This is a genomic window from Gordonia prachuapensis (assembly GCF_036350515.1).
Lineage (GTDB): Bacteria > Actinomycetota > Actinomycetes > Mycobacteriales > Mycobacteriaceae > Gordonia > Gordonia prachuapensis.
This window is the reverse complement of the sequence record NZ_JAZDUE010000010.1, coordinates 1-57,671: the sequence shown is the minus strand read 5'-3', so window position 1 is coordinate 57,671 and position 57,671 is coordinate 1. Positions and strand designations below refer to the sequence as shown.

49 protein-coding genes are annotated in these 57,671 nt (G+C 66.2%); 26 read left to right on the top strand and 23 right to left on the bottom strand.

The window, feature by feature from the left end; genetic code table 11:
- Positions 1-165 precede the first annotated feature (165 nt).
- Complete coding sequence (locus V1Y59_RS13195; protein ID WP_330505428.1) at positions 166-1,140, top strand: quinone oxidoreductase family protein; 975 nt, start codon at positions 166-168, stop codon at positions 1,138-1,140.
- Between the two features lie 95 nt (positions 1,141-1,235).
- On the opposite strand, the gene V1Y59_RS13190 is transcribed toward V1Y59_RS13195, so the two are convergent.
- Positions 1,236-2,090: an aldo/keto reductase gene (locus V1Y59_RS13190; RefSeq protein ID WP_330505427.1), complete on the bottom strand. Its 855-nt coding sequence runs from the start codon at positions 2,088-2,090 to the stop codon at positions 1,236-1,238.
- A 132-nt stretch (positions 2,091-2,222) separates the two neighbouring features.
- A complete protein-coding gene (locus V1Y59_RS13185; protein ID WP_330505426.1) occupies positions 2,223-3,203 on the bottom strand; it encodes an aldo/keto reductase in 981 nt (326 codons plus the stop codon).
- Positions 3,204-3,425: 222 nt separating this feature from the next.
- On the opposite strand from V1Y59_RS13185, the gene V1Y59_RS13180 reads away from it, so the two are divergent.
- Both V1Y59_RS13180 and V1Y59_RS13175 read left to right on the top strand, forming a co-directional pair.
- Complete coding sequence (locus tag V1Y59_RS13180) at positions 3,426-4,292, top strand: SDR family oxidoreductase (protein ID WP_330505425.1); 867 nt, start codon at positions 3,426-3,428, stop codon at positions 4,290-4,292.
- A gap of 82 nt (positions 4,293-4,374) precedes the next feature.
- On the top strand, positions 4,375-5,232 hold the full coding sequence (locus V1Y59_RS13175; RefSeq protein ID WP_330505424.1) for an LLM class flavin-dependent oxidoreductase: 858 nt from the start codon (positions 4,375-4,377) through the stop codon (positions 5,230-5,232).
- A 98-nt stretch (positions 5,233-5,330) separates the two neighbouring features.
- On the opposite strand, the gene V1Y59_RS13170 is transcribed toward V1Y59_RS13175, so the two are convergent.
- Positions 5,331-6,029, bottom strand: coding sequence for a response regulator transcription factor (locus tag V1Y59_RS13170; protein ID WP_330505423.1), 699 nt, complete (start codon positions 6,027-6,029; stop codon positions 5,331-5,333).
- Positions 6,026-7,270 carry a GAF domain-containing sensor histidine kinase gene (locus V1Y59_RS13165; protein WP_330505422.1) on the bottom strand — a complete coding sequence of 415 codons (1,245 nt, stop codon included), beginning with the start codon at positions 7,268-7,270 and terminating at the stop codon, positions 6,026-6,028. The genes V1Y59_RS13170 and V1Y59_RS13165 overlap by 4 nt, the downstream gene beginning before the upstream one ends.
- A 243-nt stretch (positions 7,271-7,513) precedes the next feature.
- On the opposite strand from V1Y59_RS13165, the gene V1Y59_RS13160 reads away from it, so the two are divergent.
- Together V1Y59_RS13160 and V1Y59_RS13155 are read left to right on the top strand one after the other, a co-directional pair.
- Positions 7,514-7,708, top strand: a complete 195-nt coding sequence (locus V1Y59_RS13160) for a ferredoxin (protein WP_330505421.1) — start codon at positions 7,514-7,516, stop codon at positions 7,706-7,708.
- Positions 7,709-7,768: 60 nt separating this feature from the next.
- Positions 7,769-8,755 (top strand): VOC family protein, encoded by a 987-nt coding sequence (locus V1Y59_RS13155; RefSeq protein WP_330505420.1) that lies wholly within the window; start codon positions 7,769-7,771, stop codon positions 8,753-8,755.
- Positions 8,756-8,855: 100 nt separating this feature from the next.
- Here V1Y59_RS13155 and V1Y59_RS13150 read toward each other — a convergent pair whose 3' ends face one another.
- Positions 8,856-9,752, bottom strand: a complete 897-nt coding sequence (locus tag V1Y59_RS13150; RefSeq protein WP_330505419.1) for an SDR family oxidoreductase — start codon at positions 9,750-9,752, stop codon at positions 8,856-8,858.
- Positions 9,753-10,105: 353 nt separating this feature from the next.
- On the opposite strand from V1Y59_RS13150, the gene V1Y59_RS13145 reads away from it, so the two are divergent.
- From V1Y59_RS13145 to V1Y59_RS13130, 4 genes are all read left to right on the top strand, one after another.
- A complete protein-coding gene (locus tag V1Y59_RS13145; protein ID WP_330505418.1) occupies positions 10,106-11,029 on the top strand; it encodes an alpha/beta fold hydrolase in 924 nt (307 codons plus the stop codon).
- A 52-nt stretch (positions 11,030-11,081) separates the two neighbouring features.
- Positions 11,082-12,302 carry a GAF domain-containing sensor histidine kinase gene (locus V1Y59_RS13140; RefSeq protein WP_330505417.1) on the top strand — a complete coding sequence of 407 codons (1,221 nt, stop codon included), beginning with the start codon at positions 11,082-11,084 and terminating at the stop codon, positions 12,300-12,302.
- Entirely contained in the window at positions 12,302-12,997 is a 696-nt protein-coding gene (locus tag V1Y59_RS13135) for a response regulator transcription factor (protein WP_330505416.1), read from the top strand. The genes V1Y59_RS13140 and V1Y59_RS13135 overlap by 1 nt, the downstream gene beginning before the upstream one ends.
- 287 nt (positions 12,998-13,284) lie before the next feature.
- Positions 13,285-14,118 (top strand): mycofactocin-coupled SDR family oxidoreductase, encoded by an 834-nt coding sequence (locus V1Y59_RS13130; RefSeq protein WP_330505415.1) that lies wholly within the window; start codon positions 13,285-13,287, stop codon positions 14,116-14,118.
- A 48-nt stretch (positions 14,119-14,166) separates the two neighbouring features.
- Here the strand turns inward: V1Y59_RS13130 and V1Y59_RS13125 are convergent, their stop codons facing one another.
- Complete coding sequence (locus V1Y59_RS13125) at positions 14,167-15,393, bottom strand: GAF domain-containing sensor histidine kinase (protein ID WP_330505414.1); 1,227 nt, start codon at positions 15,391-15,393, stop codon at positions 14,167-14,169.
- A gap of 317 nt (positions 15,394-15,710) precedes the next feature.
- Here V1Y59_RS13125 and V1Y59_RS13120 point away from each other — a divergent pair, with 317 nt between their 5' ends.
- The 5 genes from V1Y59_RS13120 to V1Y59_RS13100 all read left to right on the top strand — a co-directional run bounded on the left by V1Y59_RS13120 (position 15,711) and on the right by V1Y59_RS13100 (position 22,056).
- Positions 15,711-16,676, top strand: coding sequence for a VOC family protein (locus V1Y59_RS13120; protein ID WP_330505413.1), 966 nt, complete (start codon positions 15,711-15,713; stop codon positions 16,674-16,676).
- 32 nt (positions 16,677-16,708) lie between these two features.
- Positions 16,709-17,569: an NmrA family NAD(P)-binding protein gene (locus tag V1Y59_RS13115; protein ID WP_330505412.1), complete on the top strand. Its 861-nt coding sequence runs from the start codon at positions 16,709-16,711 to the stop codon at positions 17,567-17,569.
- A gap of 221 nt (positions 17,570-17,790) precedes the next feature.
- Positions 17,791-19,125 (top strand): MFS transporter, encoded by a 1,335-nt coding sequence (locus tag V1Y59_RS13110; protein WP_330505411.1) that lies wholly within the window; start codon positions 17,791-17,793, stop codon positions 19,123-19,125.
- The gene (locus V1Y59_RS13105) at positions 19,122-20,561 is read left to right on the top strand and encodes an amidohydrolase family protein (protein ID WP_330505410.1); all 1,440 of its coding nucleotides are present in this window, start codon (positions 19,122-19,124) and stop codon (positions 20,559-20,561) included. The genes V1Y59_RS13110 and V1Y59_RS13105 overlap by 4 nt, the downstream gene beginning before the upstream one ends.
- 43 nt (positions 20,562-20,604) lie before the next feature.
- Positions 20,605-22,056 carry an amidohydrolase family protein gene (locus tag V1Y59_RS13100; RefSeq protein ID WP_330505409.1) on the top strand — a complete coding sequence of 484 codons (1,452 nt, stop codon included), beginning with the start codon at positions 20,605-20,607 and terminating at the stop codon, positions 22,054-22,056.
- A gap of 49 nt (positions 22,057-22,105) precedes the next feature.
- Here the strand turns inward: V1Y59_RS13100 and V1Y59_RS13095 are convergent, their stop codons facing one another.
- A complete protein-coding gene (locus tag V1Y59_RS13095) occupies positions 22,106-22,615 on the bottom strand; it encodes a flavin reductase family protein (protein ID WP_330505408.1) in 510 nt (169 codons plus the stop codon).
- Positions 22,616-22,789: 174 nt separating this feature from the next.
- On the opposite strand from V1Y59_RS13095, the gene V1Y59_RS13090 reads away from it, so the two are divergent.
- The 5 genes from V1Y59_RS13090 (at position 22,790) to V1Y59_RS13070 (ending at position 28,760) form a co-directional block, all read left to right on the top strand.
- Positions 22,790-23,812 carry a helix-turn-helix transcriptional regulator gene (locus V1Y59_RS13090; protein ID WP_330505407.1) on the top strand — a complete coding sequence of 341 codons (1,023 nt, stop codon included), beginning with the start codon at positions 22,790-22,792 and terminating at the stop codon, positions 23,810-23,812.
- A 144-nt stretch (positions 23,813-23,956) separates the two neighbouring features.
- Positions 23,957-25,141 carry an acyl-CoA dehydrogenase family protein gene (locus tag V1Y59_RS13085; protein ID WP_330505406.1) on the top strand — a complete coding sequence of 395 codons (1,185 nt, stop codon included), beginning with the start codon at positions 23,957-23,959 and terminating at the stop codon, positions 25,139-25,141.
- Positions 25,142-25,350: 209 nt separating this feature from the next.
- Positions 25,351-26,784, top strand: a complete 1,434-nt coding sequence (locus tag V1Y59_RS13080) for an amidohydrolase family protein (protein ID WP_330505405.1) — start codon at positions 25,351-25,353, stop codon at positions 26,782-26,784.
- 99 nt (positions 26,785-26,883) lie between these two features.
- Positions 26,884-27,810, top strand: a complete 927-nt coding sequence (locus V1Y59_RS13075; RefSeq protein WP_330505404.1) for a fumarylacetoacetate hydrolase family protein — start codon at positions 26,884-26,886, stop codon at positions 27,808-27,810.
- A complete protein-coding gene (locus V1Y59_RS13070; RefSeq protein ID WP_330505403.1) occupies positions 27,807-28,760 on the top strand; it encodes a fumarylacetoacetate hydrolase family protein in 954 nt (317 codons plus the stop codon). The genes V1Y59_RS13075 and V1Y59_RS13070 overlap by 4 nt, the downstream gene beginning before the upstream one ends.
- 189 nt (positions 28,761-28,949) lie before the next feature.
- Here the strand turns inward: V1Y59_RS13070 and V1Y59_RS13065 are convergent, their stop codons facing one another.
- A complete protein-coding gene (locus tag V1Y59_RS13065) occupies positions 28,950-29,540 on the bottom strand; it encodes a TetR/AcrR family transcriptional regulator (RefSeq protein ID WP_330505402.1) in 591 nt (196 codons plus the stop codon).
- 37 nt (positions 29,541-29,577) lie between these two features.
- Positions 29,578-30,792, bottom strand: a complete 1,215-nt coding sequence (locus V1Y59_RS13060; protein WP_330505401.1) for an acyl-CoA dehydrogenase family protein — start codon at positions 30,790-30,792, stop codon at positions 29,578-29,580.
- A 127-nt stretch (positions 30,793-30,919) separates the two neighbouring features.
- Between V1Y59_RS13060 and fabG the strand changes: the two genes are divergently transcribed.
- From fabG to V1Y59_RS13045, 3 genes are read left to right on the top strand one after another with little or no spacing between them, the layout of a single operon-like run.
- Positions 30,920-31,657 carry a 3-oxoacyl-ACP reductase FabG gene (gene fabG / locus V1Y59_RS13055; protein WP_330505400.1) on the top strand — a complete coding sequence of 246 codons (738 nt, stop codon included), beginning with the start codon at positions 30,920-30,922 and terminating at the stop codon, positions 31,655-31,657.
- Positions 31,654-32,694 (top strand): phosphotransferase family protein, encoded by a 1,041-nt coding sequence (locus V1Y59_RS13050; protein WP_330505399.1) that lies wholly within the window; start codon positions 31,654-31,656, stop codon positions 32,692-32,694. The genes fabG and V1Y59_RS13050 overlap by 4 nt, the downstream gene beginning before the upstream one ends.
- Complete coding sequence (locus V1Y59_RS13045) at positions 32,691-33,899, top strand: acetyl-CoA C-acyltransferase (RefSeq protein ID WP_330505398.1); 1,209 nt, start codon at positions 32,691-32,693, stop codon at positions 33,897-33,899. The genes V1Y59_RS13050 and V1Y59_RS13045 overlap by 4 nt, the downstream gene beginning before the upstream one ends.
- A gap of 57 nt (positions 33,900-33,956) precedes the next feature.
- Here the strand turns inward: V1Y59_RS13045 and V1Y59_RS13040 are convergent, their stop codons facing one another.
- The 8 genes from V1Y59_RS13040 to V1Y59_RS13005 form a co-directional block, all read right to left on the bottom strand.
- Positions 33,957-34,622, bottom strand: coding sequence for a hypothetical protein (locus V1Y59_RS13040; protein ID WP_330505397.1), 666 nt, complete (start codon positions 34,620-34,622; stop codon positions 33,957-33,959).
- Between the two features lie 420 nt (positions 34,623-35,042).
- Positions 35,043-37,112 carry a hydantoinase/oxoprolinase family protein gene (locus tag V1Y59_RS13035; protein WP_330505396.1) on the bottom strand — a complete coding sequence of 690 codons (2,070 nt, stop codon included), beginning with the start codon at positions 37,110-37,112 and terminating at the stop codon, positions 35,043-35,045.
- 50 nt (positions 37,113-37,162) lie between these two features.
- On the bottom strand, positions 37,163-38,842 hold the full coding sequence (locus V1Y59_RS13030; RefSeq protein WP_330505395.1) for a hydantoinase B/oxoprolinase family protein: 1,680 nt from the start codon (positions 38,840-38,842) through the stop codon (positions 37,163-37,165).
- 61 nt (positions 38,843-38,903) lie between these two features.
- The gene (locus V1Y59_RS13025; RefSeq protein ID WP_330505394.1) at positions 38,904-39,104 is read right to left on the bottom strand and encodes a ferredoxin; all 201 of its coding nucleotides are present in this window, start codon (positions 39,102-39,104) and stop codon (positions 38,904-38,906) included.
- A 27-nt stretch (positions 39,105-39,131) separates the two neighbouring features.
- Entirely contained in the window at positions 39,132-40,088 is a 957-nt protein-coding gene (locus V1Y59_RS13020) for a sugar phosphate isomerase/epimerase family protein (RefSeq protein ID WP_330505393.1), read from the bottom strand.
- Between the two features lie 26 nt (positions 40,089-40,114).
- Positions 40,115-41,002 carry a 4Fe-4S domain-containing protein gene (locus V1Y59_RS13015; protein ID WP_330505392.1) on the bottom strand — a complete coding sequence of 296 codons (888 nt, stop codon included), beginning with the start codon at positions 41,000-41,002 and terminating at the stop codon, positions 40,115-40,117.
- A gap of 79 nt (positions 41,003-41,081) precedes the next feature.
- Complete coding sequence (locus V1Y59_RS13010; protein WP_330505391.1) at positions 41,082-41,453, bottom strand: hypothetical protein; 372 nt, start codon at positions 41,451-41,453, stop codon at positions 41,082-41,084.
- A gap of 425 nt (positions 41,454-41,878) precedes the next feature.
- Positions 41,879-45,379 carry an indolepyruvate ferredoxin oxidoreductase family protein gene (locus tag V1Y59_RS13005; protein ID WP_330505390.1) on the bottom strand — a complete coding sequence of 1,167 codons (3,501 nt, stop codon included), beginning with the start codon at positions 45,377-45,379 and terminating at the stop codon, positions 41,879-41,881.
- Positions 45,380-45,517: 138 nt separating this feature from the next.
- Between V1Y59_RS13005 and V1Y59_RS13000 the strand changes: the two genes are divergently transcribed.
- Positions 45,518-46,093, top strand: coding sequence for a TetR/AcrR family transcriptional regulator (locus V1Y59_RS13000; RefSeq protein WP_330505389.1), 576 nt, complete (start codon positions 45,518-45,520; stop codon positions 46,091-46,093).
- Here the strand turns inward: V1Y59_RS13000 and V1Y59_RS12995 are convergent.
- The 3 genes from V1Y59_RS12995 to V1Y59_RS12985 form a co-directional block, all read right to left on the bottom strand.
- Positions 46,081-47,040, bottom strand: coding sequence for a fumarylacetoacetate hydrolase family protein (locus V1Y59_RS12995; protein WP_330505388.1), 960 nt, complete (start codon positions 47,038-47,040; stop codon positions 46,081-46,083). The genes V1Y59_RS13000 and V1Y59_RS12995 overlap by 13 nt on opposite strands.
- Before the next feature lie 64 nt (positions 47,041-47,104).
- On the bottom strand, positions 47,105-48,331 hold the full coding sequence (locus tag V1Y59_RS12990; protein ID WP_330505387.1) for an NAD(P)/FAD-dependent oxidoreductase: 1,227 nt from the start codon (positions 48,329-48,331) through the stop codon (positions 47,105-47,107).
- A complete protein-coding gene (locus tag V1Y59_RS12985; protein WP_330505386.1) occupies positions 48,328-48,528 on the bottom strand; it encodes a ferredoxin in 201 nt (66 codons plus the stop codon). Before V1Y59_RS12985 ends, V1Y59_RS12990 begins: the two co-directional genes overlap by 4 nt.
- Positions 48,529-49,018: 490 nt before the next feature.
- Between V1Y59_RS12985 and V1Y59_RS12980 the strand changes: the two genes are divergently transcribed.
- Positions 49,019-50,665: a PGAP1-like alpha/beta domain-containing protein gene (locus tag V1Y59_RS12980; RefSeq protein ID WP_330505385.1), complete on the top strand. Its 1,647-nt coding sequence runs from the start codon at positions 49,019-49,021 to the stop codon at positions 50,663-50,665.
- 55 nt (positions 50,666-50,720) lie between these two features.
- On the opposite strand, the gene V1Y59_RS12975 is transcribed toward V1Y59_RS12980, so the two are convergent.
- Complete coding sequence (locus tag V1Y59_RS12975) at positions 50,721-51,350, bottom strand: TetR/AcrR family transcriptional regulator (RefSeq protein ID WP_330505384.1); 630 nt, start codon at positions 51,348-51,350, stop codon at positions 50,721-50,723.
- Between the two features lie 105 nt (positions 51,351-51,455).
- On the opposite strand from V1Y59_RS12975, the gene V1Y59_RS12970 reads away from it, so the two are divergent.
- On the top strand, positions 51,456-52,511 hold the full coding sequence (locus tag V1Y59_RS12970; protein WP_330505382.1) for an aldo/keto reductase: 1,056 nt from the start codon (positions 51,456-51,458) through the stop codon (positions 52,509-52,511).
- Positions 52,512-52,539: 28 nt separating this feature from the next.
- Here V1Y59_RS12970 and V1Y59_RS12965 read toward each other — a convergent pair whose 3' ends face one another.
- On the bottom strand, positions 52,540-52,821 hold the full coding sequence (locus V1Y59_RS12965; protein ID WP_330505381.1) for a type II toxin-antitoxin system RelE family toxin: 282 nt from the start codon (positions 52,819-52,821) through the stop codon (positions 52,540-52,542).
- Positions 52,818-53,093 carry a type II toxin-antitoxin system Phd/YefM family antitoxin gene (locus V1Y59_RS12960; RefSeq protein WP_330505380.1) on the bottom strand — a complete coding sequence of 92 codons (276 nt, stop codon included), beginning with the start codon at positions 53,091-53,093 and terminating at the stop codon, positions 52,818-52,820. Before V1Y59_RS12960 ends, V1Y59_RS12965 begins: the two co-directional genes overlap by 4 nt.
- Positions 53,094-53,292: 199 nt before the next feature.
- Between V1Y59_RS12960 and V1Y59_RS12955 the strand changes: the two genes are divergently transcribed.
- The gene (locus V1Y59_RS12955; protein WP_330505379.1) at positions 53,293-56,649 is read left to right on the top strand and encodes a DEAD/DEAH box helicase; all 3,357 of its coding nucleotides are present in this window, start codon (positions 53,293-53,295) and stop codon (positions 56,647-56,649) included.
- Positions 56,650-57,671 lie beyond the last annotated feature (1,022 nt).

Here is a 57,671-nt window from a genome sequence, read left to right as displayed (position 1 = left end):
CGGACCTGCAGAGTGCGGTGAACGTCGCGGTTTCGGGCACGTTCACCGCACTCACACGACTCAGTGGAACGAGAAGGCGCTCTCGAAAGGTGTATTCGCAGAGCACCCCAGGCCGACGCGGCACGGCCTACCGTCGACGGAGAGACCCAGCGAAGGGAGAACACCATGGCGGCGACGATGACCGCACTGCTGACCGCGCCCGGCTCGGCGATCCCGCGGATCGCCGAGGTTCCGATGCCGGCGGCGGGCTCGGGCGAGATCCTGGTCCGCACGCGGGCCGTGTCGATCAACAACGCGGACATCGTGGCGGCCACCGACAGTCACATACCCGGTTTCGAGTTCAGCGGAGAGGTCGTCGCCACGGGCGACGGCGTGGACCCGGCCCTGATCGGTGCGGGCGTGGCCGGGGTGGGGGCAGCAGCGTTCGCAGAGTATGTCGCGGTGTCCCACCGCCATGTCATGTCCGTCCCGGATGGCGTCCGTGCCGACGTCGCGGCCGCCTGCCCCACCGCGCTGCTGACCGAGTACGGCGCGCTGCGACGTGCCGGCCTCGGCGGCGGTGAGACCGTCCTGATCACCGCGGCGACATCGGCCATCGGCCTGGTCGGAGTCCAGGTTGCCACCGAGCTCGGTGCCGGCCGCGTCATCGCCACGACTCGTCGGGAACCACGGCGGTCACTGCTGCAACGCGTCGGCGCCGACGATGTCATCGTGACCGAGACGCAGTCCCTGCCCGAGGCCGTCCAGGAGCTGACCGACGGACGCGGTGCCGATGTGGTGCTCGACCACATCGGCGGATCGGCCCTCGATGACGCCATCGCCGCTGCGCGGCCCGGCGGCCGGGTCATCAGCGTCGGTCGCCTCGCCGGACCGACCGCGGAGATCAACCTGTTCGCGCTGGCCCGCAGTGGTGCGACACTGCAGTCGGTGTCCTTCGGGTTCTCCCCGGTCGAGGTGATCGGCGAGTTGCTCGACGGGGTGACCCGAGATCTGCTGGATGCAGTCACCCAGGGACGCATCACGCCCGTCGTCGGACGACGCTGCACCTTCACCGAATTGCCCGAAGTGCTGGCCGACCTCGCCTCCGGCGCGACCGTCGACGGCAAGACGGTCGCGCTCCTCGACGTATCCGACGGCTGACCCCACCCCCGTCAACGGTTCGGCCTCCCCGAGTGGACTCGGGGAGGCCGAATGCCATTGTTAACGAACGTATTACCCGGCCGACGCCGCCACGGTCACTTTCCGCTGAACACCGGGAACGCACTGGCATCCCCGTAGTCCTCGATGCGCACGGCGCGCAGCGCATCCATGTCGGCATCGGAGATCACGAAGTCGATGTCGGCGTTGGAGCGCATGTGGTCCGGGTTGGCGGTCTTGGGCAGGGGCACCGCTCCGAGTTGCAGGTTGTAGCGGATGCACAGCTGCGGGATGCTGACCTCGTACCGCTCGGCCATCGCCGCGACGTCCTTGTTCTTGAGAACCTCGCCGTGGCCGATGGGCGAGTACCCCTCCACCAGGATGTTCTTGCTCTCGCAGTAGGCGATGAGCTCGGACGGGGTGTTGCCCACATGCACGAGAATCTGATTGACGTGCGGTGTCACGGTGCCGTTGGCGAGGATGTTCTCCAGATCGCCCTGCTCGAAGTTGGAGACCCCGATAGCACGCAGCTTGCCCGCCTTGTAAGCATCTTCGAACGCACGCCAGGCCTCCTGGTTGCCCTCGGCGTAGTCGCCACCACGCCAGTCAGCCCACGGCTGCGGGCTGTGGATCAGCATCAGATCGATGTAGTCGAGCCCCATCGTCTCCAGCGAGCCGTCGATGGCTTTGACGGCGTCGTCGTAGGTCTTGACCTCGGCCGCGAGCTTGGTGGAGACGAACAGCTCGTCGCGCGCCACGCCGCTCGTCCGAACGCCTTCGCCGACGCCGCGCTCGTTGCCGTAAGCCTGGGCGGTGTCGATGTTGCGGTAGCCGATCGTGATGGCGTCGCGCACCGCCTGGGCGGCCTTGTCGTCGTCGATGAACCAGGTGCCGAGGCCGAGCTTCGGGATCTGTACATCGTTGGACAGTGTGTAGGTCTCGTTCAGGACCATGGTCGTCACTCCCTTGTGATTGTCATCGTGTTGGTGGTTGTCGGTCATCTGTGCGGCAGCCGATGCTGCCGTCGTCTCGGTGCGCTCGGCGGGTGTGTCGAGCGCCGTGTGCGGTTCGGCAATGCTTCTCGATCACCAGGCGTAGGACTGCGGCGCCTCCCCGGGGCCGGGCCAGATGCGGTCGAGTTCGGCCAGCGTGTCGTCGTCGAGGACCGTCGACGCCACCGGAATGGTCGATTCCAGCTGCTCGACGGTGCGAGGCCCGGCGATCACCGCCGGCACCACAGGCTGGTGCAACAACCATGCCTGCGCCACCTGGGCCGGCGTGTGTCCCAGCTCCGCGCAGAGCTTTTCGTAGGCCTCGACCTGGTCGGCGTGGCGGCGCACTTCCTGCTGGGTGGCCGAGATCCTACGGCGGACGCCCTCGCCACCACGCGGGCCGGCCAGCATCCCACGAGCCAACGGGCTCCACGGCACCAGCCCGATCCCGTGATACCGCAGGGCGGGAATCAGTTCCTGCTCGACGGCCCGGTTGGCCAAGTTGTAGAAGCTCTGCTCGGAGACCAGTCCGAGGAAGTTCCTCGCCTGCGCGCTCATCTGGGCGGTCGCGACATCCCAGCCGGCGAAGTTGCTGGAGCCGACGTAGGTGATCTTCCCCTCGGCCACCAGCTGTTCCATGGCCTGCCAGATCTCGTCATACGGTGTCGCGCGATCGACGTGGTGCATCTGGTACAAGTCGATGTGATCGGTGCGCAGCCGTCGCAGACTCGCCTCACATGCGCGTTTGATGTGATAGGCGGACAACCGCCGATCATTCGGGCCGAGGCCCATCGGCTGGTAGACCTTGGTCGCCAGCACGATGTCGTCGCGGTGGCCGGACTTCTCCAACCACCGACCGATGATCTCCTCCGACGTCCCGAAACCCTTCTCCATGTCCGGTTTCTGCGGACCGCCGTAGACGTCGGCGGTATCGAAGTAATTGATGCCGTTCGCCACCGCGGTGTCCATGATCGCGAAGGCGTCGGCCTCATCGGTGGCGTCACCGAAGTTCATCGTTCCCAGGCCGACCCTGCTCACGAGCAGACCCGACCGTCCCAGATGTGCGTACTCCACAACGTCCTCCGATCTCACGCGCAGCGGCGCGTGTTCGCCGCCCGTAGTGGGTGCAACATCCACGCTAGGCATGTTGTGCCGATTCAGGGGCGCCCTGTTGGTACACCCTCGGCTGGACACCGTTGGCAACCGGCGACCGTCGGTTCCCGGTGCAGGAAGCGCCCCTGGTGATTCCTGTGAACTATTGGCCGACCGACCCTCGCGTCGCGGTAGGCATGGTCCATGGCATTCGTTGTTCACGGCGTTACCGGCGCGCAAGGTCGTCCAGTTCACTCTGCTCTGCAGTCAGGCGGCCACGAGGTGGTCGCCGCAGTGCGCACGCCTTCCGCACTCCCCGAAGGCACTCCCTCGGCCACGGTCGAACTCGCCGATGTCGATACCCTCACGCGGGCGTACTCACACGCAGACGGTGTGTTCATCCATCTGCCGATGGGATCTCCTCAACAGCTCTCGGTCTACGCAGAGGCCGTGGTGTCAGCGTTGTCGCAGGCACGTCCCGCGCGCGTCGTGATCTCCACCAGCGGTCACATCGTCGACGCTCCGGACAGCCCGCTGCAGGCCGCCGAGGACAGCCCCATCGTCACTCTCGTCGGCGGCGCGCAGGCGGCCGGGATCTCGACGGCGGTCGTCGTCTCGCGACTCTATCTCGAGAATCTGCTGCTCCCCGTCATCGCCGGTCCCATACGTGACGAGGGAGTGCTTCGCTACGCGATGGCGGACACCTTCCCGGTGTCCTGGTGCTCCCATCTCGACGTCGCCGATGCGGTCGCCCAGTTGCTGACGACCGACACAGACATCACCGGAACTGTTGCGGTAGGACATGATCCGGGTCTCGTGGGCCCTGATCTCGCGCACGGATTCGCGGCCCGGTTCGGCACCGAGGTCCGCTATCGCTCCATCACACCCGGCGAGTTCGGCGACCTCATCCTGCCGTTGTTCGGCCCGGACGCGAGCGCACCGGTGGTGGGCCTCTACGAGGCCCTGGCAACGCAGAGCGGCTACACCATCTCGCCGGAGAACAGCGCCCAGAAGCTACTCGGTCTCGAACCGCGCTCGGTCGGCACGTGGCTTGCGGACATCGGTATGTGACCAGCCTCGCCGAGCCTGAGCACCGAACAGGGAAGCTCGGACCGACATCGAACCACACCTACAGCCCGCTACGGTGGATCCCATGGACTACGGTCACGACTTGCGTTTCGGTTCCTTCATCACCCCGTCCGCCGAGAAACCGCAGAACACGGTCGACCTGGCCATCGCCTCCGAGCGCGCCGGACTCGATCTGGTGACCTTCCAGGACCACCCGTACCAACCGTCGTTCCTGGACACCTGGACACTGCTCGCCTATGTGGCCGCCCGGACCGAGCGAGTCATCCTGTCCCCCAACGTCGCCAACCTTCCGCTTCGCCCGCCTGCCGTCCTGGCGCGGGCCGCCGCATCCCTCGACCAGCTCTCCGGCGGGCGTGTCGAACTGGGTCTGGGTGCGGGCGCGTTCTGGGACGCGATCGCGGCGCTCGGCGGGCCCCGCCGTTCGCCGTCGGAGGCGGTCCGCGCGTTGCGCGAGGCAATCGGCGTCATGCGGTCCGCCTGGGGCGAGGGCTCCAACCGTCTCGACGGGTCGTTCTACTCGTTGCACGGTGCGAAGCCGGGTCCGGCGCCCGTGCACGACATCGGTATCTGGCTGGGCGCCTACAAGCCGCGGATGCTCGAACTCACCGGCGCACTGGCAGACGGGTGGCTGCCGTCGCTGGGCCGAATGAGCTCTGCGGAGATATCGGATGCCAACGAGCGCATCGACTCCGCCGCCCACGATGCCGGCCGGGAGCCCGCCGATGTCAGGCGGATCGCCAACGTCGGCGGCACCGTGGACCCCGCCGGCGTCGACGCATGGGTCGAACAACTCACCGCTCTCGCGCTCGACGACGGCTTCTCGACGTTCATCTTCGCCGACGACGACCCCGCGACCTACACGGTTGTGGGCGAACAGATCGCACCCGCCGTGCGCCGCGCCGTGGCCGACGCCCGCGGGTGACACCCCGTCGACCGTGGTCCGGCTTGGGCATCAATCACGCCGGGGCTCGAACAGCGTGAACCCGCGCCCTCGGTTGCCGGTGCCTGCCCGACGTCGTGTCAGTTGCCCAGCCCCACCTCGGAGGCCCACAGCGCCACCTGGGTACGCGAGGAGAAGTCCAGCTTCGCAAGGATGTTGCCCACATGTGTGCGCGCCGTACGTTCGCTGATGACCAGCCGCGCAGCGATCTCATGGTTGGACAATCCGTGGCTGAGGAGACCGGCGATCTCGCGTTCACGCGGAGTGAGGACGTCCACCGAACGTCCGTCGGCCTGCAACGGCCGCGCCAGGCTGCTGGTGACCGCCGGCGCGATCGGCATCTCGCCGCGCCGGATCCTGCGGATCGCCGACACGAGCTCGTCAGGACTGGCGTCCTTGAGCAGATAGCCACGACAGCCCGCCGAGATCGCACTGCGCACCAACTGGATCTCGTCGAAGCTGGTCAGCACCAACACGGCCACACCCGGATGCTCGGCGCTCATGCGAGCGATGGTGGTCGGACCGTCCATCTTCGGCATACGCATGTCCACCACGGCGATGTCCGGCAGTGCATCCGCCGCGGCGAGTTCGTCGAGTACCGCGAGCGCCTCGACCCCGTCAGCGGCTTCGCCGGAGACATAGATGTCGTCGAACATCTCCAACAGGGACCGAATCCCCTCGCGGACAACGACATGGTCGTCGACGATCATGACACCGATCCGTATGGCCTCGTCGGGCACCGGGCTCCCCTCCATGTTGCGCATGCTGCGAAGCGTCACGCGTGCGCTCCCGATGGTTCCGTGAGGGACACAGTCGGCATCACGACCTCCAGACGGACCGTGGTACCCGTCGGGACACTGGTCAACATGAGGTCCGCTCCGATCTCCGATGCCCGTTCACGCATGGCGGCGATGCCGATGTGGCCCGGACGCTCGGCCGAGACGTCGAAACCCACACCGTCGTCGACGATTTCCAGAACCAGGTGGCCGACACCGTTGCGCCAGTCCGGGCTGAGCCGAACGGCCAGGCGCGACGCCTTGGCGTGGTCGACGCTGTTGGCGATGGCTTCGCGCGCGATCTGGTAGATCTTCACCTCCGTGTCGCGGTCGAAGTTCGGCATCTCGCCGGACAACCGCACCTCGACGAAGATGGCGTCCCGATCCGACACCGCCTCGGCGTATCGCTTTATCGCGTTGGCGAGGTCGTTGTCACGGAGATCGGTCGGACGCAGATGCATGATCAGCGCCCGCATGTCCTCGACCGCGCGGTCCACCGTGCCCTCCATCGCCGCCAACCCCGGCCGGAGCTTTCCCGTGCTGTCCTCGGTGCGTTCCGCCGCGATCTGCAATGCCTTGGTACGCATCTTCATCGAGAACAACGACTGCGACACGGCGTCGTGGATCTCGCGGGCCATGCGGTTGCGTTCCTCCTGCGCCACCTTGTCCCTCGTCTCGGCGAGCAGCCTGGCCGTGTTGATGGCGATCGCGCCGTGATCGGCCATCGCCGTCAGGAAGGTGGTGTCCGACGAGTCGGGTTGTCTGCTGTCGGTGTAGAGGGCCGTCAACACGCCGACGCGCTCACCGCGTAGTTCGAGCGGAATCGTCACGAGCGTGGTCCAGCCGGCGATCTCGGTCATCTGGACGAAGGGCTTGAACCGCGGGTCACCGGCCAGCGTGCGCGCGACGTCGCGGGTGATGTTGACGCGCGCACGGTATGCCTCCAGCGAGACCAGCGGAGCGCGCAGGGCGATCGCCTCATTGATGTGATCGACGTAGCCTTCGGGGTAGCCGGCCGCACCGAACAACTCCACCGAGTCGCCCAGCCGTGACACCAATGCGATCCCACACGCGTTCGCCTGGCTCGCGATCAGCACTTCCTCGGCCAAATGGTCGAGAACCACCTGCAGCGGCCCCTCCAATGCGATCGCCGCAGCGGCCCTCGCGAAGGCGTCGAGCCGTCGGCCCCGCAAACCGTCCTCGCAATCTGCGCAACTCGCATTAGCGGAAGTGACATTCGACACAGACCGATTGTACGTGCCCGCCACAGGGCCGGCCCAGCCCGCCGATACCGCCTTCGGGTCGACGATTACCCAGGTCACGAACCTTCTGGCCGAACTCGGTCATTTGTCGCAGCCAGAGCTCGGTCATCTGACGCTGGGTCGCGGAGGTTAGCAGCAATACAGTCGGAGGTAGCACGTGACCTTCGTCACGTCACCAGGTCGACAGGCGCGGAACGCCACGAGTCAGATGACAAGGAAGTGACCATGAAGCTGCAGGTAGACACCGCCCGCTGCCAAGCGACCGCCATGTGCCTGGCCGTCGCGCCCGAACTGTTCGACCTCGGGCCGAGCGGTATCGCCGAGGTGCTGATCGACCCCGTCGGCCCGGACCTCGCGGGCACCGCCGAGGACGCTGTGCTCGCCTGTCCCACCGCGGCGATCACGCTCGTGCACGACTGAACAGGCCGCAACCGATGCGGCCGTCTCCTCAACAGCCGCGACTTCCGAAGGAGTTTGACGATGACCACCGAAGCACCCGAGACCATCCGGCTCACCCGCGGTAACCACGTGACCGCCCCTCTTCTCGACGCCATGGCGATCAGCAGCGCCACTCTCCCATCGATCGATCTGGAGGCGTCGAGGATCTTCTACGAAGAGGCCCTCGGCTTCGAGGTGGCCCCGATGGGTCCGAATCGGCTCGTCGTCAGGCTCGGCACCGATCACGTGTACGAGGTGGAGAAGGTCGACGAGCCGCTCGAGATGCCGATCCTGCGGCACAACGGCTTCCAGACCAGAGGCGATGCGGTTGCCGAGCATGCGCGGCTCTCGGAACGCAAGGAGCACTACGGGATCAAGAAGATGACCAAACCGATGGTCATGCACGGCACGTTCGGGTTCTACTTCCAGGACCGGGACAACAACTGGTGGGAGTGCAACCTCGCCATCGACGGTCCGATGGACAAAGACCTGAAGGACTACACCGACCGTCCGGATATGAGCGCCGAGGAGGCGCGCGTGCACTTTGCTCCCGGGGTCGACATCCTCGCCGAACGGATCTCCGCATACAAGCAAGAGCATGAACGCGAGGATTACGTCCCCAAGCCTGCTGTCTTCCAGAGCATCCGGATCTCGCATGGGACGCTGGAGGTCAACAACCTGCAGAAGACGCGGGACTTCTACGAGAAGGTGCTCGGATTCCAGATGATGCAGCAGTCCCCGGTGTCGATGATGGCGGGACTCGGCACCGAACACCGCTATGTGGCTGTGGCATCCAATGATCCGCAGATGGAACACGGCATGCGTAACCGCTTGCTCTTCGACTCCGAAGCCAAGTTGCGCGACGCACACAAGACACTCGGTGAACTGACCGAATTCCCCATCCACGACCTCACCGAGCCCACGACGGATGCGTTCGGACGTCTTGCTGTCGAGTTCCGCGACCTGGACAACAATTGGTGGGAGTTGGACTACGACCCCAAAGGCCCGCCGTCCTACTACTTCGCCTGACTGACGGCGACCGATGGTGCCCCGGCCGTGACGGCCGGGGCACCGTCGACTGACGCGCCACTCGATAACTCGGTGACGACGACGTCGACCGCACGGCCACTCAGAGGAAAAGATCGGGTTCGAGACTCGCCTCGTCCGCGCCGTCCACCGCGTACCTGCCGAGATCGTGGATGCCTGCTGCGCGCAGTAGGTCCGCATCCACGTAACAGTTTCCGGTGGCGACGGACCCATCGGTCTCCCGTGATGTCAGCGCGATCATCGCGGCATCGGCCATGATCTCCGGACGTCGGGCCGCCCGCATCCCGGCATTGCCGGCGACCACGTTCTGCACGGCAGCGGTCGCGATCAGGGTGGCCGGCCACAGACAGTTCGCACTGACACCGGTGCCCCGCATCTGCTCGGCGACGCCGAGCGTGAGCAGCGTCATCGCATACTTGCTGGTGGTGTACGGGGCATACTCGCGCAGCCACCGCGGGTCGGGGTTCAGTGGCGGCGACAACGTCAGCACACGTCCGTCACCCGATGCCTGCAGGTGTGGGAGGGCGGCGCTGGTCAGCAGGAACGTCCCGCGTACGTTCACGTCGAACATCAGGTCGAAGCGCTTGAGCGGCAGCTCGCCGAACCCGGTGAGCGCGATGGCCGAGGCATTGTTGACGACGATGTCGATACCACCGAAGGTGTCGACGGTCTGCGCGACCGCATCGGTCACGGTTAATTCGTCCCGGATGTCCCCGACGATGGGGAGCACCCGTCCGCCGACGGCCTCGATCTCGGCGGCGGTCGCCTGTACGGTGCCGGGCAGCCGAGGGTCCGGTGACTCGGTCTTGGCCACGAACGCCACGTTGGCGCCCGACGTCGCTGCGGCCACCGCGATCGCGAGTCCGATCCCTCGACTCCCGCCGGACATCAGCAGTGTGCGGCCCGCCAGTGGCCGGCTCTCTCCCGCACCGCGCTCGGCGGTCTTGCTGTCATCACCGGCGACGGAGCGGCTCGTCATGGTTCTCCCTCAGGATGGTCGGAGATGGAATAGGCAGTGTCGGAAAGATTCCGGGAGCCGTTCTGCCGCTCACCGTCCGACGCTCGCTTTGATCTTCGGTCGGCACGCACGCCAGATGCATCGGGCAACCGACCATCTGATGGTGGGTCAAAGGACGTACCCGGTCCCGCCGCACCCCGCCGCCGCGATGCGGGACACCAGGTCATTTGACTCTGGTCGCACTCGTCATCTGTCGGTGGTCGACTCGCGCGTGGCTCGATAGCGTCGCGCCTAGAGAGTGATGCAGGTCACGCAGAAGGCAATCCGTTGCGTCCCCACCACCATGAACGGCCCCACAACACAGGAGTCTCACGATGATCAACACAGACACGGCGCCGTGCACGGTGTCCGAGGTACCCGGCCTGCCCCAGGCCTTCGCCGACACCTTCACCAGCCATCTGGTGGATGTCGACGGACACCGGCTGCACGCCGTCGTCGGCGGCAATGGCCCTGCGGTCCTGCTGCTGCCGGCCTGGCCGGAGTTCTGGTACGGCTGGCGTCTCGTGATGCCGATTCTGGCACAACGATTCACCGTCGTGGCCGCCGACCTGCGCGGGGTGGGCGCGAGCGACAAGCCGGCCACCGGCTACGACGCGGCCACCCTCGCCGACGACATGGCAGGACTGATGGAGTCGCTGGGACATGACCACTACGCCGTGGTCGGCCACGACCTGGGCATGATCGTGGGCTACGCGCTCGCGGCTCGCCATCGTGATCGGGTCACCCACCTGGCGGTCGGCGAGGCGATCCTTCCCGGACTGTCGCCGTCACCACCGCTGTTCGCAGACGAGATGAGCAACGAGATGTTGTGGCACTTCGCATTCAACCGCCTCGGCGAGATCAACGAGAAGATGGTGGCCGGACGTGAAGAGATCTACTTCGGCCACCAGTTCACGTCCAAGGCGGCCACCCCCGACGCCATCCCGGAACACGCGATCGAGACCTACGTCGCAGCGCTGCGCGACCCGGCGGCCCTGCACGCGAGCTTCCAGTTCTACCGCGAACTCATGTCGCCGGAAACGTCGGCACAAATGGTCGGATTCCAGCAGGAGGGACCGCTGAAGATGCCCGTCCTGGCCCTCGGCGGGGCACAGAGTCTGGGCGCAGGGGTGGAGCAGATGATGAGCCAAGTGGCCGACGACGTCGCCGGAGTGGTCCTCCCGGGCGGGCACTTCCCACACGAGGAGTCACCGGCCGAAACCGCGCAGGCCGTGCTCGAGTTCCTCGGGCAGGCGTGAACGCCGGGGCAACCGCAGCCCGCCGGGCTTCATTCGCCGTACGATGAATCATGTGACCGGAATCACAGCGCAGACCCGAGTGGGCACATCGACGCCCGGACCGGCACACGACCGCATCGTCGCGGCCTTCGCCCGCGCTGCCTCCACCATTGCGTGCGAAGGGTCGCTGCAGACCGTGCTCGACCGTCTCGCGGAGGAGGTGCTGAGCGCGAGCAACGCCACAGCGTGCGCACTACTGCTGATCTCCCGGTTCGAGGATTCGGTGGAGCTGTTCGGATCGGCCGGCTACCCGGACGGATTCCTCGAGCAGATCAACGAGTCGATGGCACTGCGGACACCCTTGGTGTCGTTGGAGGCGTACCGCTCACGGGCGCGGGTCTCACGGGACATGGCCGGCATGCTCGGCAGCGATCCGCGCTTCGCGCCGTACACCGAGATGGCGCGCAGCGCGGGGTGGACCAGTATCGTGTCGATCCCGCTGGTGGTGCGCGAGGAGCAGGTGGGGGCCATGACAGTCATCTACGGTGACGAACGGGAGCCGGACGAGTCCGAGATCTCGTTCCTCACCGCCATGGCCGATCACGGCGCCATCGCGGTGCACACCGCGCGGCTGCTCGCCGAGTCCACGCAGCGGGCTGCGCTCGAAGAGCGCAACCGGGTCGCCCGCGACATCCACGACGCCGTGTCGCAATCCCTGTTCTCCATGCGAATGCAGGCCACAGCGCTGCTGATCACGGCCGAGCGCACCGACGATCCGACCGTTCCCGGTCTGCAGGATCTCACGTCGGTGGTGGATCGGACCGTCCATGACATGCGGGCGCTCATCATGCATCTGCGCCCACCGGATCTGCACGATGTCGGCGTCGCCGAGGCCATCGAGAGATTCACCATGGCCATCTGTGACCGTGCGGCATGCCGGGTGGAGTTCCACGCTGCCGGCGACCTTCCGCGGTTGTCGTCGACCACGGAGATGGAGATCTACCTCATCGCCCGCGAGGCGATCGGGAACGCCGCCAACCACGCACAGGCCTCCCGGATAACCGTCGACCTCGGACCGATCTGGCGCGATGGCGGACGGCTCCTGCGCCTGAACGTCTGCGACGACGGGATCGGCTTCGACCCGGAACTCGACAGACCCGATCGTCTCGGCGTCGCCAGCATGCGCTCGCGCGCGGCCGAACTCGGTGGGCGCCTGAGCATCACCAGCACCGGTGCCGGCACCACCATCGACCTGGAGGTCCCCGCTCCGATGACGCGAACCGAGCGCCCCTGATGTCGGAGGATCGCACCGCCGGGCCTGCCGCCGATCACGGGCAGGACCCGATCCACGTCCTGATCGTCGATGACCATGCCGTGGTCCGCACCGGCATCCGATCGCTGCTGGAGGTGTTCGACGACATCGTCGTCGACGGCGATGCGGCCAACGGCCGCGAGGCCCTGGCGGTGCTGAACACCTTTGCCACCCGCGGGCGGCTACCCGACATCGCGATCGTCGACATGCGGATGCCCGGGATGGACGGCGTGGCGACGATCGAGCAGATCTCCGCGCGGTATCCGAGCGTGGCGGTTCTCGTCCTGACGAGCTACACCGACGGGCAGTCGGTCCGCAGCGCGATCGCCGCCGGATGCCGCGGATACCTGTTGAAGGATGCCAGTCCGGATGAACTCGTCTCCGCGATTCACCGGATCCGGGGTGGGGAGATGCCCATCGACCCCGCTGTCACCGACGTTCTCGCCCGGCCTCTGCAATCCGAGCACCGCGCCATCGATCTGCTGACTGCACGCGAGCGTGAGGTCGCGGTCCTGCTGGCCGCCGGCATGTCCAATCAGGACATCGCCACACGCCTCGTGATCAGCGAACGCACCGCCCGGACCCACGTCGGGAACATCCTCGCCAAACTGAACGTGTCGTCACGCACCCAGGCCGCGCTCGTGGCCGCGCAGGCCGGGCTGACCTCTGGCGACTGATTCGACCACCAGGTCACGACTCGCGATCGGCCAGGCGCCAGGCCGCCGGTCTTCAAGGGCGCTGGGCCTCAAGCGCATGATCCCGCTGCGGGGTTGGTGGGCAAAGCCGATGACGCAGGGGAACCAGGTCATTTGACGCCAGTCGGATCGGTCATCCGGCCGTCGCCCGGGTCGGCGATCCGCCGATACGTTGACCACGTGCACGTGATCCAGGACACACTTCGCCGGGATGGCGAAACGGCCACGTACGCAACGATGTCCGACAAATCGAAAGTGAAGTGAGAACCATGCCAGGACGCGTCGAGGGCAAAGTCGCCTTCATCACCGGTGCCGCACGCGGACAGGGCCGGAGCCATGCCATCCGCCTGGCACAGGAGGGTGCCGACATCATCGCGATCGACATCGCGGCCCAGATCGACACCGTGCCCTACCCGATGGCGACCCCGGAGGATCTCGCCGAGACCGTACGGCAGGTCCAGTCCCTGGGCCGCACGATCGTCGCGACCCGGGCCGATGTCCGCGACTACGACGCCGTGAAGGCGGCCGTCGACGACGGCGTCGCCCAGTTCGGCCGGTTGGACATCGTCGTCTCCAACGCCGGCATCGCCAGCTATGCACCGATCGACCAGATCAGCGAGGCGTCCTGGAAGGACATGATCGACGTCCAGCTCAACGGCATGTGGCATGTGGCCAAGGCATCGATCCCGCACCTGCGCAGCACCGGCGGCGGATCGATCATCCTGACCAGCTCCGATGCCGGGCTCTACGCCATCCCGAACGGCGGGCACTACAACTCCGCGAAACACGGCGTGGCCGGACTCATGAAGACACTGGCGCTCGAGCTGGCACCCGACAACATCCGGGCCAATACACTGCACCCCTGCATGGTCGACACCCCGATGATCGACAACGAGGCGATCTTCCGACTGTTCCGTCCTGACCTGGAGAACCCGACGAAGGAGGACCTGACGGTTCCCGCGATGGGACTCAACGCGCTGCCGATCCCGTGGGTCGAGGCAGTGGACATCTCGAATGCCGTGCTCTGGTTGGCATCCGACGAAGCCCGCTACGTGACGGGCGCGGAACTGCCCATCGATGCCGGGTCGAACCTGAAGAACTGACCGCGGGCGGGGCCTGCATCCCCACCGCCACCCGTGACGGTTCTGCGTTCACTCCGCCGGCACGGGCCCTGTCCGTGCCAGTGGGAGTTCGACGCGCACCTCGGTGCCGGCCGCCGAGCTGGTGATGGCGATCTCGGCACCGATCTCCGCGGCTCGCGACCTCATGTTCTGGACACCCATGTGCCCCTGGGGAACCGTGTCGAGATCGAACCCTCGTCCGTCATCGCTGATCTCGAGGTACAGGAGTTCGGTTCCGTTGCGCCACATAGGCCCCACCTCGACCGACAGGCGGGATGCGCGGGCGTGGTCGACGCAGTTCGCGATCGCCTCACGTGCGATGTGGTAGATCTGTACCTCGATCTCGCCGGCCAGCACGGGGAGGGCGTCAACCGACCGAACCTTCACCGCCGGAGCGTCGCCGTCGCTGATGATTTCCGCATAGCGCCTGATGGCATCGACGAGATCGGCGCCGCGGAGGTCGGATGGCTGTAGGTGCAGAACGAGCGCGCGCATGTCCTCGACCGCGCGATCAGCGGTCGACTCCAGAGTGGCCAGGCCCGAGAGGAGGGCCCCCTCGGGGTCAGATCTGTTCGCGATGATCTGCAGTGCCTTGGTACGCAATCGAATCGAGAAGAGCGACTGCGCCACGACATCGTGGATGTCACGAGCCATCCGGTTTCGTTCCTCCAGCGCAGCCTTCTCCTCCGCCTCCGCCAACAACCGAGCGGTGTGGATCGCGATCGCACCGTGATCCGCCATCGCTTCGAGGAACGCTATCTCCACATCGTCGGGCTCGGTCGTCGCGCTGTATATCGCGGTGAGTACACCGACACGGTCGTTGCGCACCATCAGCGGAATCGACACCAGCGTGGTCCAATCCGCTTCGCGGATCAGATCGCCGAGAGCGGCGAATCGCGGATCCCTGTCGACGATGTTCCTGATGCCGCGAATGATCTCGACCCGGGACCGATAGGCCTCCAACGAGATCAACGGCGCACGGGCGGCCAGGACATCATTGAGCCGGTCGACGTAACCATCCGGATATCCCGCCGATCCGTACATCTGCACCGAGTTCTCCGTCTGGGAGACGATGATCATCGCGCACGACGTCGCGCGACTCGCCGACAAGACCTCCGCTGCGAGGTCATCCAGCACCTCCTGCAGCGATCCCTCCCAGGCGATGGTCGATGCGGCCCGCGCGAAGGCGGCGACCATCCGGGCACGCATCGGTTCCGTCGGGTCGACCGGCACCTCATCGTTTGTGATCGGCGTCACTCCGACGATGCTACGCGGCTGCCGCCCGGATCGACGACGCGTCCGCGAGCGCCGTCATCGCCCGTATGCGTCATTTGACTCGGTCGGAGATCGGTCATTCGTAGCTGCTCATCACCGCATGAGCGAAATACTCTCGACCTCGAGTGACGCACATCACTCACTTCGGATTCCCGGATCGGCCACGGTCACGCCCCACCTTCTCGGACGCCGATCACCGCGACCCGACGTGACGCACTGCGCCCCAAACGATTCACCAACAGCCCGACCCAGCAGCGCAGACACTCTCTGCGCGAGCACATCACAGCGAGGAGAACGACGTGACCGAGAATGCGATGCCCGTGGTCCAAGTGGCCTTCACCGCCCTGGACGCCCCCGGCACGGCCGCCTGGTACGAGAGCATGTTCGGCTACCGACCCGCGGGGTCGATCACCGGCACCTCCGGAGACGATGTCGCCGAGATGATGGCGCTGCCCGACGTCCATTGCGACATGCATTGGTTGGTCGACTCCAACGACTTCTTCCAGCTCGAGATCTTCCGGTTTCACCAGCCCGTCTCGTCGCCCGCGGAACGGTCCCCCGACAGCCTCGGCTGGTCGATGGTCGGGCTGCGCGTGGCCGACCTCGACGAGGTCCTCGCCCGGTTGCGCGACTCCGGCGCACATGTGGGCCCCGTGCACGGTGCGGCGGGCGCACGGCGAGTGTGCACCCGCGATCCCGAAGGGGTGTGGCTCGAGCTCCGCGAGCGCGATTCGCGATCCGGTGACGCACGCGACGTTCGGGCCACCCCGGTGTCCACCGCGTTCGTCCGGGCAGTGGTCACCGACCTCGACGCGGCGGCCGCCTTCTTCTCCGACACCCTCGGGCTCCGCGACACCGGCAGCACCTTGCACACCGACGCCGACGAAGCCCTGTGGGGGTCCGCTCCGACACGCACCGACACCCTCGTGTTGTCGGCCGACGGCCGCGACACCGGGATCGTGATCGAACTCGTGCACTATCCCGACCGGGTCGCCCGCCCCCTGCCCGACGGGTACCGGATCAGCGATCGGGGCATCTTGAACGTCGCGTTCGGGTCGCGGGAGGTCAACGACTACGACGCGGTGATCGCACGGCTCGACGGCAACGGCTACCCGATCAACGGCGAGTTGGCGATCGGGCCGGCCCGCAGTTCCTACGCCAACGGCGCCGACGGCCTCAGCGTGGAGTTGCTGACGATCCCCGATCCGGAGATCGAGCAACAGTTCGGTTTCACCCTCGCCGCCCAGACGACCGACGTTTCCTGACCAGAGAATCCCACACAGACAGAAGGACATTCATGATCGGAGTCCTCGGCCCCACAGGTCAGACCGGCACCCCGTTGATGGCGGCGCTCGAACGTGCAGGCGCACCGGTGCGAGCGCTGGCACACACCCCCGAGTCGGCGGCCCGGATCGACTACGCAGGCGCTGAGATCGTCACCGGCGACGTCCACGACGCGGGCGTGTTGGCAGGATTCCTCGACGGCGTCACCTCGCTGTTCCTGCTGACCGCGGCGGCGCCCGATCAGGTCGACGTACAGAATCGGATCGTGGACGCGGCCGTGAAAGCCGACGTCGGCGCGATCGTGAAGTACTCAGTGTGCACCTCGGCGGCGGACTCGCTCGACTGCTTCTCGCGATGGCACTTCGCCAATGACAGCCACATCGAGCGATCCGGGCTGCCGTACACGATCCTCCATCCGCACACGTACATGCAGACCATCGCCATGCAATTCGCCGCCGGTGTCCGTACACACGGCACGCTGGCCGCGATCCCGGGACCGGACAAGACGATTGCCATGGTCGACGCGCGCGATGCCGGGGAAGTCGCCGCCGCCGTGCTGCTCAAGGCTGAGCACAACGGCGACAAGCTCCTGATCACCGGCCCCGAGGCCATCACCTACGCCGACTGCGCCGCGCAGATCGGCGCGGCCATCGGCAAAGAGGTCACCTACCAACAGATCTCACGAGAAGAAGCCTATCGGGGTTTCGCCGGCGCAGGGATGCCCGAATGGCTGTGCGACGGCCTGGTCGCACTGCAGACGAAGTACGACACCGAGAATCTCAACGAACTCAGCGATGCCGTTCCGCGACTGACCGGCCGGCCGGCGCGCACATTCACCGACTTCCTCCGCGACTACCCCCGATTGTTCGCGTAAGCCGCCCCGGAGAGCGCGACCCCGGGAGGGTGAGTACGTCATTTGTCTCGGCGAAATGCCGTCTTCTGCCCGTATCGCGCTTGTGTTCTACATCACTATCTTTACTCACTGTTGCAGCGATCTCACCGACACGGCGCGGCCCACCAGCGCATAGGGCCTGAACCGACCGCCGGTGGGTCTCGTGAGTGGCCCGACACGCGTCGTCCCCGACAGGAGAACCGATGGAGAACTCGTCCGTATCGACCCACCACAGATCCCGAGCGTCGGCGATAGCCGTCGTCCTCGTCTGCTGGGGCACGGTGGTCGCCGATGGGTTCGACATCGTGGCCTACGGTGTGGCGCTGCCGCGAATGTTCGACGAGCCGGGCTGGGGTATGACGTCGCAGACGGCCGGTTTCATCGGATCGGCTGCGCTCGCGGGCATGTTCATCGGCTCGATCGTGGCGGGCACGGTGGCCGACCGCATCGGCAAGAAGCGATTGTTGCTCGCCAGCGTGGGGCTCTTCTCGATCCTCACCGCGGCGTGCGCCCTTGCCAACGATCCGATGGTGTTCGCCGCCCTGCGGTTTGTGGCCGGACTCGGACTCGGCGGCGTCGTTCCGATAGCCGGCGCGATCACCGCAGAGTTCACGCCGATCCGGTATCGCAATCTGGCCTACGCCGTCATGTTCGCCGGGCTGCCCACTGGGGCCATCATCGCATCCCTCGTCGGTATCTGGGTGATCCCTGAACTGGGCTGGCGCGCCATCTTCGCGCTCGGCGTGGTGCCCGCGCTGATCATCATCCCGATCGGCCTGCGCTTCCTCCCGGGTTCCTCACCCGCCGACAGCCGGGCGCCGGCCACGCATGAGCCGCAGACCCCGCCCACCCCGGATCGGCCCGGTAAGGCCGGCGAGCTGGTCTCCCCGCGCCTGCGGCTGGCGACCCTCTGCTTCTTCGCCACCACGTTCCTGTGCCTGTTCATGATCTATGCCATCCAGACGTGGCTGCCACGCATCCTGAATGAGGCAGGTTACTCGCTCGGCGGCGCACTCACCGCGGTGCTGATCTTCAACGTCGGATCGGCCGTCGGCGTAGTCGTCGTCGGCTTCGTCGCCGACCGACTGGGCACCAACACGACGCTGCTGGGTGCATTCGCACTGACCACCGTGTCCATCGCCGGCCTCGCGGTCACCTCCGAGCTGGTGGTGCTCTACATCCTGATCGGGTTGGCCGGTGTGGGCGCGGTCAGCGGTCAGACGCTGATCGTCTCGTTGTTGTCGCAGACCTATCCGCGCCGGCTCGTGGCCCCCGGTATGGGGTGGACACTGGCCTTCGGCAGGCTCGGCTCGATTGCCGCGCCCACCATCCTCGGATTCTTCGTAGCCGCCGGATTCGGTCTGCGCGGCAGCGCTTTGGCGCTCGCCACCGCCGGTGCGCTCGCCCTGGCCGTCGGTGTCGTCAACCCCGCCGGGCGTCGTGGTTTCCTGCGGCCGCAGCACGAGGCACAGGGTGCGGACGCCACCGACGAGACCGTGCCCGCCCCGCCCCGGTCCACCACGAGGAGCACCTCATGACGAGTACCGAGACCACCGCGCTCGACCTCCGCCACGCCCGTTTCGATCCCAACGGCACCACCCTGATCAAGCAGGCCGTGCTGATCACCGGCGGCCCCCAGGGCACGCTGCGGGGAGATCTGCTGCTGCGCGACGGGATGATCGCCGATGTCGGCCCCCACCTGGACGCGGGCGACGCCGAAGTCGTCGACGGCTCGCCCTACATCGTGTGCGCGGGTTTCATCGACACCCACCGGCACCTGTGGCAGAGCATGTACAAGGGTCTGGTCTACGACCGCGAGCTGTTCGACATCTTCACCAACCTCTACGGCACCTATTCGACACTGTTCCGACCCGAGGACATCTACGCCGGAACATTGCTCGGCCGTCTCTGTGCCCTGGAAGCCGGCATCACCACCGTTCTCGACTGGTCACACAACATCTCCTCGACCGCGATGGAGGACGCCGGCATCCAAGCCTTGCGTGATGCCGGCGGCCGCAGCATCTTCGGGCACGGCTACGTCGGCGACCGAACGGTGCCCTCGGCGATGCCCCGCTACTACGATGTGCCCCGAACCCTGCAGTCCGCCAGGCGCACTCGGGATCTACTTCCCGACGACGATGCCCTGATCTCGTCCTGCTATCTCGGCCTGGAGCCCACGTACTTCATCTCGATGGAGGCCTGCCGGAAGGAATTCGAGGTCGCCCGGGAACTCGGGATGCGGATCTCGATCCACATCGCCTCCATCGATACCGAATTCGCGCCGTTCGCATCTCTGGAGGCCATGCATGCCAACGGCCTCATGGGCGACGACGTGACCTACGTCCACCTCTACGCCGCCAACGACCACGAGTTGCGGCTGATCCACGACACCGGCGGCACCGCATCCATCTGTCCCCAGGTCGACTCGCACATCTTCGCTCCGCCGCCCACCGGACGCCTGCTCACCGCCGGCGTACGGCCCAGTGTGAGCCTCGATTCCGCGGCCTGTGGCTCCGAGGACTTCTTCTCCCAGATGCGCGCGCTGTTCGATGTCGAACGCACCGTCAGCCGGGCCGGGTTCCAGCCCCGGCCCGAGGGCTACGACCTGCGACTCGACGACGTCTTCGACTTCGCCACCGTCGAGGGCGCCCGGGCCATCGGACAGCAGCACCGGCTTGGGACGCTCGAGCCCGGCAAGGTCGCCGACATCCAGTTCATCGGCACCACTTCGCTGGCGATGATGCCCGCGCTCGACCCCATCGCCGCGGTCGTCTTCCACGCCAACACCAGTGACATCGACACCGTTCTGGTCGGCGGCGTACCGGTCAAACGCGACGGCCGGCTTGTCGCCGACACCGCGGCGGTTCGTCGGCAGGTCGAAGAGAGCGCCGACTACCTCTACTGGAAGACCGAGCAGAGCCTGCCGCCCGAGGCTGTCCGCCCGCATGCGGCGGTTCGTCCGCTGCACTGCTGACCGATCCACCCGAACACCTCCCCACCATCGAAGGAGCCCGCAGATGACGACAACAGATCCCGATCTGATCGCGCTCGGTGATGCGCGATTCGATCCGGCCAGGCCAACGCTGATCACCGACACGATCGTCGTGACCGGCACCGCCCAGGGCACATTCCGCGGCGATGTGCTGCTGCGCGACGGGAAGATCGCCGACGTCGCGCCACACCTCGAGGCCGGCGACGCCGAGGTCGTCGACGGCAGCCCGTACATCCTGTGCGCCGGGTTCATCGACACCCACCGGCATCTGTGGCAGACGTTCTACAAGGGCTTCGTCTACGACATGGGGCTGCTCGACGTCTTCGCGAACCTGTACGGACCGTACTCGACCCGGTTCACCGCCGACGACATCTACGCGGCAACTCTTCTGGGCAGGCTGACCGCGCTGGATGCCGGAATCACCACCGTGCTGGACTGGGCCCACAACGTCACCACCGTCGACATGGAGGACGCCGGCATCCAGGCGTTGCGAGATGCCGGTGGACGCAGCATCTTCGGCCACGGCTACGTCGGCGATCGGCTCTCGGATGTGGCGCGCTATCACGATGAGCCACGCACCCTGGACGCGGCGCGCCGCACACGCGACAAGCTACCCGACGACGACGCGCTGATCTCGTCGTGCTACCTCGGTCTCGAACCCGATTACCTCATCTCGATGCAGGCGTGTCGCCGCGAGTTCGAGGTCGCTCGCGAGGTCGGCATGCGCATGTCGATCCACATCAACTCCATGGGTTCCGACGGCGCCGGCGGCGTCGCGCCGGCCGACACTCTCGTCGCGATGCACGAGGCAGGGCTGATGGGCGACGACGTCACCTATGTGCACCTGTCCGGCTCCACCGACAAGGGATTCGCGCTGATCGCCGACACCGGCGGCACCGCATCCTTGTCGCCGCAGGTGGAGGCGCACGTGCCGTCGTTTACTCTGCCGCCGACGGGACGGCTACTCGCCGCCGGTATCCGGCCGAGCCTCAGCCTCGACTCTCCTGCTGCCGGGTCCGAGGACTTCTTCTCGCAGATGCGTGCCACCTTCGACGTGGAACGCACCGTGGCACAGAACAACTTCGAGCCGCGCGAGGACGGCTCCGGGATCACGCTGAGCGACGTCTTCGAGTTCGCCACCGTCGAGGGTGCGCGAGCGATCGGCCAGCAGCACCGACTGGGCACCGTCGAGGCCGGAAAGGTGGCCGATCTGCAGTTCATCCGCACCGACTCCCCCAACATGATGCCGGTCCTGGACCCGATGGCCGCCCTGGTCTTCCACGCCAACATCGGCGACATCGACACGGTGCTGGTGGGTGGTACGCCAGTCAAGCGTGACGGTCGGCTGTTGGCCGACCTCACTCCCGTCCAGCGTCTGGTCGAGGAGTCGGTGGCGCGCCTCTACTGGGAGGCGAAGGATCTCCCGGACAGTGCCGCGCGGCCGAGCGACGCCGCCCAGGGCCTGTTCTGTTCGTGATGGCCTCGGGTCCCGGTGGTCGTGCGCCGTGCGGAGTTCACCGCACGGCTCACGCCGCGCGCGCGAGCCGATGGAAACCGCTGCGGTGGAACACCAATGGTTGTACACCGCCATCGGTGTGGAGCGCATGGATGCGCAGCATCGCGATGTGGTGGTCTCCGGCCGGCACCTCGTCGACGAGCTCGCAGGCGAGGCTCGACACCGCGCCGTCGATCACGATCGCACCGTCGGCGGTGGCACTGAACGGCACGTCGGCAAATCGGTCGCCCTCTCTGGCCGACAGCGAGCGGCACACCGTCTCATGGTCGGCCGAGAGTACGCTGACGCCCAGCCGCTGCGCCAAGCGCAGCGTCGGCCAGGTGCGCGAGGAGTTCTGGACGCACACCGACACCAGCGGAGGTGACATGGACACCGAGGTGAATGCGCTGGCCGCGATGCCGACCGGTATACCGTCGACCATCGCACAAATGGCGGTCACCCCGCTCGGAAACCCGCCGTACACGTTGCGAAGCAACGTCGGGTCGTCGTCGATCGGTTCCAGCACCGGCGAATTCGACATGACGCCTCCCTGCGATCTCGTCGTCTACCGCAACCGTTGCGGCTGCTCGTACGACGAGGCTATGAAGTCACGCCGTCCGCTGCCAGCCACTGAACGCAGATCTGGGTCGGCAAGCGCACCCGCCGTCGTCCGGGACTTCCCACCATCGACACGGCATCAGCCCACGGAGAGATCATGAACATCACCACACCGTCGGCCACCCGTTTGTCTGGCGACCTCGTGTCGACACAGCGTCCGTCCACCGCACGGACCGTCGTATCCACCCGCAGCGACGAGCCGGCCGCCGCAAAGATGGCTGCGGCCAGGCTTTTCGCCACACACCAGCTCAGCCCGGATGCGGCGCGTACCCCCCTGCGCTTCGAACTCGATGCGATCGACGTCGCCGACATGGCGGTGGCGCGGGTGAGCTACGGCTCCGCGGTCAGCATCAGGTCCGACGGATTGGAGGGCAAACTGGCGATCAGTATGCCGCGGACCCAGCCTGTGTCGATCCAGCGCGGCGGCGACGCGCACGAGTGCGGCCCCGACCACGCGTGGATCCTGGCGGCAGGCGAGCCGGTCACCATTCACACCGCCGACCGACATGACGCGATCAGCGTCGTTGCGCCCCAGCAAATGTTCGAGGATCACCTCAGACGACTCCTGGGCTGCGAGCTCAGGCGTCCGCTGGTCTTCGATATGGCGCCGACATTCTCGCCCTGGGTGCGAGTGGCTTTCGCCTCCATGTCCTCCCTGATCGAACAGAGTGGCGCGCAGCGCCTGGTGTCGCCGATCGTCACGTCCCAGATCAAGGATCTGTTTCTGACGACGCTGCTGCTGAACTGTCCCAACAACTATCTCGACGACCTCACCCCGCCCGGTGAGCCCGGATCGCCGAGGGTCGTCCGGCGCGTGCGCGAGGCCATCACCGAGGCGCCCGAATATCCGTGGACCATGATCGAACTGGCCGAGGCTGCCGGCGCGAGTGTGCGCAGCGTCCAGGTGAACTTCCGTAAGCACGTGGGATGCACGCCGTTCGAGATGCTGCGTGTCATCCGACTCGAACGCGCGCACGCCGATCTCTCCGACCCCGGCCCCGGGGACACCGTCACGTCGATCTGCATGCGGTGGGGCTTCTCCAACATGGGTCGGTTCGCCTCGGCATACCGGCGACGCTACGGGATCAGCCCACACGAAACCCTCACGTCGTCACACTGAGCCCCGCACCACATCGCATTGCGATGGTGGCCGGAGTCACATGTGATGCGTCGGATGTCCGGATCGTGCGCTGACGGGCTTGGCGCGCCGCCGAGCCCGCCCTACGGTTCGAGACGTTCATCACACGATTCCGGGAGAGCCACCATGACAACCCTTGCGACACAACCAGACACAGACATCCTTGCGGCCGCGTCCGAACTGGTGCCGATGCTGCGCCGCAACAGCCCGCGCGTCGACGAGGCCCGCCGGGTGATCGACGAGAACATCGACGCCCTCACCGAGATCGGCGTCTACCGCATCGCCCGGCCCAAGCGATTCGGCGGGCTGGAGACGCCTCTACCGATCGCCTGCAAGGTACTCGCCGAGATCGGCCGCGGCTGTGCATCCACGGGCTGGGTCGCCGCCACCGCCGTCGTCTCGACGTGGATGCTCGGCCAGTTCCCCGATTCCGTTCAGGAAGAGGTCTTCGCCACCGAGGATGCCCGGCTCTGCGGAAGCTTCACGCCGTCCGCCGAGATCGTGCCCACCGACGGCGGCTATCTGCTGACCGGCCGGTGGCCGTACAACACCGGCTGTCTGCATGCGCACTGGAACGTGCTCGCCGCGCGGCTCATGACCGACGACGGTCCATCCATGAAGATGGTCGCAGTCCCCATGAGCGACATGTCGATCGAGGACGACTGGCACACCTACGGCCTGCGCGGCACGGGCAGCTGCACCACCGTCGGCACCGAGGTCTTCGTCCCGGCCGATCGGGTGATCGATTCGGGTGATTTCATGGCGGGCAACTGGGTCGAGGGCCGCTCCAACTACGACAGTCCCTGGTACAAGCTGCCGACGTGGCCGGCGTTCCTGCTGCTGGGCGGCGGCTCGATGCCCTACGGCGTCGCGCAGGCCGCGGTGGACGTGTTCGCCGAGCGTATGGTCGGCCGCGCCATCACCTACACCGTCCACACCGACCAGTCCCAGACCGCGCCGGCCCAGCTCGATCTCGCCACCGCCGCCGTACGCGCGGACGCAGCGGCAACGCTGTCCAACGACTTCGCCGAACGGCTCTGGCAGATGGCGCAGGACAACGTGAGTCCGGACATGCTCGAACGTCAGAAGATGCGCGCCATCACCGGCTTCATCGTGCAACTCTCGCGAGAAGCCGTGGAGATCGCCACCCGCTCCAGCGGCGCCTCCTCGATTCGCACCGACTGCGTCACCCAGCAGATCTTCCGCGACAGCGAGGCGCTGGCCATGCACGCGGGACTCAACCTCGACGCACTCTACGAGTCCTACGGTCGAGTGCTGCTCGGCCTCGAACCCACGTCGCCCCTGGCCTGACCGGCCATTTCGCAGCGGGCAGGAAGCACCTAGGTCATATGACCTAGATAGACGTCCGTCATCTGCCACTGGATGCCCGGAGTGTGGCGCAGGTAACTTTTTCCATATGCGGATACGTGTCGTGGACCACTCCACGACGGCTGCGCCGCACTCCGTCCGCACTCCGGCCCTGATCCGAATTCCCATCACCGATCACCACGAGGGACCCCATGACACACACCCAGACGCCGGCGGTTGGCCTCCACCAGGCCAGCTTCGATCCGACCGGATCAACGCTGGTCAAGCAGGCCGTCATCATCACCGGAACCGACCGCGGCACCATCCGCGGTGACATCCTCTTGCGTGACGGCCGCATCGCCGACGTCGCGGAGAACCTCGACGTCACCGACGCCGAGATCGTCGACGGCTCGAAGTTCATCGTCACCCCCGGCTTCGTCGACACCCACCGTCACCTGTGGCTGTCGATGTTCAAAGGTATGAGCTACGACTCGCACCTGGCCGAGGTCTTCGCCAACCTCTACGGCGTGTACGCGCCGGGCTTCCGCCCCGAAGACCACTACAACATCACCGCATTGGCGCGGCTGGCGGCGCTCGATGCCGGGGTCACCACGATGCTGGACTGGGCGCACAACATCACCTCACCCGAGGACGAGGACGCCGCGATCGCGGCTCTGCGTGATGTCGGCGGGCGGACCGTCTTCGGTCACGGGTTCGGTGCCGAGCGGATGTTCGACGCCGAGCGCTACTACGACACCGCACGACCGGCCGAGGCCGCCGAGCGCACCCGTAAACTCCTGCCCGACGACAACGCACTGATCTCGCCGGCGTATCTGGCACTCGAACCACCGGCACTCATCTCGATGGACGCCTGCAAGAAGGAGTTCCAGATCGCGCGCGACCTCGGGTTGCGCATCTCGATCCACATCCTCTCCACCGACGAGAACTACCAACCGGCCGAGACGCTGAAGGCGATGCACGCCGAGGGACTGATGGGCGAGGACGTGACCTGGGTGCACCTCACCGGAGCGACCGACGACGAGTTCCGGCTCATCGCCGACACCGGCGGCAGCGCATCGGTCTCCCCGCACGTCGACTCACACTTCCACTCGCCGCCGCCCACCGGGCGCCTGCTCGCCGCAGGCGTGCGTCCGTCGTTGAGCATCGACTCCGCCAACGCGTCCTCGGAGGATTTCTTCTCCCAGATGCGGGTCGCCTTCGACGTCGAACGAGCCATCACCACAAGCCAATTCGAGGCCCGTCCGGAAGGATACCGGCTGTCGATGGGCGATGTGTTCGAGTTCGCCACCCTGCAGGGCGCGCGCGCGTTGGGCAAAGAGCATCAGATCGGCACCATCGAGGCCGGCAAGGACGCCGATCTGTTGTTCATCCGCACCGACTCCCCCAACATGACTCCGCTACTCGATCCGCTGAACGCGGTTGTGTATCACGCCAACATCAGCGACATCGACACCGTGCTGGTGCAGGGCAAGCCGGTCAAGCGCGAGGGTCGCCTGCTCGCCGACGTACCCGCCGCCATCAGCCGCGTCGAGAACAGCGCCGATCATCTGTTCTGGAGCGGCGACGTCGAAGTGACCGGTTCCGCCGAAGCCCACCCCGCTGCCCGGCCGGTCGCCTGCCTGTAAGCACCGCTGTCGACTCCGCCCATGCTCGTGCCTGACACGGGCATGGGCGGATCGTGCTGCCCCCAATCCCAACGGACACGACGAAAGTTCCTGTAGACAATGACTGAGCCGACATGGTCGCTGGTGCAGTACACGACGCCCTCCTCGCAGCACCCGCGCAGCGGAATCATGTTCTCTGACATCGTATTCGCTGCTCCCGCGCACTGGCCGTCGACGGTTCTCGGGATCCTGCGGGAATGGCGCGCCTTGGAGGTCGGCCTTCGGTCTCTCGCCGTGCACGAGCTGCGGCCGGTGCCCGACGCCCAACTCACCGCTCCACTGACCTATCCGCCCAAGGTCTTGTGTGCGGGCGCGAACTACTACGATCATGCGGCCGAGATGGGCACGGCAGCACCCGATCCCGCCGACCCCCCGTACTTCTTCACCAAGCCGCCGACAACGACAGTGGTCGGGCCCGGAGCCGCCGTCGAGATTCCCGTCTCCGGGGACGCGCAGGTCGATTGGGAAGTGGAACTCGCGGTGGTCATCGCCGACCGGATCCGCGACGTCACACCCGACAATGCCCTCGCGCATGTCGCCGGCTACACGGTCGCCAACGATCTCTCGGCACGCGGACTCTTCCCCCGAACCGACGCCGTGGCCGCACCATTCGCTTGGGACTGGCTGGCACACAAAGGCCTCGACGGATTCTGCCCCCTCGGCCCAGGAATCGTGCCCGCGTGGTTGATCGACCATCCCGGCGCGTTGCCGTTGCGCCTGCGCGTCAACGGGGTCGAGAAACAGAACTCCTCGACCGATCAGCTCGTGACCTCCGTCCCAGCGCTCGTCGCCGCGGCGAGTCACATGGTCACCCTCGAACCCGGAGACGTGATCCTCACCGGGACCCCTGCGGGCGTGGGCATGCCGCGGCACGAGTTCCTCTCTCCCGGAGACGTCGTCGAAGCCGAGATCGACGGGATCGGACTACTGCACAACACCATCACCACCCATAGCCGCCCACACCTCACCAGCCGAGGAGCATCATGAAACTCGTCACCTTCGCCGACAAACTGTCCGGACGCCCCGGTGCCCTCCTGGGCAGCGGTGACGTCATCGACCTGCGCGACTCGCTCGCGGACCGGCTCGACGGACCACTGTGGACCATCGCCGACCTCCTCGGTCGGGGCGCGCAGGCGATGGCCGCCGCATCGGAATTGGTCAGCACCGCCGATGCCGACCCCACGCACGCACAACAGCAGGGGTGGATCGTCGAGGCGGCCGAGGTCACCCTCCTCGGCCCGACCGGACACAATCCGATGCTGTGGACAGTCGGACCGCTGTATCCGGCCCACATGCGCGAGATGGGCCTGAACCAGACCGAGGCCGAGAGCATGTCGATCGCACTGCGTAACGCCAACTCGATCATCGGGTCCGGCGAGTCCATCAGGTTGCCCTCCGCCGCACCGGACATGGTCGACTGGGAGGGCGAACTCGCACTCGTCATCGGAAAGACCGCACATGGGGTCTCGCCTGACGACGCTCTCGACCACGTCGCCGGGTACACCATCTACAACGATGTCAGTGCGCGCGAGCACACGCCGGCCTACGTTGACGAATTGAATCAGCCGAGCGGCGCCTCTGCCCGCAACGCCACCTTGAACCTGCTCTACAAGGAGTTCCCCACATTCTCGCCGCTGGGACCGTGCATCACGACCGCCGACGAGATCGACGCCGAATCGCTCGTGCTCACGACGAGGGTCAACGGTGAGGTGATGCAGGACTTCCGCCCCGGCGACACCACTTTCTCGCTCGCGGAGGCGATCTCGTTTGCCTCGAGCATCTTCTTGCTCAAACCCGGTGACATCATCTCACTGGGCACCTCGACGGGACTGGGCTATGCCCAGCAGCCGCCGCGCTATCTGCGCCCCGGCGACGAGGTCGCGATCACCGTCGACGGCATCGGCACCCTCCGCAACCCGGTCGTCGCACCCGGCTGACCTGCCGCGCAACCACGGAACGACCCACGTGGTCGACGCCGGCGGGCATCTGTAGCCTCGTCGCCGAGCAGACATCACCAGCCGTTCTTCCACTGGATGTGCGTCGTGCCGACCGAAACACTCGGCAGGACAATGCAAGTCCGGGGGAAGAGCCGGAACGCCCATGGTCGGCGCCAGGATCGGTGGCCGTCAGGCCGGCGCCACCATCTTGACCGCCAGCTCCTCATAGATCGAGGTCAGCTCGTCGAGCGTGGTCGGCCCCTCCGGGTCGTACCAGGTGGCGATCGCGGCAGTCATCTGGAGAATCGCGTACACCGTCACCCGGACGTCGGGCACCGCATGCCGGCCGGTGGCCACACACGCGGCGACGATGTCGGCCAGCTCCCGCTCGTAGTCACCGCGCAGAGCCACCGCCCCCGCGTAGTGCTCGTCGGAGAGCCGATTCAGCCGCGAGTTGATCAGGGCGGCCTCGGTGCGCTGCTCGGCGTGGAAAACCACACCGGTCCGCACGAAGGCGCGCAGCGCCTCGAGCGGTTCGTCACCGCTCAGCTCGGCCTTCGCCCGCTGCCACGACTCGGCCAGCTGGCCCAGTGCCCGCTCCGTGAGGTTCCAGAGGATCTCCTCCTTGGACCGGAAGTGGTGATAGAAGCTGGCACCACGAATGCCCACCGCAGCCGCGATGTCGCGGATCGAGGTGCTGTCGTAGCCGTCGGTCGCGAACAGATCCAGCGCGGTGCGCCGGATCTGTTCGGACGTCTGGGTGACGCGTGCGTCGGTCATCGCGTCACAGTAAACCAGTCGCGCACATCGGCCACGGCTACGCGGTCGCGGCGCGGTACCGCTTGAGTTCGCGGCGGGCCAGCGACATCTTGTGCACTTCATCCGGACCGTCGGCCAGCCGCAGCATCCGAGCCTGCTCGTACATTTCCGCCAGCGGGGTGTCCTGACTGACGCCCATACCCCCGTGGGCCTGGATGGCGTGGTCGATGACCCAGGTCGCCATCTGCGGGGCGGCGACCTTGATGGCGGAGATCTCCACCGCGGCACCCTTGTTGCCGACGGTGTCCATCAGCCACGCCGTCTTCAGCACGAGCAACCGAACCTGTTCGATACGCATCCGCGCCTCGGCGACCCAGTCCTGGAACACCCCCTGCTCGGCGATCGGCTTGCCGAACGGGAACCGTTCCAAAGAGCGTTCACACATCAGGTCGAAGGCGCGTTCGGCCATCCCGATCAGGCGCATGGCGTGGTGGATACGGCCCGGACCCAGCCGGGCCTGCGACATGGCGAATCCGCCGTGAAGTTCGCCCAGCAGGTTCTCCCGGGGAACGCGGACGTCGCGGTACACGACCTCTGCGTGACCGCCGTGTCCGCTGTCGGCATACCCGAAAACACTGGTGGAACGGACGATCTCGATGCCCGGGGTGTCCATCGGAACCACCACCATCGACTGCTGCTGATGGCGCGGTCCGTCGGGATTCGACAGACCCATCACGATGGCCACCTTGCAGCGCGGACTCATCGCGCCGCTCGACCACCATTTGCGGCCGTTGATGACGAAGTCGTCGCCGTCGATGTCGATACGGGTGGAGATGTTACGGGCATCCGACGACGCGACGTCGGGCTCGGTCATGCCGTAGACGGAACGGATCTGGCCGTCGAGCAACGGCGGCAACCATCGGTCGCGGACGGCATCGGTGGCGTAGTGGTGCAGCAACTCCATGTTCCCGGTGTCGGGGGCCGAGCAGTTCAGCGCCTCGGGCATGATCCACGGGCTGCGACCGGTGATCTCCGCGATCGGGGCGTACTCGAGGTTGGTGAGCCCCTCCCGGTGAGCCGGCAGGAAAAGGTTCCACAGCCCTCGCTCGCGCGCCTTGACCTTGAGTTCATCGATCACCGGCGGCGTCTCCCACATCGGGATCTCCGCCTTCTCGCGCTGATAGCGCGACTCGACGGGAATCACCTCCTCGTCCAGGAACCGCCGGGCAGCGGCCCGGAGCTCGTCGACCTTGGGCGTGTACGCGAAATCCATGGCGTCCTCCTCGTGACTTTCTGGCCTACCATGCGTTAGTCTACCAAGTGTTAGTCTAACACTTGGTAGGCAAAAGAAAAGTGGCAGCTGTCACGCTCACGATCATTCGACGAAAGGCGGAATGACGATGGGGAAAGCAAGTTTCGACTACACCGGCCGCACGGTCCTCATCACCGGCGGTGCCCGCGGCATCGGATTGGAGCTCGGACGGGCATTCGTCGCCTGGGGTGCAGCGGTGTTCCTGATCGATCGTGACGAGGACGAGGTCAACGAGGCGGCGGCCGAGATCGGCGCGCATGCCCTCGCTGCGGACGTCACCGATTCCGCCGCCGTTGATGCCGCGGTCACCGAGGCCGTGGAGCGCAGCGGCCGCGTCGATCTCCTGGTGAACAACGCAGGCATCCTGCGTGACGGCGTGGTGTGGAAGTTGACCGACGACGATTGGGCCGCGGTGCTCGCCACGCACCTCGGCGGCACCTTCAATTTCACCCGCGCAGTGGTGCCGCATTTCCGCGCCCAGGGTTCCGGACGCATCGTCAATGTCACCTCCTACACGGGGCTGCGCGGCAACACCGGTCAGGCGAACTACGCCGCGGCCAAGGCCGGCATCATCGGCTTCACCAAGACCACCGCCAAAGAGTTGGCGCGGTTCGGCATCACCGTCAATGCCATCTCACCGAATGCGTCGACACGCATGGTGGCGTCGATTCCCGAGGACAAGCTGGCCGAACTGGCCGCGACGATCCCGATGGGCCGGTTCGCCGAGCCACGCGAGATGGCGCCGGCAGTTGCGTTTCTGGGCAGCGACGAGGCCGCCTACATCACCGGTGTGGTTCTCCCGGTGGACGGCGGGATCTCGATATGACCACGATCCCGGGAATGGACGAGGCGAGCTACGCGCGCCTCGTCGCGCTGCTGCAAGCCCACGATCTCGTGGACGCCCACGACGAGGTCACCGTCCGCCACATCAGCGGCGGACGCTCCAACATCACCTATCGCATCGATGCGGCGCAACGTGCTCTGGTCCTGCGCAGGCCACCGCTCGGCCATGTGCTGAGCACCGCGCACGACATGAGCCGGGAGTATCGCGTTCTGACCGGGCTCGGTCAGGCCCACGAGCGCATCCCGGTTCCTGCCACGCACGTGATGTGTGACGACACCGAGATCATCGGCGCCCCGTTCTACGTGATGGATTACGTCCCAGGGGATGTGCTGCGCACCGCGGATCAGGCATTGAGTGTGACGTCGGAGCAGCAGCACCGTCTCGGTGAGGATCTCACCGACGTACTCGCCGCGCTGCACATGGTCGATCCCGACGCCGTCGGTCTGGGCGATTTCGGCCGGCCGGCCGGCTTCATGGAACGTCAGGTCCGCCGCTGGACCCGGCAGCTCGAACTGTCCCGCAGCCGCGACCTCCCCGACATCGAGCGATTCGCCACACTCCTGTCAGAAACGGTTCCAGAACAACACTATTCGTCGATCGTGCACGGCGACTACCGGCTCGACAACTGTCTGGTGCGCGACGGTGCCATCGCCGCGGTGCTGGACTGGGAGATGTCCACGCTCGGCGATCCGCTGTCGGATGTCGGACTGTTCTTCGTCTATCACGCCGGCCTGTCGGGCATCGACAATCCCGTGGTCACCGCCATCGACGGACTCGGCGCCTACCCCCCGATCGCCACTCTCCTCGACCGCTACGCCGACCGCACCGGATTCGACCTGGCCGATCTGGGCTGGTACATCGCGTTCGGCTGGTTCAAGCTCGCGGTGATCTGCGAGGGCATTCACTACCGCGAGACCTTGGGCGAGACCCTGGGTGGCGGATTCGAGGGCGTCGCCGAACTGGTGGGCCCCTGCATCGAGCGCGGACTGGCCGCGCTGAACGAAAGGACCTCGTTGTGACCGGAGCAGACCGTGACGCGGTGATCGTGTCCTTCGCCCGCACGCCGATCGCCAAGGCGTACAAGGGTGCATTCAATGACACCGCCCCGCAAGAACTCGCCGGGCACGTGATCGCCCACGCCGTCGACCGTGCCGGTCTCGATCCGGCCCGCGTCGATGACGTGGTGCTCGGGTGCGCACTGCCCGAAGGTGCGACCGGTTTCAACACCGCGCGTCAGTCGGCGCTGCGCGCCGGGCTGCCGGTGACCGTGTCGGGGATGACCGTGGACCGCCAATGTTCCTCCGGTGTCATGGCCATCGCCACCGCCGCCAAGCAGGTGCTGTACGACGGGATGGACATCGTGGTCGGCGGCGGCGTGGAGTCGATCTCGCTGGTGCAGAACGATCATGCCAATCGGTATCGCGCGCACGACCACTGGTTCGCCGAGCGCCTGTCCACGATGTACACGCCGATGCTGCACACCGCGGAGATCGTGGCGCAACGCTACGGCGTGACCCGCGAAGCGCAGGACGAGTTCGCGCTGCTGTCCCAGCAGCGGACCGCCGCCGCACAGAAGGCGGGCATCTTCGATGACGAGATCGTGCCGCTGGAGACCCGCCAGCTCGTCCGCGACCCGGACGGACAGACCACGCACGAGACCGTGCGACTGTCCGCCGACGAGGGCAACCGTCCGTCGACGACCCTCGACACCCTTGCCGGACTCCGTACCGTCCTGCCCGACGGTGAGGTGAGCGAGCGCGCGTCGGTCACTGCCGGTAATTCCTCGCAGCTCTCGGACGGGGCCGCGGCCGTGGTGATCATGAACTCCGCGGTTGCCGCCGAAGAGGGCCTCGAACCACTCGGCAGATACGTCGGGATGACAGTCGCCGGCTGCGGCCCCGAGGAGATGGGCATCGGGCCGATCTACTCGATTCCGAAGCTGTTGTCGCAGCATGGTCTGTCCGTCGACGACATCGGATTATGGGAGCTGAACGAGGCTTTCGCCTCTCAAGCGGTCTACATCCGCGATCACCAGGGCATCGATCCGGAGCGGCTCAACGTCAACGGCGGCGCGATCTCGGTGGGTCACCCCTACGGCATGACCGGTGCCCGTCAGGTGGGGCATGTGCTGCTGGAGGGTCGTCGGCGCGGGGTGCGGTATGTGGTCGTCACCATGTGTGTGGGCGGAGGGATGGGCGCCTCGGCGTTGTTCGAGGTCTTGTGACGCCGGCCGGGCCACCTGCGCGATCGCACCTTCTCGGGGCGATCGCGGTCGTTTCGATCATCCAGGCATGTCGTCGAGCACCAACACCACGAGCAGGTCGGCCGTCACGTCTGCCGCCGCGATGCCCGGTTCGATGGGGGCGGGTACGGATACGCCGATCAGGCCGGTTGGCCTGACGACCTCGACCTGTCGCGTGACTCCGGTGACCACCCCGCCCGACGCGGGCAGGACGCCGGAGATGGTCAGGCGCGGATCGTCGAGATCGATCCGAACACGTTGCCCGGCATAAGGGACCACCGTGCCGAAACACTCGGCAGGCGCAGTGATGGAGAACGTGCGCCGCGCCTGCTCTCGGCGCTCCCGCCGCTGCGCGGCCTGCGCGGCCGTCGGTTCGACGACAACCAGCTCCTCGAGTAGCACCAGCGCTCCCCCAGGCTGGAGCGCGATTCCGTCATCGCAGATCGGGTCGTGGACGAACTTCTCGAGAACGTTCACCGATCGACTCACCTCACGCACGGGTGGCGTCTGCCGGGTGCCCGCTTCGCGATAGATCTGATGCACCGACGCGGCAGTTCCCGAGGCCTCGACCCCCTCGCCCTCCCCGCCGTGCCAGGACAACCACACCGCGATCGGTTGACTGCGTGGATCACACAGTGCCGGGTCCCACGTGGCGACTGCGGCATCGGTGATGACGAGGTCGCGGTTACGATCCCAGGCGGTCACCGCAACGTGACCGAGAGTGCCCTCACACGGGTGCGCCGACAGCCGGCCGGACACCGTGGCACCGACACGAGGCGTCTGGCCACAACACTGGTATTCGAACGTGGCGACACGAACAGGGAGCTGACGAGACGAGAACCGAGCTACGGAATGCATACGATCATCGGAAGTTCGGCGGGCCGACACGCGAAGGCGTCGGATTCCGATGCACCTGGCGCAAAGCTACCCCGGCCGGCTCGTCCGCGTCCAGGACACACCGACCGGTGACGCTACTGTCGCCTCGCCCCTTCGCTCACGCGCCCTGCGTCGCACCTGAATTCGTCCGGGCCTGCGCGACATCGCCGGCCTGCCACGGTCGAGACAGGAGGGTTGCGACGATGTTGGCGACGGTCAGGCAGATACACACCAGCGGATCCGGGTGCGTCAGAAACGGACCCCGGCGAGGTCGATACTCAGGTGCCCACGATCGATGACGGTGACCACGGCGCCCGGCGGGATGACGATGTTCGAGCCCTCCTCGTAGATGACCGCTGGTCCGGTCAACGTGTCGCCGACCGACAGGGTCGTACGCGCCACGAACGCGGCCGGCACGCCGCCATCGTTGGTGAAATGCACGGTGCGCTCAGCGCGTTCGATGTGTTCGGTGCGTTCCGGTGGCAAGATCTTGACCTGCGGCAGCGGCCGGCGCGCGGTCGCGTAGACGGCGACGACCTCCACTGCGGAGTCGGGATGATCGTGCCGATAACGGGTGCGGTGCTCCGCCTCGAACTTCTCCCGGAAATGGGCAACGTCCATCGGTTCGATGCGCAGATCTCCGCGCGGCGCGGCGACGCGCAGGGTGTGTTCCTGGCCCTCGTACCGCAGCGCGAGCGAGAACTCGAACATCGGCTGCCCGCTCGACACCGCGTCGGCGTCCACGATCGCGGCCAGCTCGTCCCCGATGGTCCGCAGGTGTGCGTTCATGCTGTCGAAGTCGAGGGTGTCGAGACGTTCGTCCACCACGCTGGCACGGTCGAAGCTGATGTCGGCCTGCAACATGCCGAGCGCGGAGAAGTGCCCGGGCGAGGTCGGGATGATCACCCGCGAGATACCCGCCTCGACCGCGACCTCGCAGGCATGCATCGGGCCGGCACCGCCGAAGCCGAACATCGCGTAGCCGCGCGGATCTCGGCCTCGGACCACCGTCTGCTGCCGGACCACCTCGGCCATCGAGAGATTGGCCAGCCGCAGCACACCGAGTGCGAGGCGGCGCGGTTCCATGTCGAGCTGTTGCGCCAACCGCTCCACCGCTCCCGCCGCCAGCTCGGGCTGGATCTCGATACTGCCGAGGAAGAAGTCCGGCTGCATACGTCCGAGGTAGACATTGGCATCGGTGACGGTGAGCTCGGTGCCGCCGTTGCCGTAGCAGGCCGGTCCGGGTTCCGCGCCGGCCGATCTCGGTCCCACACGCAGCCGTCCGCTGTCGTCCACCCAGGCGATGGAACCGCCACCGGCGCCGACCTCCATGATGTCCACACACGGCGCCTGCACCGGAAAGCCCGTGCGGTAGCCGACCGGATAGGACAGCTCCGTCGAGTCGAAGCTGCCGAACTCGATCAGGCTGCCTTTTGCCGTCGTACCGCCCATGTCGAATGAGACCGCATAGTCGATGCCGAGCTCGCGGGTGAGATCACGTGTTCCGAGAACACCTCCGACAGGTCCGGATTCGAGTAGCCGGATCGGCAACCGGCGTACCGATGGCACCGACAGCCCGCCGCCGCTCGAGTCCAGGAAGACGAACGACCCGCGGAAGTCGAGCGAGTCCAGCGACGCCTCGATCGCCGCGGTGTAGCGTTCGATGACGGGTCCGACATAGGAGTTGGACACCGCGGTACTGGTCCGCTCGTACTCGCGCCACACCTGGCTGATCGCCGACGATGTGGTGATGTAGACGCCGGGCAGTTCGTCGGCGAGGCGGACGGCAAGTTCCTCCTCGTGTGCGGGGTTGGCATACGAGTTGAGCAAGGCGACGGCAACGGCCTCCACTCCGGCCGTGCGCAGTTCGTCGACGAGGTTCGACACTCCACCGTCGGTGATGGGCGTCAGCGTCTGTCCCGACGGCGAGACCCGTTCGTCCACTTCGAAGATCAGGTGCCTCGGCACCATCGGCTCGTCGCGCTGGTAGAAGATGTTGAAGTTGTCGGGGCGGTTGCTCAGACCCATCAGGTAGATGTCGCGGAAGCCGCGAGTGGTGACCAGCGCGACCTTCGCCCCGCGCCGCTCGACGAGTGCATTGATGACCAGTGTCGTGCCATGCACCAGCACGTCGACGTCGGACATCTCGGTGCCGGAGTGGGCGATCGAGCGCACCACACCTTCCTCTTCCCGCCGGGGTGTGGTCAGGGTCTTGCCGATGTGTAGCCGGCCGTCGCCATCCACCACGGCGACATCGGTGAATGTGCCGCCGATGTCGACGCCCATTCTCGACGTGCCCTGCGGGTGTCCGGTGTCCATCCGGGTCGTCCTCTCCTGAGATGTGTGTCGTGCGGTGCGTGCACTGTCCGTCATGGCTTGCGCCCAGCCGATTCGGTCACGAGGCCGTCGCGGATGTCGGCCGCGAGCGCCTCGGGGTCGCGCTCGTCGGGTGGGCCCCATCCCCCGCCTCCGGCCGAGCGCAGCCGCACACGACTACCGGCGGGCAGATGCACCAGGGATGCCTTGTTGTGCCGCTCCCATGTGTCGCTGCCCGGGAACTGGATGTCGACGCAACCAGGTGCGCCGGTCTCGCCTCCGGCCGCACCCCACGGCGGATCGACGGTGCGGTCGATGGAGGTGGAGATGAAGGCGTCTTCGGTTGTGGTGATCAGCTTCTCGACTCCCCAGCCTCCGCGGTGGCGGCCACGGCCTGCACTGTCCGGCCGATAGGTGACGTGGTCGATCGTCAGCGGGAAGCTCGCCTCCACGACCTCCACCGACAGCGACCTGTTGTCGCCGTGATTGAGGGTCTTCAGCGGGCTGAATCCGTCGCCGCCGACGTGTCCGCCCCAACCACCGCCGATGGTGTCGATGCTCTGCCACCATGAGCCGTCGGCCCGCTTGCCGGAGAAGATGTATGCGCCCTGCGAACCGTGGGTGCCGGCGGGCGCGAGTTCGGGATTGCCTTCGCCGAATGCCCGGATGATCAGATCGACCAGGGTCGCCTTGCCGTTGTTCCAATGCGCCATCGCCGCACCCTTGCTCGCCGTCAGGATGCTGCCGGGACGGGTACGCACTTCCAGCGCGGCGAAAAGTCCTTCGTCGGTGGGATGGTCGGGCACGACCAGCGATTTGTACGCCACCCGCGCATCACTGTCGGGTGTGTGGCTGTTGATGGGGGCCGCGACCTGATCCGGGATGTCGGTGAGGTCGACCACCATGCGGTCGCCGTCGATCTGGATACGCACGGTGTAGCGAAGTGGGTCGGTACCGGGGGCGCCGGCGTCATCCAGACGGGTGGTCGCCGAATACGTCCCATCGGGCAGTGCTGCCACCCGCGCACGTGCGAGCGCGGCACTCTGCGCCATCTGCGCGGCCGACAATGCGGCGATCTGTTCGCGTGTCCAGCGACTGGCCATCCGCTCGGCCCAGCGGCTCACGCCCAGCGTGCATCCGCCGAGCTGGGCCATCATGTCGCCACGCACGTACTCCTCGAGGCGGGTGTTGGCCAGACAGGTCGCCACGTTCTCGGGCACGAGCTCGCCGGCGCGCATGATGCGCAGACCGCGGTACTGGGTGCCTTCCTGCCAGATGTCGCGAGCTTCCCAGCTCATCGATCCGGTCTCCAGACCGCCGAGGTCGGCCCAGTGACCACGAATAGCCACGTAGGCAACGATCTCTCCGTCCTGGAAGATCGGCGACATCATCACCACATTGTTGATGTGATGCCCCTGTACGGCAGCGTAATTGGAGATCAACACATCCCCTGGCACGAGGGTGTGTTTGCCGGCGATCTCGATCGCATCGGATACGACGGGCCCGAGGTCCGCCAGGAAGCCGGGCAGACTGAGCTTCGACTGTGCCATCAGCGCGAAGTCCGGGTCGAGCAGACCCACCACATAGTCCTTGTACTCGTAGATCAGCGGACTGTAGGCGGTCTGGGTGATGTTGACCTCGATCTCGTCGAGCACCGAACTGCAGGCATGCCGGAACAGCTCGATGTCGAGCTCATCCGGGGTGTAGTCGGTGGGCGATGCGTCTGGACTCACGGTGTTCCTTTTTCCTCCAGTAGGTTTCGGTCTGCGGACGGGCGGTATCGCGCGCCTCGTGTCACGATTTGTCGGCGCTCAGCGCGAGCGCCGCAGCCGGACAGGCCGCCACCGCCTCATCGGCGTCGCCGACGAGGTCGTCAGGCAGTTCGTCGTGGAGGCTGACGGCGACCCCGTCGTCTCCCAGATCAAACACATCCGGCGCGACGGATACGCAGAGCGCCGCGCTTTGGCAGCGGCGTCGGTCGACGTGTGCTTTCATTCGGAATCTCCTTCACGCATGCTGATCTCAACCGACAGCGGCCGGCGTCGGCGCCGGTGTCAGCAGCCCCTCGATGAAGCGGCTCGCGAGGGTGGCGCCGAGATCCTGCGGGATGTAGGGATCGCTGTTGGCCAGACTCACCGCGTCGTCGTGGCCGGCGCTGCGCAACGCGTCGAAGAAGCCACTCCAGAACTCGGCGCCACGGCCGAGTCCGACCGTGCGGAAAGTCCAGCCGCGCTGTCGCGGTTCCTCGATCGGTGTGGTCGTGAGGACGGCGCCGGAGGTGGCCAGCAGTTCGTCGTGGACTTCCACGTCCCCGAGGTGCACGTGTCTCACCGCTGGGCCCAGCAGCTCGATCGTTTTCACCGGATCCATCTGCTGCCAGAACATGGTGGCGGGGTCGATGCTGGCGCCGATCGTGGTGCCGACCTGATCGCGGAACCGACTCAACGTGGGCGCGTTGCTGACCAGTGCCAGTGGATGCAACGCGAGTGCGATCGTGCTGACGCCGTGTGCATTCGCGGTGGCGACGAGCTCACGCCATCGGGCCACGCCCTCATCCCACTGCGTGGCCAGCGCTTCGAAGTAGTCGGGTGGATAGGGCACCGTCATCCATTCGATGGCTTTGAGCGCCGGCGGCACACCGGGGCAACCCGAAACGGTGACGATCTTGTCGACCGACAGCTTCTCCGCAAGGCGGATCGTGCTGTCGAGTACAGCGCCGAACTCATCTCCGAAGTCGGCCTGATACGCCCACGCGGTGCAGTTGAGCGCGTGGACGCGCAGTCCTCGGGTGTCCAGTTGTGCGCGCAGTTCGGCGAGCGCGGCCAGATCGTCGAGGAGTTCGGCGACGCGATCGGGCGGGAGATGCGCTCGATCCCCCACGGGCAGTTCGACGACACCCATCTCCAGGCCGGCGGCCACATCCAATGCCTCCTCGAACGACAGTGTCGACAGGCAGTCGGTGTACAGGGCGAGTTCCACGGTCCCTCCAATCCGAGAGATGGTTGTCAGTACCGCGCGGCCGAGAAATCGACTGCGCGAGGTGTGAGTTGACTGGTTCGATCGGCCATTGCCTGCATCCGCCGGGCCATCTCGTCGGCCGGCTTCCGGTTCCCACCGCCATGTCCGGGCAACAGCCATTCGAAGGTCAATCGCGGTACAGTGCGCTGAAGCGATGCCGCCAGACCACGGATGGACAGCCACGTCACGGTCTCGAACACCTCGATGTCGTCGGTGGTCCGACTCCAGTAGAAGCTGTCGCCGCTGAAGCAGTAGGTGTCGTCCACCAGGAAGATCACGTTGCCTTCGGTGTGACCCCACAGTGGATGCGCGATGACGCCCGGCGCGATCTCGATGGGATCTTGTCCGGTCATCACCTGGTCGGCTCCCGGCGCCGCGTCCAGATCCCCTTCGTGGATCCACAGCCGCGCGCCGAAGAAGTCGGCGTACTGCTGCCCGTGTGCGGTGTGGTCGCGATGGGTGAGCAGGACGTCGGTGACCGGGCCCAGTGCCCCGTAGCGGCGGCCCAGTGCACTACTGAACATCGGCGGGTCGATCATCATGAAACCGGTCTCCCGCCGCACCAGGTAGCCCTTGGCCGATGCCGTGGCCGGAGAGGTGTGCCCGCAGAAGTACACGGTGTCGTCGAGGGCGAGCGGATAGGGGTCGTCGGCGGGAGTGGTTCTGCCGCCAACGGGTTGGACTGCACCCACCGGGCAGGCGAAAGCGGCCTCGTTCATCACCCGGATCTCCGCCTCCGTCCGGGGCTGCTGGGTGACCACGGACCGTCCGTCCTCGCCGGTCCCGATCAGACCGGGTGCCACCTGCCGGGCGACGTCACATCGGATGCAGCGTCGGTGGACCTCCCACTGCTGCAGAGCTTCGCGATCAGTCATCGCGTCGATCCTTTCTTGCGGATTCACCGCCGGATATCTGTGAGAACATCTCCCGGACAGGTTCTTTGATCAGCTGCGACTAGGCTTCGGGTCGACGATTCTCCTCCTGGATCGCCTCCCACAGAAAGGCATGCCCGACGTTCTTGCCCAGCGGTGTGGGGAAGTCGCGGGTCTTGCCGGCGGGTGGATCACCCACGGGCCGCTCCCACGTGGTGAGGAATTCCAGGCCCTCCTCGTCGACCTCGTAGTAGGTCATCAGGTCGTAGGGCGGCTGGGAGTCGAACGTCTCCGGATGACGCGCCTTGTAGTCGTCGCGAACCCGATAGGCCCGGCTCGCAGTGAAACCCGGGAGCTCCATCAGATCCGCCGTGTGCTCCTTGGCCCACTCGGTCCACTCCTCGGTCTTGTCGCCGGTGTCGACGAAGATCGTGACGAAGTACTTACTGCTCACGTCCGGGTCCTCACTGTTGATCGCGGTTGCGGTGACCAGACACCGCACCTATGTCGATTACGTGGCAGCCGCCACATCCGAAATCGACTGCTGAGTTGAAGCTCTCGGTCTTGCACAGACCGTGGGCGACGATGAGTGGCTGACGAGCCACCCGCCCTTGTGGGCTGAATCACTTACATCTCGAGTGTATGACCGCCACCACCCGAATGCAACACTTTCCCGCAATGCCAACAGACTTTGTTACACAAGCCCGTTCGGCCGAACGCCGCTCGCCACCAAGCACACTCGACACGGCTACCGCGGCCGTCTGACAATCTCCTACACGCACACGCACACGCGCACGCGCCGCGTACCCGCGCATGTCGGGACATGCGCGGGCACGCAACGCGTGCGCGTGTGGGAGTTGAGCCGCCGACGGCGGATCGCTAGGCCTGCAACAAAGTCACCGCCTCACCAATCTGCTCACGGAACCGCTGTCCACTCTCCAGCTTCAGATCCTCGTAACCACGCACCGTGTCGGGCAATGCGGCCGTCTGCACCGCGAGGTCGAGCTTCTCCGCCGACATGGTCGCCTCGATGACGTCGAGTGCGTCCTCATAGTCGGCGATCAGGGTCCGCTCGAGTCGCCGAACCTCGGTGCGGCCGAAGGGATCGAGACGGGTTCCGCGTAGGCCGCGCATCGGAACCAGCGTCCGCAGTGCCGGTGTGAACCAGCTGCCGAGCACCAGCTTGCGGCCCATCCCCCGATCCCGCAGGATCGGCGGGTGCAGATGACGGTAGACGCGCGCACCGGGCCCGTACACCGACTCGATACGCTCCTGCTCGACCGGGTCGAACGCCAGCCGTGCCACCTCGTATTCATCCTTGTACGCCATCAGCTTGTACAGGTTGTCCACCACAGCCGCGGTGAGCGGTCCAACCGCTCCCGACACCTTCTTCTCGGCCCGCGCGATCTCGGCGACCCGATTCACGTAACGCCTGGCGTACTTGCGGCTCTGGTAGCTGATCAGGTCCTGCGACCGCACGACAGCCGAGTCCAGCGTCGCACCGGTCAGTCCCACGTCGACGAGCTCGGCGAGGAATTCGCCCTCCCGACGGGTCGGCGCAACGTCCTCATGCGTGCGGGACTCGAACGCCGCGCGGTCGGCGACATACCATCGACCGGCCTCGAACGCGGCCAGATTGGCCTCGACGGCAACACCGTTGAGCGTGATCGCACGTTGCACCGACACCGGACGCACCGGCAGCACACCGGTCTGGATCGCCATGCCGATCAAGAACACATTCGCACCGGTCGAATGGCCGAACAACCGGCGGGTCACCTCAGTGACGTCGGCGAGCCAGACACTGCTGTCCCCGAGCCGAGCGGTCAGCTCGTCGATCAGCGGCCGCGTGTCGGGCCAGGACTTCGACACATCCGACACCATGGCGCCGGTCGGTGTGCGGCTGGTGGAGATCACCGCGACCGCCCCCGGCCGCAGACTGTCGACCACCGGCGCGGCGGCCGATCCGAGGATGTCGAAGCCCAGCAACAGATCCACCGTCTCCTGCGAGGCGCGCGGTTCTGTGCCGATCGGGTCGTCGGAGATGGTCAGGTCGGAGATGACCGGCCCGGCTTTCTGACTCAGGCCGGTTTGATCCATCCCGCGGACATGTTTGCCGTCGAGCATGGCCGCGGTGCCGATGATCTGGCTGGCGGTGACCACGCCGGTACCCCCAATACCCGGCATCCGCAGCCGCGTCTCGCGACCGGCGTCCACCCGTGTCGGCGGATCGGGCAGTTCACCGGCCCCGGCGTACTCCGGAGCGGCCTCCCCGGATGCAGCGGTGGCCGCATTCTTCCCCCGCCGGCTCGGCTTCACCGTCACGAACGACGGGCAATCCCCTTCCAGGCAGGAGAAGTCGGTGTTGCACGTGGTCTGGTTGATCTGCGTCTTGCGACCGAACTCGGTGTCCACCGGTTCCACCGACAAGCAGTTGGACTTGGCCCCGCAGTCGCCGCAGCCTTCGCACATCCGCTCGTTGATCACCACTCGCTTGCCGGCGTCGGGAGCGCGGCCGCGCTTACGGTCGCGGCGCAGTTCGGCGGCGCACTGCTGATCGTGGATCAACACGGTGACACCGTCGACCGCCCGCAGCGTCTCCTGGGCTTCGATCATCCGGGACCGATCCCAAACCTGCACGCCCGCAGCGAGCTTCTTGCGGCGGTACTTCTTCGGCTCATCGGTGGTGACGATGATCCGAGCGACCCCCTGACGCGTCAGGATATGGGTTATGTCCTCCACCGGAAGGGCATTGCTGTCGGTGGGGTCCTGACCGCCCGTCATCGCGATCGCCGAGTTGTAGAGCAGCTTGTAGGTGATGTGCGCACCCGCGGCGACCGCCGCCTGCACGGCCAGCTGCCCGGAGTGGAAGAACGTACCGTCACCCAGATTCTGGAAGATGTGCTCGGTCTGCACATATCGACTCATGCCGAACCACTGGGCACCTTCGGCTCCCATGTGTGTGGTGGACACCACGTCGCCGACGACCTGCGGGTCCATCATCTGCGTCATGCCGTGGCAACCGATGCCCCCGCCCACCAGCGCCCCGTCGGGCACCCGGGTACTGAGGTTGTGCGGACACCCCGAACAGAAGTACGGCGCGCGGGATTCGGTCAGCAGCGGCAACGTGATCCGTGGCGGTCGGGGTGCGCGCATCGCATCGGCCGGGATCACGCCGGACAACGCGCGGAACAGCACCGGGGTCAGCCCATCGGTGACGACCGGCCCGTACGCCGCAACGAGTTCGCGTCCCTGCTGATCACGTTTGCCGATGATCGTCGGCTGATGCGCAGTCCCGTACAACGCCTCACGCAGCTTGCCCTCCACCACCGGACGCTTCTCCTCGATGAGCACCACGCGCTCTACATCAGCGGCGAAGGCACGCAGGTCACGGTCGTCGAGCGGGAACGGCATCCGCACGTGACACAGGCGAACCCCGAGCGCGGCGAGATCGGACTCGTCGATGCCGAGATTGGCCAGCGCGCTCTGCACCACCGCGTACAGGTGGCCCACCACCACGATCGAGACCCTTGCCTCGGTTGGTTCGACGACAATACGGTTGAGTTTGTTCAGGTAACCGTATTCGCGAGCCATCTCGATCCGTGGGCCACGTAGCTCGGCCTCCACTTCGATCGAATGCGGCGGTCCCGGAATGCCTTTGAGTGAAGGAACAAAGGGGCGGCCCTTCCAGTGCAGTTCGGGTTCGACGATCTCCGGAGTCTCCGGCAATCCACTCATCGTTGCCGAGGCGTCGGCGATGTCGGTGACGATGCGCACGCCGGTCCACAGACCGCTGAGCCGCGACATGGCGATGCCGTGCGGGGCGAGGGTGAGGATGTCGTCGACCGACGCCGGCGTCAGCACGGGCAGGCCGAGATCGATCAGTGTCTGATCGGTGGTGCAGGGGATGCTCGAGGATTTGCATCCCGGGTCGTCGCCGACGAGCGCCAGCACACCGCCCCGGCGCGTGGTGCCGACGAACTGGGCATGACGGATCGCGTCGGCGGCGCGGTCGAGACCGGGACTCTTGCCGTACCAGACGCCCACGACTCCGTCATGCGTCGCATCGTCGAAGGTCTGCGTCACCTGCGTCCCGTAGACGGAGGTGGCCGCGAGCTCCTCGTTGTGCCCCGGCAGGTGGGTCACCCCCAACTCCTCGGCCTGCTTGCGGTGCCGGGCGAGTTCGAGGTCGAAACCACCGAGCGGCGAGCCCGGATAGCCCGACACGAAGGTCGCGGTGGTGTAACCGTCCGCACGATCGCGACGCATCTGCTCGAACACGGCACGGATCAGGGCTTGCGTGCCGTTGAGATAGACCTCGTTGGCCTGGACCTCGAGCTTGGTGCGGGGGTCATATGTGGAGGCTTCGATTGTTGATGACATGGTCACCTCATTCATCTTTAATGTGATTTAAGACGAGGTTACTGGATGGAGTGCGATCTTGGCCACTGTTTGGACCGAAGCACATCCTGATCGCACTGACATACTGGTCTCGCCCCTGCTGTGCTGAAGGAGATCGAAGTGGCGCGCAACAACCGGACGGTCGATCGCGACGAACGCGTCGAGAGTCTGCTCGACGCAGCCGAGCAGGCTTTCCTCGACTCCGGCTACACATCCACCACGATGGCCCAGATCGCGCGCGAGGCCGGTGTCACGGGCCCGAACCTGTACTGGTACTTCGGGTCCAAGGACGGCGCGTTGGCCGCTGTGCAGCGCCGGGTCCAGGAACGTGTCATGGAACGTGTCGCATTGACGGAGACAAACGCGATGGCCCGGCTGGAGCTGTACCTGGAGATCATGCGCGCCGAAGCCCGTCCGCTGCACCGGATGTTGCATGAACGCGCGTCGCATTCGGATGCGGTGGCCGAGGTGCTCGACGACGTGCATTCCGCCATCGAGGGGCTGATCTTTGACGCGGTCCGCGAACGCAACGCGATGTTCGACGAGACCGAGACCGTGCTTGCACTGGCCATGGCCACGATCGAGGGGACGAATGCGGTGATGTCGCCGGAGCATTCGTCGCGGCTGTTGCGGTTTGCGATCGAGCGCACCGTGCCGGCCCGCGATGGCTCCGGCGACACCGATCATGCCGGCTGAGCCGCCGCCTGAACCGGATTGCGCAAGGTGCCGATCCCGTCCACCGACACCTCCACCACATCCCCCGGGCGCAGGAACACGCGTGGATCGCGTGCGTAGCCGACACCCGCGGGGGTGCCCAGGGTCATGAGGTCGCCCGCCTCGAAGGAGTGGATGCGGGTGACACGTTCGATGACCTCGGGGATGCTCATCGCCAGGTTGCCGATCAGATCGTCCTGCATCACTTCGCCGTTGACGGTGGTGATCAGCCGGGACGTCTCGATGTCGGGCAGTTCGTCCATCGTGGTCACGCACGGCCCGAGCGGCGCGAAGGTCGGGAAACCCTTGTACCGGATGACCCCGGCGTAGGCCTTCACGCGCTCGGCCGCATCCGGCGAGCCGAACCCGCCGTTGAGGTCGCGTGCGGACACGTCGTTGTGCACCGTGAAGCCCGCCACGTGGTCCATCGCCTCGCCGGCGGTCACCCGATAGGTCGGACGGCCGAACACCACGCACAGCTCGCCTTCGAAATCGACCTGATCGGGTGCGAGTTCCGGTAAAACGATCGGTGTTCCGGAGCCCACCACCGTGTTGGGATTGACGATGTAGCCGTCGGGCTGGGGATTCGGGATCGGCGGGTCGACGCCCATCTCTTTCAGGTGGGAGACGAAGATGCCGCCGCAGCCGAGGATGAAGGGCCGCGCACCGCTGGGCGGTAGCAGCTCGATCTGATCCTCCCGCAACACTTTTCCGTCGGACAGTGCCTGCTCGGGGGCGGCGGCGAGTTGCTCGATGCGCTCGGTGATCGGGCGCCGACCCGCTGCGCCCAGAGCAAGAGCGGTGGGGACACCGTCGATATCGAGGCCGAGTTCTCGGCCGATCGAGGCCAGGTCTGCGATGTACCCGCCGGCGACGACGGCGCCGGGACGCGATGCGCCGTTGTCGTCGCGGTAGCTCAAGAGTTTCACGGAGAGATTTCCTCACTCGAAGCAGCAGGTGAGCGCCTGCCGACTGGTGGTCATGGTGCCGCTCCTACGATGTGGCGGACACGGGTGCTGCCGGCTCCGGCGCGTCGAGCAGGTGACGGTAGGCGCGCAGACGCTGCGGCTGATTGAGGGTGAGAATCCCGGTGACCCGGTCACCCGCGTGGAAGGTGGCCACGCCCTGCAACTCGTCGACCGACCCCTCGGCGATGCGGAGTTCGTCGGTCCGGCCGGGATGACCGAACACGTGCAGCGCGAGGTCGTACTGGTTGGTCCAGAACGTGGTACGTGCCGTGTATGCCGGCGCCTCGGGCCCTTCCAGCAGGGTACGTGCCGCGACATCGGAATGGCGAACAGCGTTCTCCCAGTGTTCGATCCGCACCGATCCCGGCACTGCCGTGAGGCCTTGCGGGTCATCGATCCGCGCGACGTCGCCCACCGCCACCATCGATTCGCCCTGCAGTACACGCAGATTGGGGGCACACCGCACGCCGTTGTCCACCAGCGCCCCGGAGCCGGCGAGCCAGTCGGTACGCGGTCGGGAACCGACGGCCACCACCACCACGTCGGCGGGTATCTGTTCGCCGGTGGTCAGGGTCACCGATTCGACGCGCCGCGCCCCGGATACCTCGGCGACGCCCACCCCGGTCCGCACGTCGACGCCGTGGGCGCGGTGCAGGTCGGTCACGGCCGCACCGACCGTCGCACCGAGGACCGCGCCCAGCAGGGCGTCACCGGTCTCCACGATGGTGACGTCGAGTCCGAGCTTGCGGCTGGTGGCGGCGACTTCGGCGCCGATCAGACCGCCACCGATCACCACCACCCGCGGTCCGGCATCCAACTCGTGCCGTAGGGCTGTGGCGTCGGCTATCTCCCGCACGTAGTGGATGCCCTCGAGCGACGGTAGCGGGAGTCGGCGCGGTTCGAGACCGGTGGCGATGACGAGACCGTCGTAGCCCAGGGCAAGCCTCTGACCATCGTGATCCACGCTCACCGTCCGGGAGCCGGGGTCGACCGACGTCGCGGTCGCGTCGAGGAGGATCTCCAATTCGGGGTCCTCGGCGACGGGGAGCAGCACGTCGTCCTCGCTTTGGTCGCCGCTGAGAAACGTCTTCGACAGAGCCGGCCGATAGTACTGCGGTGTCGTTTCCCCGGCGACCACCCGGATGCGGCCGTCGAATCCGCGCCGTCGCAGCGACGCCGCGGTCCGCATGCCCCCGACGGAGCCGCCGACGATGACGATATCGCGTAGGTCGGTACCGTATGTCCAGGTCATCCCTGGTCGCCGATCACTGTGATCGCGGCGGCCGGGCACGCCAGTGCGGCATCCTCGGCGGTGGCCGCGAGGTCGGGCCCGATGTCGTCGACCAGAACCTCGGCGATGCCATTGGGCAGGATGTCGAAGAGCTCGGGCGCAACCGCAAGGCACATCGCGGTCCCCTGGCACCGGTTCGTGTCCACCTGGATCTTCATTGCGTCACTTCCTCTGCGTCCTGACGTGACACACATCACGTCATGACATCGAGGCTATTGCCGGTCACGTCGCCCTCCCAAGTGGCAGATGACTGAACTAGGAGTGCGTCAAATGACGCAGTGCACGCGCCGAGTACTTACGCGCCGAGACCGCCGAGCGGCGTCTCGTCCTCGAGCTCGACGAGCTGGGCCTACCGATCATCGGCCGCGACGAGAACCCGGAGACCAGCTGGCGAGTTCGCAACGATTTTGGTCGAAGACGGCGGAGTCACCCGGCGCTACGACTACACGGGCGACGGTAAACTCACCGTCGCCGAGCAAGGTGAGCTCCGGCCCCTGACGATCATGCCTGCTGCCCGTGTCGTTCGTTCGGCCGATACCTCCTCGACCGGTTCACCGGACTCCCTCCGAGACACGAGGATCTGCGGCTACTGTGACTCCACAGGCACTGCTGACAGCACTCACGCGTGGCCGACGAGGAGTCGCACCGATGAACGTCACCCCGACCGACGAGACGCCCACACCGCCACGCCCCCTCATCCTCATCCGCGGGTTCGGCGGCATCGGCGTCGACGACGAGATGCGCAGTGCCTACCAGGGTTTCAATGACGGCACGGTGTACCACACCAAACGCGGGGAGAACTACATCTACGAAGGGTTCGTTCTCCGCGCCATCAAGTCCAAGAGATACCCGTACATCGACGCCACCAATGTCATCGGCTACTACGCCAACGACGTGGAGCCCCTACCCGGCTATTCCGGCGACGGTTACGAACCTGACCATCTCAAGGGCCAGGTTGTGATCGACCCGGCGACGGCCGCGAGTGTGCTCGAGGATGCAACACAGGGAACGATCTGGGTCTATCGGTATTACGATCTCAGCGACCGCACCCTGGAGGCGTATGGAAAGAATCTCCACAGACTCATCAAGTTGATCCGTGCCGGGATGAGGAAGCACGGACAAAGGTTCGACGGTGTCGACATCGTGGCACACAGCATGGGCGGACTCATCGTTCGCGAAGCCTTGATCGGCATGGGGCGCGATGCCGCAACGGAACTCGTCCACAAGGTGGTCACGCTGGGCACCCCGCACCGCGGAATCAGTTTCCAGCGGGTGCCGGACTGGCTGCTGCGTTGTCTCCCCAAGGTCGAGGGCGCGCAGGGAGAGTTGGCGTCGTTCAGCCCGGACAGCACGCGATTCCTGGAAGTCGGCAAAAAGTTCCCTGCCGAGAAGATCCTGACGGTGGTCGGCACCGATTATCGCAGCTATGGCGTCCCCGGATCGGCCTTCGCGAATCGAGTGTCCACGTTCATCGACACCGGTTCGCTCGCAGTCAATCGCAGCGATGGCCTGGTCCAGCAGGCATCCGCCCAGCTGCCCGGAGCGCCACGAACGTTCATTCACAAATGCCACGGCGGGACCGACTCGCTGGTCACCTCACGTGAAGCGTACGAGATCGCGATGCGGTTCTTCCATGGAACGCACCGTGCCAAGCTCTGGCTCGACGACGCCGAGATCCTGCATGGCGGAGACAGGTTCGGGCGGAGCGAGTTCTATCTCGGAATCGCCATCAAGCCACGCTGCCTGGACTTCTTTCTGTTCAATCAGCACAGGGACGCCGAGAACTGCTACGGCCCATTCGCCGACACGAGCTTGAACGACGACGTCCCCGATCTTGCCGAAGAGTTGTCTTTACCCCTTGCCGAACGAGGAGACCTCACCACCGGCTGGGCCGGCCCGGACAGGATGCTGTGGGAGGGCTGGTTCGACATCGGCGAGAAGGCCGACGATCTGCCCGGCATGGTCTTCCGCCTCGACGTCTACGTCGGCGAGCGCGACAAGTTCGGCATCGGTTTCTCCGACAACGTCGTCTTCCAGAAGCAGTACTACGTCCAGGTGTTTCCCGACGAGCAGCCGGTGTCGGTGTTCGTCCATACGACCGACGAACACCTGGGGAGGTCATCGACCACCGCAGCCGACCTCGCCCAGCTCGCCGGCGACGACTACTTGGCCAACGTCCAACGGGCCACGAAGGCGGACGACAGGCACGAGTGGACGTTCAGGGTGGGCGGTACCGGATTCAGGGGCACGCTGCGGTTGGGTATCGACTCTGCTTCTGACGGGGATGTTGGGTAGGACCGAAACACATCACGCCATCCAGTTGACCACCTGACGATCGGAACCCCGACCGTCAGGATGACTCGAAAACCCCAGCACCCAACGCCGCCATCGTCGCCCGCACCGCCCGCCGGGCATCACCGTCGCCGAGACGTTCTGCGGTGGTGAAGAACTGGTAATACAGCGGTGCGGACAGGTATCGGATGACCGCGGTCGTATCGGTGGTCGCCGGTATCTCTCCCCTGTCGATGGCATCGGCGACCGACGTGGACCACTCGTCGACCCGGATGCGATAGAACTCCGCCAGCGCGCGCTTGGTCTGCGCATCGTGGGTCGCCGCTGCGACCAGAGCGGCGAACAGCCGACCCTGCCGACGATGACCGAGCGTACGCACGATCAGATCGGCATTGGCCTGCAGGTCACTGTCGAGATCACCGGTATGCGTGGCGCGGACCGACTGCGCGGCCATGTCATCGAGCAGGTCACTCACCAGCGCCTGCGGTGAACCCCACCGGCGATAGATCGTCGTCTTCCCCACGTCCGCAGCTCGAGCGATCACAGGAAGTTCGATACCCGCGAAACCGTGCTCGATCAGTGCGTCCTCGGTCGCGGTGAGGACGCGTCGTCGGACGTCGGCGGTCCGCCCGCCCGGGCGGGTGTCAGCAGATCGTCGACCAGCCGGCGTTTCCGAAGCATTGCTCACCCACGCATCGTACGACGACCACCCCACTTAACGGGTCTGCAGTTCCTTTTTCCCGAATCCGGGCGTAGAGTCACTAACAGAACTACAGTCCCCTTAAGGAGAATCATGGAGTATCGGCGCGTTGGCAGTTCAGGCCTGCAGGTCTCGGAGTTCGGCTTCGGTGCAGCAACTTTCGGCGGTCGTGGCGAGTTCTTCAAGGCGTGGGGCGACACCGACGTCGACGCTGCCCGCCGCCTCGTCGACCAGTGCCTCGACGCCGGGGTCACCTTGTTCGACACCGCCGACGTCTACTCGGACGGCGCGTCGGAGGAGGTGCTCGGCGCAGCCTTGCGGGGCCGCCGGGACAGCGTGGTGATCTCGACCAAGGCCGCGTTACCCACTGGCGACGGCCCGGCAGACTTCGGTACCTCCCGGCATCGGCTGATTCACGCTGTCGAGTCCGCGCTACGACGCCTGAACACCGACTACATCGACCTTTTTCAGCTGCATGCCTTCGACGCTGCGACACCGTTCGACGAGGTCGTCGACACGCTCGACGACCTGGTCCGCAGCGGGAAGATCCGCTACACCGGCGTCTCGAACTTCTCCGGCTGGCAACTCATGAAGATGCTCGCCGTCGCCGACCGGCGCAGTTCCGTCAGACCCGTCGCACACCAGGTGTACTACTCGCTGATCGGGCGCGATTACGAATGGGAGCTCATGCCGCTGGGCGTCAACGAAGGTGTCGGAGCGATTGTCTGGAGCCCGCTGGGATGGGGTCGCCTCACGGGCCGCCTCCGACGAGACACCCCTCTGCCGACGACAAGTCGGCTGCACACCACCGCCTCCGCGGGCCCGCCGGTCGACGACGAGCGACTGTTCAGGGTGGTCGACGCGCTCGATCAGGTGGCCTGCGACACCGGCAAGACGGTCGCTCAGGTAGCGCTGAATTGGTTGTCGCGCAGGCACACCGTGTCGAGCGTGATCATCGGCGCGCGCAACGAGGCGCAACTGCGTGACAACCTCGGGGCGGTCGGGTGGTCGCTGAGTAGCGAGCAGATCGCGCTCCTCGATGCCGCCTCTGCGGTCGATGCGCCCTACCCCCACTTCCCGTACCACCGGCAGGAGGGTTTCGCTCGGCTCAACCCGCCGCTGTATGACTCGTCTCGACCGGTGGCCTAGTGACACGCGGCCGCGAATCGCACTGGCGTCATGTGCGATAGACGTGAGCTCGGTGGTCGATGTCGATGATGAGGACGGTGTGGGTCGCGTCATCGATGCGTAGCAGGATTCGATAGTCGCCGCGGCGGGCACTGCGGGCACCTTCGAACTCATTGCGAAGCGGCTTGCTGAGCCGAGGCGGGTTCTCGGCGAGCGGACCGGAGATGAACTCGATGACAGCGTGTGCTGCTCGTCCGGGCAGACGCGAGAGGGCGCGGCGTGCGGGGGAGGCGATGGCGACAACGTAGGGTTCCGGCGTCGGACCGCTCATCGAGGCGGGAGTCCGTGCTCCGCGCGCAACTCGTCGAGCGAGATTGTCTCGCCGGAAGCGTGTTCATCGTCGGCGGCGGCAATTGCCTCTGGGGTGCCTCTACGTGAGAGCCAGTAGATCGTCTCGTGGAGAGACTCCAGATCGTCGGCAGACATCAGCACCGCGGCGGGCCTCCCATGTTTGGTGATCGTGATGATGTCGTGCGTGGACTCGGCGCTGTCGATCAATGCGGACAACCTGTCTTTCGCTTCGCCCAGCGGTACCGTCGTCATGGTCATATTCTAGCCACACTTATGGCCAGACACGGTGCGGTGATGCAGTCGTCTCGTGCAACGGTTTCTCATAGCCTTTTGGACGCACTGCCAGCGCAATCGGTTCCGCTGGGATCGCACCGGCTACGGCGAGCCCACCCAATTGCATTTCCCCCCGCACCCGAACTTCAATGAAAGGAGTCAACACAGGAGGCGTGGGGTGGTCAGCGAGTACGTCGACAGCTACTCGGCGGAAAGTGGCATCGAGGGCGCGCTCTACCGCACCCTCCAGTCGTTTGTCGGTACCGCCGAGCATCGTCTCTGGATCAAGGTCCCGTGGTGGGATGCCTCGCCCCACGCCGACGCTCTCCTCGACGCGACGATCGCCGCGCGCCGACGCCACGTCGACGTCATCGTGTTCGCCCGGCCCGAAACGTCCAACGATGCGGCGCTGCGTCGCCTGCGTAGTGCCGACGTCCGCGTGATCACCGTCCGCAACCTGCACGAGAAGGTCGTGCTCGCCGACGACCGCGTCCTCAACCATTCGACGAACTTCACCCGCAAGGAACTCGAGATCAACGAGAACTCGGGGACGGTGCACATCACGCCACGGCTGGTCGACGCGTTCGTCGCGGGCTTCGACCGGATGGCCGATGATCCCGACCGCACCACCGCAGGCGAGGAGTCCTGGACGCCGACCGCCACCTTGATCCCACCGGCCCTACTGCCCTACCTGGATCGGTTTGACCAGCTCAACCCGCTGCAGTCGAAGTCCGTTCCGGCAGTGCTGAACACAGCAGGCCACGTGATGGTGGTCGCGCCGACCAGTTCGGGCAAGACGTTGATCGGCGAGGTGGCCGCACTGCGGTCGATCCTGCTGGAGAACCGCCCGGCGGTGTGGCTGCTCCCGGCACGCGCGTTGGCCGCCGAGGTGGCGGCGACCGCGGCTCGGTGGCGCGAACACGGAATCGCCTCTATCGAACTAACCGGCGAGACCAACATGTCCAGCGACCGCATCCGCACCGCGCAGCTGTGGGTGGCGACCACCGAGAAGTTCGAATCCCTCTATCGTCGTTCGTCATTGAGGTCCTTCCTGGAGACCGTCGGCTGTCTGATCGTCGACGAGGTGCACCTCGTGGGCGACCACGAGCGCGGCGCCACCCTGGAGTCGCTGCTGGCCCGGCTACGCGCGTCGGCCGACCGGACGCGGATCGTCGCGCTGTCGGCGACGGCGGCCAACGCCGAGGAGCTGGCCGCATGGTTCAACGCCCAACTGATCACGGTGAATTGGCGACCTACGCGCCTGCTCACGCAGTTCGTCACCTACGACTCCCCCTCGGGGAAACCCTGGGCCGACGAGGACGCCAAAGACGAAGCCATCACCGACCTGCTGCACGAAATGTCCGACGACGACTCCGGTACGGGCAGCGTGCTGGTCTTCTGCGGCAGCAAGAACGCAGTCCGCCGCACCGCGGCCCTGCAGGCCGGTGTCCGCTACCGCGGCGTCGACGACGACACCCTGGTGGACCAGACTTTCGGCAAAGGTGTCGGCATCCACTTCCGGGACGCGCCGAAAGCCCAACGCGCGCTGGCTGCTTTCAACGCACGCCAGATCGACACCCTGGTCGCGACCTCGGGCCTGTCGACCGGGGTGAACACACCGGCCCGCTCGGTCATCATCCGCGACCTGACGCTCGGCATCAACGACCTCGAAACCAGTCAGGCACAGCAGATGCTGGGCCGCGCCGGACGCGCCGGTCAGGAATCCGAGGGCTTCGGGTTCATTCTCGTACCGCGCAGTGAGGAACTCGCGTGGCGCAGCCGACTTGTCGCCGGCTACCGGGTGGACAGCCGGCTGATCGACAAACTCGCCGACGCCCTCCTCGCGGAGATTCTGCTCGGCAGCGTTGCGCAACGTGCCGACGCGCGACTCTGGTACGAGGGCACCTTCGCCTACGCCCAGAACAACCGGCGCCACAACCTCGATGGAGTCCTCGACCGCCTGGTCACCCATCGGTTGGTCGACGACGCCGACGGCGCCCTCACCGTGACCGAACTCGGCGCCGTGACCACCCGGCTGATGGTTGGGGTCGACGCGGCAAGCAATCTCCACTCCCGCCTCGCCGCCCTGTCCACCCCCACCGACGCGACCGGCGCGGAATACATGATCCTCGCTGCGATCGCGAACAGTGTTCCAGCGCTCAATGATTGGCCGGTCAATCCCCGGACCTATGGCCCCTGGGTCGAGGACACCCTGGCCTCGGTGCCCGCGTTGGCTCGTCGGCTCGACACCGATTTCGGACCCAGGTTCTGCGCGGCCGCCGCCGTGGCGGCATTGCACAGTCCCGACCGTCTGCGCGTATCCGGTCCCCTGTCACGCTCGGAACTCACGCGCGCCATCGACGCGTTTCCGCGCTACCTCAGTTGGATTGCGGCGCTGGGCTATATCGGCATCGGTTCGTGGCAGCCGGTGGTGGCCGCCGACCTCGCGCGCCGGCTCACCTGGTGGCATCTCACACCTCATCCGCACCGCGGGAGCGGACGGTTGCTGTGGTTTCTCGAACAGCTCCAAGATGACGAGGCGCGCCGCGCGCGGGTGCCGCTGCTGTGGGGGCGAGCCCGTCGCGCCGACTTCACCGACCCAAACGGGATCAACTCGCCGCCCCGCGGAGTTGAACTCTCCCGCAACGACTTCGAGAGCCTCGTCCACAGTCGTGCGCACCTGGCCCTCGGTCCCGCCGATGGCATCGACCTGCCACTCGACGCCTCGCCGCCCGAGGCCACCCTCGCGGTCGTCAGCAACGACGGCGCGACCCGCGCCATCCTGCGCACCCATACCCTTCCGCGGCGCATCGAGCTGCCCGTGCCGCGGTCGACGCGTACCGACGTGCTCGCTGCCGATGTGATCCTCTTCGCGCGCCGCGGCGATGTCGCCTATCAGAACGCCGTCGTCGACCTGCCGCAGACCGGCGAGATCGACGCGTCGTCAGCCGTTTCCGACGCCCGCGAGCTGATCGGCCGGCTGTCGCCGCCGACGGCGGTGGTCACCACACCGGGCCGTGTCCGCGGGATGGTGCACGGCAAACGCAAACGCCTGCTGTCCGATCTGCTTCCGCAGATCACCCCGGAACCGCAGTTGTTGCCTATCGCCGAGATATTGAGCGGTGACGCCGACGACGACGAAACACGCGTGATCAATCTTCGGGCTTCCTTGGAGGAGCTGCTTCGCATCGACGCGTCGGCCGGGATCGCAGCCCGTCCAGCGGCCGCCGTACTCAAGGCGGGGTCCGCGACGCCCCGCGAGTTCGAATGCGCGCTCCTCGCACTCGCCGGAACCCTCGGCATCGAGGTGGGCGCCGCGGTCACCGATCACGGACACCTGGTCGCTCTGATCCACGTCGGCGACGGGTGGCGATCCGCCACACCCCTCGACGACGGGCATGTCATCAGCAAACCGCTGTTCCCCGACAAGCTTCCGCCGATCCTGAGTCCGCTCGGCCTGATGCCATCGAAGCCATCGGAACCGGCCCGGCCACTGTTCGGGTGGTTGGCGGAGTTCACGCCAGGATCGCAGTAGCGCCCCGATCGCTGCGCCCCCCGATCCCTGAGGAACGGGGCGCTAGCCGAGTGCGCCGCCCTGAGGAGCGAGCTTGCGAGCGTCTCGAAGGGTCACGAAGGGCCGCAACCTAACTCGAAACCATAACGACGGACTTACACCACCGCCACCGACGACCACTCGCCGCACCTCGATTTCCACCCGCCGAGCCACAACGACGGTAGCGTAGGCGACCACCCCGCACTGGGCGCCGTTCCCGTCCACTGGGTGCGCGAATCGGTCGAGTGGGCACCCTATTTGGTCGACAACTGTCGAGGACACCACAACGACGCCGATCGCGCATCCGCGGCTCCGAACAGGGTGAGCAGAACCTCGCTGTTTCGGTAACGTTCTATCCACCCGACGTCGCTGAGCGTGAGTGGAGTCGGGTCTTGTAGACGCGCAAGGAGTTGTCCGTCGGACGAATGAATCCTCCAACTCCTGAAGTGCCAGATCCCAGCGACACGGATAGCTTGTGTGTAAGGCTGACATTGCAGCACTCCAGTGTGGGAGTGCTCGTGTCGGTTCATACGGCCCATGCCATGGACTCTGCTTTCCGAGAGCATCCAAGCAGGGACAAATTGATTTGTCGGGGGACAAAGAGCTTTGTACGTACTGCCAAATAGCTCCGCATGCAACGCGCCGCGGATTGACCGAATGTACGACGTGCGGCGGCGATTCACGCGCTGGTCGCGCGCGATGTCAGGCCGGCACTACCCGCCAGCCGCTTTGCCGCCTTCAACTTCTCGCGGCCGGGCTGGCGAGGGTCGTCTTAGCAACTTGGCAGGGCCTCGGAGCGCATCGATCGGCCGACCTGTCTTTGGCTTCTCCGAGCAGTAGCCGGCCGGGTCCGCCCCTTTGATAGGAAGAGCGGTTTCCTAGTGTCCTGTCAGGTAGATTCGTCGTTTAATTGTTGTTCTCGTTGATCGCGGCGCAGTAGCCGGCGAGGCGTTGCAGGATTTCGTCTGCGGTTTTGTGCCAGATGAAGGGCGTGGGGTTGGTGT

What these genes read in the sequence shown, in the direction of transcription:
- V1Y59_RS13115 (WP_330505412.1), top strand. Translation starts at nt 16,709, where the DNA reads ATGATCGGAGTCCTCGGCCCCACAGGTCAGACCGGCACCCCGTTGATG.
- V1Y59_RS13190 (WP_330505427.1), bottom strand. Translation starts at nt 2,090, where the DNA reads ATGGTCCTGAACGAGACCTACACACTGTCCAACGATGTACAGATCCCG.
- V1Y59_RS12970 (WP_330505382.1), top strand. Translation starts at nt 51,456, where the DNA reads ATGGAGTATCGGCGCGTTGGCAGTTCAGGCCTGCAGGTCTCGGAGTTC.
- V1Y59_RS13080 (WP_330505405.1), top strand. Translation starts at nt 25,351, where the DNA reads ATGACACACACCCAGACGCCGGCGGTTGGCCTCCACCAGGCCAGCTTC.
- V1Y59_RS13130 (WP_330505415.1), top strand. Translation starts at nt 13,285, where the DNA reads ATGCCAGGACGCGTCGAGGGCAAAGTCGCCTTCATCACCGGTGCCGCA.
- V1Y59_RS12960 (WP_330505380.1), bottom strand. Translation starts at nt 53,093, where the DNA reads ATGACGACGGTACCGCTGGGCGAAGCGAAAGACAGGTTGTCCGCATTG.
- V1Y59_RS12990 (WP_330505387.1), bottom strand. Translation starts at nt 48,331, where the DNA reads ATGACCTGGACATACGGTACCGACCTACGCGATATCGTCATCGTCGGC.
- V1Y59_RS13145 (WP_330505418.1), top strand. Translation starts at nt 10,106, where the DNA reads ATGATCAACACAGACACGGCGCCGTGCACGGTGTCCGAGGTACCCGGC.
- V1Y59_RS13070 (WP_330505403.1), top strand. Translation starts at nt 27,807, where the DNA reads ATGAAACTCGTCACCTTCGCCGACAAACTGTCCGGACGCCCCGGTGCC.
- V1Y59_RS13195 (WP_330505428.1), top strand. Translation starts at nt 166, where the DNA reads ATGGCGGCGACGATGACCGCACTGCTGACCGCGCCCGGCTCGGCGATC.
- V1Y59_RS13050 (WP_330505399.1), top strand. Translation starts at nt 31,654, where the DNA reads ATGACCACGATCCCGGGAATGGACGAGGCGAGCTACGCGCGCCTCGTC.
- V1Y59_RS13105 (WP_330505410.1), top strand. Translation starts at nt 19,122, where the DNA reads ATGACGAGTACCGAGACCACCGCGCTCGACCTCCGCCACGCCCGTTTC.
- V1Y59_RS13060 (WP_330505401.1), bottom strand. Translation starts at nt 30,792, where the DNA reads ATGGATTTCGCGTACACGCCCAAGGTCGACGAGCTCCGGGCCGCTGCC.
- V1Y59_RS13005 (WP_330505390.1), bottom strand. Translation starts at nt 45,379, where the DNA reads ATGTCATCAACAATCGAAGCCTCCACATATGACCCCCGCACCAAGCTC.
- V1Y59_RS12965 (WP_330505381.1), bottom strand. Translation starts at nt 52,821, where the DNA reads ATGAGCGGTCCGACGCCGGAACCCTACGTTGTCGCCATCGCCTCCCCC.
- V1Y59_RS13175 (WP_330505424.1), top strand. Translation starts at nt 4,375, where the DNA reads ATGGACTACGGTCACGACTTGCGTTTCGGTTCCTTCATCACCCCGTCC.
- V1Y59_RS13110 (WP_330505411.1), top strand. Translation starts at nt 17,791, where the DNA reads ATGGAGAACTCGTCCGTATCGACCCACCACAGATCCCGAGCGTCGGCG.
- V1Y59_RS13160 (WP_330505421.1), top strand. Translation starts at nt 7,514, where the DNA reads ATGAAGCTGCAGGTAGACACCGCCCGCTGCCAAGCGACCGCCATGTGC.
- V1Y59_RS13090 (WP_330505407.1), top strand. Translation starts at nt 22,790, where the DNA reads ATGAACATCACCACACCGTCGGCCACCCGTTTGTCTGGCGACCTCGTG.
- fabG (WP_330505400.1), top strand. Translation starts at nt 30,920, where the DNA reads ATGGGGAAAGCAAGTTTCGACTACACCGGCCGCACGGTCCTCATCACC.
- V1Y59_RS13015 (WP_330505392.1), bottom strand. Translation starts at nt 41,002, where the DNA reads ATGACTGATCGCGAAGCTCTGCAGCAGTGGGAGGTCCACCGACGCTGC.
- V1Y59_RS13095 (WP_330505408.1), bottom strand. Translation starts at nt 22,615, where the DNA reads ATGTCGAATTCGCCGGTGCTGGAACCGATCGACGACGACCCGACGTTG.
- V1Y59_RS12980 (WP_330505385.1), top strand. Translation starts at nt 49,019, where the DNA reads ATGAACGTCACCCCGACCGACGAGACGCCCACACCGCCACGCCCCCTC.
- V1Y59_RS13075 (WP_330505404.1), top strand. Translation starts at nt 26,884, where the DNA reads ATGACTGAGCCGACATGGTCGCTGGTGCAGTACACGACGCCCTCCTCG.
- V1Y59_RS13180 (WP_330505425.1), top strand. Translation starts at nt 3,426, where the DNA reads ATGGCATTCGTTGTTCACGGCGTTACCGGCGCGCAAGGTCGTCCAGTT.
- V1Y59_RS13135 (WP_330505416.1), top strand. Translation starts at nt 12,302, where the DNA reads ATGTCGGAGGATCGCACCGCCGGGCCTGCCGCCGATCACGGGCAGGAC.
- V1Y59_RS13155 (WP_330505420.1), top strand. Translation starts at nt 7,769, where the DNA reads ATGACCACCGAAGCACCCGAGACCATCCGGCTCACCCGCGGTAACCAC.
- V1Y59_RS13100 (WP_330505409.1), top strand. Translation starts at nt 20,605, where the DNA reads ATGACGACAACAGATCCCGATCTGATCGCGCTCGGTGATGCGCGATTC.
- V1Y59_RS13085 (WP_330505406.1), top strand. Translation starts at nt 23,957, where the DNA reads ATGACAACCCTTGCGACACAACCAGACACAGACATCCTTGCGGCCGCG.
- V1Y59_RS13150 (WP_330505419.1), bottom strand. Translation starts at nt 9,752, where the DNA reads ATGACGAGCCGCTCCGTCGCCGGTGATGACAGCAAGACCGCCGAGCGC.
- V1Y59_RS13035 (WP_330505396.1), bottom strand. Translation starts at nt 37,112, where the DNA reads ATGGACACCGGACACCCGCAGGGCACGTCGAGAATGGGCGTCGACATC.
- V1Y59_RS13065 (WP_330505402.1), bottom strand. Translation starts at nt 29,540, where the DNA reads ATGACCGACGCACGCGTCACCCAGACGTCCGAACAGATCCGGCGCACC.
- V1Y59_RS12985 (WP_330505386.1), bottom strand. Translation starts at nt 48,528, where the DNA reads ATGAAGATCCAGGTGGACACGAACCGGTGCCAGGGGACCGCGATGTGC.
- V1Y59_RS13025 (WP_330505394.1), bottom strand. Translation starts at nt 39,104, where the DNA reads ATGAAAGCACACGTCGACCGACGCCGCTGCCAAAGCGCGGCGCTCTGC.